General features: G+C 63.9%; 66 protein-coding genes, 1 tRNA gene and 1 pseudogene (1 of these 68 running past the window's edge). 12 read left to right on the top strand and 56 right to left on the bottom strand.

Going from position 1 to position 53111, the window contains the following annotated elements:
- The 6 genes from KHP60_RS19190 to lipB all read right to left on the bottom strand — a co-directional run.
- On the bottom strand, positions 1-242 hold the beginning of the coding sequence (locus tag KHP60_RS19190) for a tetratricopeptide repeat protein (protein ID WP_213565920.1). It extends 601 nt beyond the left edge of the window; the window shows 242 of its 843 coding nt (coding positions 1-242); the start codon lies at positions 240-242; its stop codon lies beyond the left edge, outside the window.
- Positions 229-1959, bottom strand: a complete 1731-nt coding sequence (gene ilvD / locus KHP60_RS19185; protein WP_213565919.1) for a dihydroxy-acid dehydratase — start codon at positions 1957-1959, stop codon at positions 229-231. Before ilvD ends, KHP60_RS19190 begins: the two co-directional genes overlap by 14 nt.
- A 357-nt stretch (positions 1960-2316) precedes the next feature.
- Positions 2317-3147, bottom strand: coding sequence for a protein-L-isoaspartate O-methyltransferase (locus tag KHP60_RS19180; protein ID WP_213565918.1), 831 nt, complete (start codon positions 3145-3147; stop codon positions 2317-2319).
- 55 nt (positions 3148-3202) lie between these two features.
- Positions 3203-4810, bottom strand: a complete 1608-nt coding sequence (locus tag KHP60_RS19175; protein WP_213565917.1) for a carboxyl transferase domain-containing protein — start codon at positions 4808-4810, stop codon at positions 3203-3205.
- Between the two features lie 229 nt (positions 4811-5039).
- A complete protein-coding gene (locus tag KHP60_RS19170) occupies positions 5040-5417 on the bottom strand; it encodes a hypothetical protein (protein ID WP_213565916.1) in 378 nt (125 codons plus the stop codon).
- An 89-nt stretch (positions 5418-5506) separates the two neighbouring features.
- Positions 5507-6220, bottom strand: coding sequence for a lipoyl(octanoyl) transferase LipB (lipB, locus tag KHP60_RS19165; RefSeq protein WP_249688932.1), 714 nt, complete (start codon positions 6218-6220; stop codon positions 5507-5509).
- Positions 6221-6496: 276 nt separating this feature from the next.
- On the opposite strand from lipB, the gene KHP60_RS19160 reads away from it, so the two are divergent.
- The 7 genes from KHP60_RS19160 to KHP60_RS19130 all read left to right on the top strand — a co-directional run bounded on the left by KHP60_RS19160 (position 6497) and on the right by KHP60_RS19130 (position 13213).
- Positions 6497-6581, top strand: a tRNA-Leu gene (locus KHP60_RS19160).
- Positions 6582-6802: 221 nt separating this feature from the next.
- Positions 6803-8227 carry a magnesium transporter gene (mgtE, locus tag KHP60_RS19155; protein WP_213565914.1) on the top strand — a complete coding sequence of 475 codons (1425 nt, stop codon included), beginning with the start codon at positions 6803-6805 and terminating at the stop codon, positions 8225-8227.
- A gap of 90 nt (positions 8228-8317) precedes the next feature.
- On the top strand, positions 8318-9217 hold the full coding sequence (locus KHP60_RS19150) for a GH25 family lysozyme (RefSeq protein ID WP_213565913.1): 900 nt from the start codon (positions 8318-8320) through the stop codon (positions 9215-9217).
- Positions 9218-9440: 223 nt separating this feature from the next.
- Positions 9441-10613: an isovaleryl-CoA dehydrogenase gene (locus KHP60_RS19145; protein ID WP_213565912.1), complete on the top strand. Its 1173-nt coding sequence runs from the start codon at positions 9441-9443 to the stop codon at positions 10611-10613.
- 121 nt (positions 10614-10734) lie between these two features.
- On the top strand, positions 10735-11388 hold the full coding sequence (locus tag KHP60_RS19140; protein WP_213565911.1) for a glutathione S-transferase family protein: 654 nt from the start codon (positions 10735-10737) through the stop codon (positions 11386-11388).
- A 95-nt stretch (positions 11389-11483) separates the two neighbouring features.
- Entirely contained in the window at positions 11484-12188 is a 705-nt protein-coding gene (locus KHP60_RS19135) for a ribonuclease activity regulator RraA (protein WP_213565910.1), read from the top strand.
- A gap of 194 nt (positions 12189-12382) precedes the next feature.
- Positions 12383-13213, top strand: coding sequence for a YdcF family protein (locus tag KHP60_RS19130; RefSeq protein WP_311925206.1), 831 nt, complete (start codon positions 12383-12385; stop codon positions 13211-13213).
- On the opposite strand, the gene KHP60_RS19125 is transcribed toward KHP60_RS19130, so the two are convergent.
- Positions 13177-13455, bottom strand: coding sequence for a DUF3253 domain-containing protein (locus KHP60_RS19125; protein ID WP_213565909.1), 279 nt, complete (start codon positions 13453-13455; stop codon positions 13177-13179). The two genes, KHP60_RS19130 and KHP60_RS19125, sit on opposite strands and share 37 nt — an antisense overlap.
- Positions 13448-14140, bottom strand: coding sequence for a DUF599 family protein (locus tag KHP60_RS19120; RefSeq protein ID WP_213565908.1), 693 nt, complete (start codon positions 14138-14140; stop codon positions 13448-13450). The genes KHP60_RS19125 and KHP60_RS19120 overlap by 8 nt, the downstream gene beginning before the upstream one ends.
- A gap of 74 nt (positions 14141-14214) precedes the next feature.
- Between KHP60_RS19120 and KHP60_RS19115 the strand changes: the two genes are divergently transcribed.
- The gene (locus tag KHP60_RS19115) at positions 14215-14625 is read left to right on the top strand and encodes a rhodanese-like domain-containing protein (RefSeq protein WP_213565907.1); all 411 of its coding nucleotides are present in this window, start codon (positions 14215-14217) and stop codon (positions 14623-14625) included.
- Here the strand turns inward: KHP60_RS19115 and KHP60_RS19110 are convergent.
- The 4 genes from KHP60_RS19110 to KHP60_RS19095 form a co-directional block, all read right to left on the bottom strand.
- Positions 14622-14915, bottom strand: a complete 294-nt coding sequence (locus KHP60_RS19110; RefSeq protein ID WP_213565906.1) for an acylphosphatase — start codon at positions 14913-14915, stop codon at positions 14622-14624. The two genes, KHP60_RS19115 and KHP60_RS19110, sit on opposite strands and share 4 nt — an antisense overlap.
- Before the next feature lie 150 nt (positions 14916-15065).
- The gene (locus KHP60_RS19105; protein WP_213565905.1) at positions 15066-15572 is read right to left on the bottom strand and encodes a gamma-glutamylcyclotransferase family protein; all 507 of its coding nucleotides are present in this window, start codon (positions 15570-15572) and stop codon (positions 15066-15068) included.
- Positions 15573-15819: 247 nt separating this feature from the next.
- Positions 15820-17820: an acetyl/propionyl/methylcrotonyl-CoA carboxylase subunit alpha gene (locus KHP60_RS19100; protein WP_213565904.1), complete on the bottom strand. Its 2001-nt coding sequence runs from the start codon at positions 17818-17820 to the stop codon at positions 15820-15822.
- A gap of 281 nt (positions 17821-18101) precedes the next feature.
- Entirely contained in the window at positions 18102-18515 is a 414-nt protein-coding gene (locus KHP60_RS19095; protein ID WP_213565903.1) for a hypothetical protein, read from the bottom strand.
- Positions 18516-18833: 318 nt separating this feature from the next.
- Between KHP60_RS19095 and KHP60_RS19090 the strand changes: the two genes are divergently transcribed.
- The gene (locus KHP60_RS19090; protein WP_213565902.1) at positions 18834-19763 is read left to right on the top strand and encodes a ring-cleaving dioxygenase; all 930 of its coding nucleotides are present in this window, start codon (positions 18834-18836) and stop codon (positions 19761-19763) included.
- Positions 19764-19979: 216 nt separating this feature from the next.
- Entirely contained in the window at positions 19980-20597 is a 618-nt protein-coding gene (locus KHP60_RS19085; protein WP_213565901.1) for an alpha/beta hydrolase, read from the top strand.
- 235 nt (positions 20598-20832) lie between these two features.
- On the opposite strand, the gene KHP60_RS19080 is transcribed toward KHP60_RS19085, so the two are convergent.
- The 7 genes from KHP60_RS19080 to KHP60_RS25550 form a co-directional block, all read right to left on the bottom strand.
- Positions 20833-21912, bottom strand: a complete 1080-nt coding sequence (locus KHP60_RS19080; protein ID WP_213565900.1) for a PLP-dependent cysteine synthase family protein — start codon at positions 21910-21912, stop codon at positions 20833-20835.
- 146 nt (positions 21913-22058) lie between these two features.
- Complete coding sequence (locus tag KHP60_RS19075) at positions 22059-22901, bottom strand: SGNH/GDSL hydrolase family protein (RefSeq protein WP_249688930.1); 843 nt, start codon at positions 22899-22901, stop codon at positions 22059-22061.
- Entirely contained in the window at positions 22811-23980 is a 1170-nt protein-coding gene (locus tag KHP60_RS19070; RefSeq protein WP_213565898.1) for an OpgC family protein, read from the bottom strand. The genes KHP60_RS19075 and KHP60_RS19070 overlap by 91 nt, the downstream gene beginning before the upstream one ends.
- Before the next feature lie 233 nt (positions 23981-24213).
- Positions 24214-25746: an acyl-CoA carboxylase subunit beta gene (locus KHP60_RS19065; protein WP_213565897.1), complete on the bottom strand. Its 1533-nt coding sequence runs from the start codon at positions 25744-25746 to the stop codon at positions 24214-24216.
- Between the two features lie 138 nt (positions 25747-25884).
- Positions 25885-26619: an ATP12 family chaperone protein gene (locus KHP60_RS19060; RefSeq protein ID WP_249688929.1), complete on the bottom strand. Its 735-nt coding sequence runs from the start codon at positions 26617-26619 to the stop codon at positions 25885-25887.
- A gap of 65 nt (positions 26620-26684) precedes the next feature.
- On the bottom strand, positions 26685-27362 hold the full coding sequence (locus KHP60_RS19055) for an HAD-IA family hydrolase (protein ID WP_213565895.1): 678 nt from the start codon (positions 27360-27362) through the stop codon (positions 26685-26687).
- Positions 27363-27396: 34 nt separating this feature from the next.
- The gene (locus KHP60_RS25550) at positions 27397-27522 is read right to left on the bottom strand and encodes a hypothetical protein (protein ID WP_283770727.1); all 126 of its coding nucleotides are present in this window, start codon (positions 27520-27522) and stop codon (positions 27397-27399) included.
- Between the two features lie 170 nt (positions 27523-27692).
- On the opposite strand from KHP60_RS25550, the gene KHP60_RS19050 reads away from it, so the two are divergent.
- Positions 27693-29198: a sensor histidine kinase gene (locus KHP60_RS19050; protein WP_213565894.1), complete on the top strand. Its 1506-nt coding sequence runs from the start codon at positions 27693-27695 to the stop codon at positions 29196-29198.
- A gap of 34 nt (positions 29199-29232) precedes the next feature.
- On the opposite strand, the gene ftsH is transcribed toward KHP60_RS19050, so the two are convergent.
- Both ftsH and KHP60_RS19040 read right to left on the bottom strand, forming a co-directional pair.
- Positions 29233-30957, bottom strand: a complete 1725-nt coding sequence (ftsH, locus tag KHP60_RS19045; protein ID WP_213565893.1) for an ATP-dependent zinc metalloprotease FtsH — start codon at positions 30955-30957, stop codon at positions 29233-29235.
- A gap of 164 nt (positions 30958-31121) precedes the next feature.
- On the bottom strand, positions 31122-31397 hold the full coding sequence (locus KHP60_RS19040) for a GNAT family N-acetyltransferase (protein WP_213565892.1): 276 nt from the start codon (positions 31395-31397) through the stop codon (positions 31122-31124).
- Positions 31398-31538: 141 nt separating this feature from the next.
- Between KHP60_RS19040 and KHP60_RS19035 the strand changes: the two genes are divergently transcribed.
- Positions 31539-32006: a 5' nucleotidase, NT5C type gene (locus KHP60_RS19035; protein WP_213565891.1), complete on the top strand. Its 468-nt coding sequence runs from the start codon at positions 31539-31541 to the stop codon at positions 32004-32006.
- 11 nt (positions 32007-32017) lie between these two features.
- Here the strand turns inward: KHP60_RS19035 and KHP60_RS19030 are convergent, their stop codons facing one another.
- The 35 genes and pseudogenes from KHP60_RS19030 to tuf form a co-directional block, all read right to left on the bottom strand.
- On the bottom strand, positions 32018-32608 hold the full coding sequence (locus KHP60_RS19030) for a GNAT family N-acetyltransferase (RefSeq protein ID WP_213565890.1): 591 nt from the start codon (positions 32606-32608) through the stop codon (positions 32018-32020).
- Between the two features lie 120 nt (positions 32609-32728).
- Positions 32729-33190, bottom strand: a complete 462-nt coding sequence (locus KHP60_RS19025) for a hypothetical protein (RefSeq protein WP_213565889.1) — start codon at positions 33188-33190, stop codon at positions 32729-32731.
- Positions 33191-33313: 123 nt separating this feature from the next.
- Entirely contained in the window at positions 33314-34591 is a 1278-nt protein-coding gene (locus KHP60_RS19020; protein WP_213565888.1) for an RluA family pseudouridine synthase, read from the bottom strand.
- Between the two features lie 43 nt (positions 34592-34634).
- Positions 34635-35021 (bottom strand): fluoride efflux transporter CrcB, encoded by a 387-nt coding sequence (gene crcB, locus KHP60_RS19015; protein WP_213565887.1) that lies wholly within the window; start codon positions 35019-35021, stop codon positions 34635-34637.
- 3 nt (positions 35022-35024) lie between these two features.
- Positions 35025-36347 (bottom strand): replication-associated recombination protein A, encoded by a 1323-nt coding sequence (locus tag KHP60_RS19010; protein WP_213565886.1) that lies wholly within the window; start codon positions 36345-36347, stop codon positions 35025-35027.
- On the bottom strand, positions 36344-36790 hold the full coding sequence (locus KHP60_RS19005) for a GNAT family N-acetyltransferase (RefSeq protein ID WP_213565885.1): 447 nt from the start codon (positions 36788-36790) through the stop codon (positions 36344-36346). Before KHP60_RS19005 ends, KHP60_RS19010 begins: the two co-directional genes overlap by 4 nt.
- Positions 36787-38193, bottom strand: coding sequence for a Do family serine endopeptidase (locus tag KHP60_RS19000; protein WP_213565884.1), 1407 nt, complete (start codon positions 38191-38193; stop codon positions 36787-36789). Before KHP60_RS19000 ends, KHP60_RS19005 begins: the two co-directional genes overlap by 4 nt.
- 161 nt (positions 38194-38354) lie before the next feature.
- Entirely contained in the window at positions 38355-38777 is a 423-nt protein-coding gene (rplQ, locus tag KHP60_RS18995) for a 50S ribosomal protein L17 (protein ID WP_213565883.1), read from the bottom strand.
- Between the two features lie 122 nt (positions 38778-38899).
- Positions 38900-39922, bottom strand: a complete 1023-nt coding sequence (locus KHP60_RS18990; RefSeq protein WP_213565882.1) for a DNA-directed RNA polymerase subunit alpha — start codon at positions 39920-39922, stop codon at positions 38900-38902.
- Between the two features lie 88 nt (positions 39923-40010).
- A complete protein-coding gene (gene rpsK, locus KHP60_RS18985) occupies positions 40011-40400 on the bottom strand; it encodes a 30S ribosomal protein S11 (RefSeq protein ID WP_036353018.1) in 390 nt (129 codons plus the stop codon).
- A 165-nt stretch (positions 40401-40565) separates the two neighbouring features.
- Positions 40566-40934, bottom strand: a complete 369-nt coding sequence (gene rpsM / locus KHP60_RS18980; RefSeq protein ID WP_036353015.1) for a 30S ribosomal protein S13 — start codon at positions 40932-40934, stop codon at positions 40566-40568.
- A gap of 194 nt (positions 40935-41128) precedes the next feature.
- A complete protein-coding gene (locus tag KHP60_RS18975; protein ID WP_213565881.1) occupies positions 41129-41710 on the bottom strand; it encodes an adenylate kinase in 582 nt (193 codons plus the stop codon).
- Between the two features lie 148 nt (positions 41711-41858).
- Positions 41859-43196, bottom strand: coding sequence for a preprotein translocase subunit SecY (gene secY / locus KHP60_RS18970; RefSeq protein WP_213565880.1), 1338 nt, complete (start codon positions 43194-43196; stop codon positions 41859-41861).
- Positions 43197-43301: 105 nt separating this feature from the next.
- Positions 43302-43775 (bottom strand): 50S ribosomal protein L15, encoded by a 474-nt coding sequence (rplO, locus tag KHP60_RS18965; protein ID WP_213565879.1) that lies wholly within the window; start codon positions 43773-43775, stop codon positions 43302-43304.
- 10 nt (positions 43776-43785) lie between these two features.
- Positions 43786-43992 carry a 50S ribosomal protein L30 gene (gene rpmD, locus KHP60_RS18960; RefSeq protein WP_213565878.1) on the bottom strand — a complete coding sequence of 69 codons (207 nt, stop codon included), beginning with the start codon at positions 43990-43992 and terminating at the stop codon, positions 43786-43788.
- A gap of 14 nt (positions 43993-44006) precedes the next feature.
- Positions 44007-44576 carry a 30S ribosomal protein S5 gene (rpsE, locus tag KHP60_RS18955; RefSeq protein WP_099511403.1) on the bottom strand — a complete coding sequence of 190 codons (570 nt, stop codon included), beginning with the start codon at positions 44574-44576 and terminating at the stop codon, positions 44007-44009.
- Positions 44577-44639: 63 nt separating this feature from the next.
- On the bottom strand, positions 44640-45002 hold the full coding sequence (rplR, locus tag KHP60_RS18950) for a 50S ribosomal protein L18 (protein ID WP_009764315.1): 363 nt from the start codon (positions 45000-45002) through the stop codon (positions 44640-44642).
- Positions 45003-45014: 12 nt separating this feature from the next.
- Positions 45015-45548 (bottom strand): 50S ribosomal protein L6, encoded by a 534-nt coding sequence (rplF, locus tag KHP60_RS18945; protein ID WP_213565877.1) that lies wholly within the window; start codon positions 45546-45548, stop codon positions 45015-45017.
- A gap of 36 nt (positions 45549-45584) precedes the next feature.
- Positions 45585-45980: a 30S ribosomal protein S8 gene (gene rpsH, locus KHP60_RS18940; RefSeq protein WP_173945696.1), complete on the bottom strand. Its 396-nt coding sequence runs from the start codon at positions 45978-45980 to the stop codon at positions 45585-45587.
- Positions 45981-45995: 15 nt separating this feature from the next.
- Entirely contained in the window at positions 45996-46301 is a 306-nt protein-coding gene (gene rpsN / locus KHP60_RS18935; protein ID WP_036358373.1) for a 30S ribosomal protein S14, read from the bottom strand.
- A gap of 39 nt (positions 46302-46340) precedes the next feature.
- Entirely contained in the window at positions 46341-46907 is a 567-nt protein-coding gene (rplE, locus tag KHP60_RS18930) for a 50S ribosomal protein L5 (protein WP_213565876.1), read from the bottom strand.
- Positions 46900-47217, bottom strand: a complete 318-nt coding sequence (gene rplX, locus KHP60_RS18925; protein ID WP_213565875.1) for a 50S ribosomal protein L24 — start codon at positions 47215-47217, stop codon at positions 46900-46902. The genes rplE and rplX overlap by 8 nt, the downstream gene beginning before the upstream one ends.
- Positions 47217-47585, bottom strand: coding sequence for a 50S ribosomal protein L14 (rplN, locus tag KHP60_RS18920; RefSeq protein ID WP_009764309.1), 369 nt, complete (start codon positions 47583-47585; stop codon positions 47217-47219). The genes rplX and rplN overlap by 1 nt, the downstream gene beginning before the upstream one ends.
- A 162-nt stretch (positions 47586-47747) precedes the next feature.
- A complete protein-coding gene (rpsQ, locus tag KHP60_RS18915; RefSeq protein ID WP_213565874.1) occupies positions 47748-47987 on the bottom strand; it encodes a 30S ribosomal protein S17 in 240 nt (79 codons plus the stop codon).
- An 11-nt stretch (positions 47988-47998) separates the two neighbouring features.
- On the bottom strand, positions 47999-48211 hold the full coding sequence (rpmC, locus tag KHP60_RS18910; RefSeq protein ID WP_203443403.1) for a 50S ribosomal protein L29: 213 nt from the start codon (positions 48209-48211) through the stop codon (positions 47999-48001).
- Between the two features lie 10 nt (positions 48212-48221).
- A complete protein-coding gene (gene rplP / locus KHP60_RS18905; RefSeq protein WP_036352973.1) occupies positions 48222-48635 on the bottom strand; it encodes a 50S ribosomal protein L16 in 414 nt (137 codons plus the stop codon).
- Positions 48636-48659: 24 nt separating this feature from the next.
- Positions 48660-49364 carry a 30S ribosomal protein S3 gene (gene rpsC, locus KHP60_RS18900; protein ID WP_036352970.1) on the bottom strand — a complete coding sequence of 235 codons (705 nt, stop codon included), beginning with the start codon at positions 49362-49364 and terminating at the stop codon, positions 48660-48662.
- A gap of 11 nt (positions 49365-49375) precedes the next feature.
- Positions 49376-49756 (bottom strand): 50S ribosomal protein L22, encoded by a 381-nt coding sequence (gene rplV / locus KHP60_RS18895; protein WP_152712967.1) that lies wholly within the window; start codon positions 49754-49756, stop codon positions 49376-49378.
- A gap of 1 nt (position 49757) precedes the next feature.
- Complete coding sequence (gene rpsS, locus KHP60_RS18890) at positions 49758-50036, bottom strand: 30S ribosomal protein S19 (RefSeq protein WP_036352963.1); 279 nt, start codon at positions 50034-50036, stop codon at positions 49758-49760.
- 15 nt (positions 50037-50051) lie between these two features.
- Positions 50052-50888, bottom strand: coding sequence for a 50S ribosomal protein L2 (rplB, locus tag KHP60_RS18885; RefSeq protein WP_213565873.1), 837 nt, complete (start codon positions 50886-50888; stop codon positions 50052-50054).
- Positions 50889-50908: 20 nt separating this feature from the next.
- Positions 50909-51205, bottom strand: coding sequence for a 50S ribosomal protein L23 (locus KHP60_RS18880; RefSeq protein ID WP_036358344.1), 297 nt, complete (start codon positions 51203-51205; stop codon positions 50909-50911).
- Positions 51202-51822 carry a 50S ribosomal protein L4 gene (gene rplD, locus KHP60_RS18875; RefSeq protein ID WP_213565872.1) on the bottom strand — a complete coding sequence of 207 codons (621 nt, stop codon included), beginning with the start codon at positions 51820-51822 and terminating at the stop codon, positions 51202-51204. The genes KHP60_RS18880 and rplD overlap by 4 nt, the downstream gene beginning before the upstream one ends.
- Complete coding sequence (gene rplC, locus KHP60_RS18870) at positions 51822-52550, bottom strand: 50S ribosomal protein L3 (protein ID WP_213565871.1); 729 nt, start codon at positions 52548-52550, stop codon at positions 51822-51824. The genes rplD and rplC overlap by 1 nt, the downstream gene beginning before the upstream one ends.
- A gap of 48 nt (positions 52551-52598) precedes the next feature.
- On the bottom strand, positions 52599-52907 hold the full coding sequence (rpsJ, locus tag KHP60_RS18865) for a 30S ribosomal protein S10 (protein ID WP_009764298.1): 309 nt from the start codon (positions 52905-52907) through the stop codon (positions 52599-52601).
- Positions 52908-52975: 68 nt separating this feature from the next.
- Positions 52976-53111: pseudogene (gene tuf, locus KHP60_RS18860) on the bottom strand (elongation factor Tu); the annotation flags it as partial.

Here is a 53111-nt window from a genome sequence, read left to right as displayed (position 1 = left end):
TGCCCTTGGCCCGCCGCATATTCGAGCGCGTGCACCGCCCCGATCTTATCGCCCGCATAGTAGTCGCGCATGCCGCTGCGCAGGGCATCGCGCGCTGAACCGTACTTGATGGGCGGTGCAAGAGCTGGAGCAAGAGCAGGCGTCAGCGGTTGCGGACGCGGTGCGGCATCGAGTGCATAGGCCGCACCGGCGCCGAAGGTGGCCACCCACAACGTGGCTGCAATGAGTTTAAACGTCCGCATAGGTTTCTTTTTCTGCGGCTCCGCCCGGATGGGTGACAGCCCCATCCCGCGCAGGACCCACGGTTTGTGCGTATTTCCAGAGATAGCCCGAGGTGGCGCTCGTCTCCCGCGGCTCCCACTCGGCGCGGCGCCTTGCCAGTTCTTCGCCCGAGAGCTCCACGTCGATGGTGCCGTTGACGGCATCGATCGCGATGATGTCCCCGTCCTCGATCAGGCCGATGGGGCCGCCCACCGCCGCTTCCGGCCCCACATGGCCGATGCAGAAGCCGCGGGTCGCGCCCGAGAAGCGCCCGTCGGTGATGAGAGCGACCTTGTCGCCCATGCCCTGCCCGTAGAGCGCCGCCGTCGTGGAGAGCATCTCGCGCATGCCGGGACCGCCGCGCGGCCCCTCGTAGCGGATCACCAGGACCTCGCCTTCCTTGTACTGGCGCGTGGAGACGGCCTCGAAGCAGGCCTCCTCGCCGTCGAAGCAGCGGGCCGGGCCCCGGAACACCTGCTTGTCGCTCGCCATGCCGGCCACCTTCACGATGGCTCCTTCCGGAGCGAGATTGCCCTTCAGCCCGACGACCCCGCCGGTGGGCGTGATCGGCCTGTCGGCCGGGTAGACCACGTCCTGGTCATCGTTCCATTTCACGGAAGCGAGGTTCTCGGCCATGGTGCGGCCGGTCACGGTCATGCAGTCGCCGTGCATGTAGCCGTGATCGAGGAGCGTCTTCATGAGCAGTGGAATGCCGCCGACCTCGAACAGGTCCTTGGCGACATAACGCCCGCCGGGCTTCAGGTCCGCGATGTACGGCGTGCGCTTGAAGATCTCGGCAACATCGAACAGGTCGAACTTGATTCCCGCCTCGTGCGCGATGGCCGGAAGGTGCAAAGCCGCATTGGTCGAGCCGCCGGAAGCCGCTACCACGGTGGCGGCGTTCTCCAAGGATCTGCGGGTCACGATATCGCGCGGACGGATGTTTTTGGCGATCAGGTCCATGATCTGCTCACCGGCAGCGGCACAGAACCTGTCGCGGATCTCGTAAGGCGCCGGAGCACCCGCCGAATACGGCAGGGCGAGGCCGATCGCCTCCGAGACGGTCGCCATGGTGTTGGCGGTGAACTGCGCCCCGCATGCGCCGGCGGATGGACAGGCGACCTGCTCGAGTTCGGTCAGATCCTCGTCCGACATCTCGCCGACCGAGTACTTGCCGACTGCCTCGAAGAGATCCTGCACGGTCACCTGGCGACCGCGGAAGGAGCCTGGAAGAATTGAACCGCCATAGATGAAGATCGACGGCACGTTGAGGCGCACCATCGCCATCATCATGCCCGGGAGGGACTTGTCACAGCCGGCCATGCCGACGAGCGCATCGTAGGAATGGCCGCGTATGGTCAGCTCGACCGAATCTGCGATCACCTCACGGGACGGGAGCGATGCTTTCATGCCCTGGTGGCCCATGGCGATGCCGTCGGTCACCGTGATGGTGCAGAACTCGCGCGGGGTTCCGCTTGCGGCGGCCACGCCCTTCTTCACGGCCTGGGCCTGGCGCATGAGGGAGATGTTGCAGGGAGCGGCCTCGTTCCAGCAGGTGGCGACACCGACGAGCGGTTGGGCGATCTGCTCCTTGGTCAATCCCATGGCATAAAGATAGGAGCGATGCGGCGCGCGAGCGGGCCCCTCCGTCACGTGACGGCTCGGCAGCTTCGACTTGTCGATCAACCGCGCATCCATGGTCCGAACTCTTTTCCACCCGGTTTCCACAAGGAGATCCAAGCCCTTTGGAACTCCCGTGATCTGCCATGTGCCACGCCACCGACGCAACGATCCTTACGAAGGATCACCCAACAGCCTTAATCCAGGTTCTGCCCCGGGTTCCGTGCCGTAAAGCTTTGGTTTTGAAGCACTTTAACCTGCATCACGAGTAGCGCTTCGTTTATGGCGGCATCGCGGCGGAGCTTGGGCCAAGAGGGGCAAGATGTTGAAGGTTTGAGGGTGTTGCTTCACCGCAACATTTTTGGGACAGGATTCCGCTTGATCTTGAGGCCTCCGGCCCTAGTCGAAGGGATGCCTGCGTCCGATCACGCTCTTTCAGGCGGCGATTTCTTCGGACGAGAACCAGACGTCGTCGTAGACCGCGACGGCAGTGGAATCAGGAGAGCGGTCGTCCCTGATCCAGATGGAACGAACGGCGGAAAGATCGGCTTCCGTCGGCAGGCGGCCGACAGAGATTCGCTCCTTTGTGCCGCTGCAGGAGATGAACCCGACGGTCATCAGCGACTGCGCGCCGAACCCTCCTGCCCGCCGTGCCACCAGAAGTGCCGGTCCCCAGCCTTTGTGCGGCTGCCACGGGAATATCAGCCGCCCTCCTGGATTGAGCGCCCGCAGCCATTGCACGTCAGGTGCAACGACGCCCGCATTGACGTAAACGATGTCGGCATTCGGCAGGACCCGACCGAAAGCGGAAGCAGCATGAACGGTCACATTAGGATAGGCGGTTAGGTTCTGCGCCGCCTGAGCGGCCAGATCCGTCTCGTACTCGAAGGCCCCGACACGCCCGTTCGGCTGAACCAGCATTGCCAGGATGGCTGTGTAGTACCCCGTGCCCGCCCCCACATGAATCACGGTCTCTCCGGGCTGCGGGCGGACGGCATCGATCCAGGCGGCATGGAGTGCAGGCTCGCCGTTGTTGATGCCGCGCTCGGGATCGATGGCGACGAGGACGTTGTTGTAGATCTCGGCAAGCTCAGGGGTCCGCATGGCGACGCCCATGCTGATGATGGTCCAGGGCGGCGGCGGAAGAAAGGCTTCGCGCGGGACGGCCGCAAAGGCTTGCTCGATGCGTCCGTCGCGAATATCCGCCAGCCGGGCGATCTGCCCGGCATAGGCGCGACGATAGCGGTCAGACCCTTCCTGGGACATGCCCTGAAATCGTCTTCGGGGCACTCTGGTTCCACGGCTCCAAGAGCCAGTCTTACTACATCCTGAAAACGCCGAACTTCGTCTCCGGAACGGGCGCGTTCAGGGCGGCGGAGAAGGCGAGTGCCAGCACGCGGCGTGTCTCCGAGGGCAGGATGATGCCGTCGTCCCAGAGGCGCGCGGTGGCGTAGTAGGGTGAGCCCTCCTGCTCGTACCTGTCGCGGATCGGCGCCTTGAAGGATTCTTCCTCCTCGGTGCTCCACGCTTTGCCCTCGGCTTCGATGTTGTCGCGCCGCACGGTGGCGAGCACGCTCGCCGCCTGCTCGCCGCCCATCACCGAGATGCGGGAGTTCGGCCAGGTGAAGAGGAAACGCGGAGAATAGGCGCGGCCGCACATGCCGTAATTGCCGGCCCCGAACGAGCCGCCGACCAGGAGCGTGATCTTCGGCACCTGGGCGCAGGCCACCGCCGTCACGAGCTTCGCGCCATCCTTGGCGATCCCACCCGCCTCGTACTGACGTCCGACCATGAAGCCGGAGATGTTCTGAAGGAAGAGCAGCGGGATCCGCCGCTGGCAGCACAGCTCGATGAAATGCGCACCCTTCTGCGCGCTCTCCGAGAACAGGATGCCGTTGTTGGCGATGATGCCGACCGGCATGCCCCAGATCCGGGCGAAGCCCGTGACGAGGGTCGTGCCGTAAAGGCGCTTGAACTCGTCGAACTCGGACCCGTCGACCAGGCGTGCGATCACCTCGCGGATGTCGTACTGCTTCTTGAGGTCGGTGGGCACGATCGCGTCGAGATCTTGAATCGCATATTTTGGCTCCGCCGGATCGGCGATGTCGATATCGATGCTCTTGCGCGTGTTCAGGGTGCCGACGATGCGGCGCGCGATGGCGAGCGCATGCACGTCGTCGGTGGCGTAATGATCCGCCACGCCGGAGAGGCGGGCATGCACGTCCGCGCCGCCGAGATCCTCGGCTGAAACCACCTCTCCGGTCGCCGCCTTCACCAGGGGCGGTCCGCCGAGGAAGATCGTGCCCTGGCGGCGCACGATGATCGTTTCGTCCGACATGGCCGGCACATAGGCGCCGCCAGCCGTGCACGAGCCCATGACGCAGGCGATCTGTGGAATCCGCAATGAGGACAGGGTCGCCTGGTTGTAGAAGATGCGCCCGAAATGCTCCCGGTCAGGGAACACCTCCGTCTGATGCGGAAGGTTCGCGCCGCCGGAATCGACGAGATAGATGCACGGCAGACGGTTCTCGCGCGCCACTTCCTGGGCGCGCAGATGCTTCTTCACCGTCATCGGGTAATAGGTGCCGCCTTTGATCGTCGAGTCGTTGCAGACGATCATGACCTCGCGGCCTTCGACACGCCCGATGCCGGTGATGATGCCGGCACCGTGGATCGCGTCCTCGTACATGCCGTGAGCGGCCAGCGAGCCGAGCTCCAGGAACGGGGCACCCGGATCGAGGAGGCGCATCACCCGCTCGCGGGGCAGGAGCTTGCCGCGGGCCAGATGGCGCTCCCGTGCCTTGGCGGGTCCGCCTTCCGCCACAGCCTGCCGCTTGGCCTGGAGATCCTGGGCAAGGTCGGCCCAGGCGGCACGGTTGGCCCGCGCGGCTTCCGATGTCAGATCGGCAGAAGTGGCGATGACGGGCACGGCGCGGTCTCCCTTGTTCTTGGTTTTCGGCCCTTCAGCGGCGGCAAGCCGTGGGCCCGAAACGTCAGTACTAGCGCATCGTGCGGAAAAGTGGGTCCGGTTTTCCGCTTTCTACGATGCGCCAATCAAGAAAAGGAGCATCGGATTGATCCCAAAAGTGCCGTCCACTTTTGGGGCCGATGCTCTGGAACCAGGGAGTCCGCGCAACCGGGTTCAGCAGACTGTCACATCAGCCTTTCGCACGAATGACCGTTTCCTGGCGCACGACGCCCGATCCGCAGCGATAGGCGATGCCGCGCACGAGGGACCAGTCCTGGGAGACCTGCTGCAGGTAGAGATGCGTGCCGCCGAGCGCGACGGTGGCCTGGAGCATCTCCTCCGTGGCGTGGCCGAAGGTGGAACGGCCGAGGGTCACGCCGAAGCCCACGTTCACGGGCCTGTGGGTTCCCGGCGTCGTAGGCGTCACCGGGCTCACCTCGCCGAGGCGCGTGCAGACCCGCACATCCGCCGGCGAATCGACGATCTTGACGAGTTCCGTAGGCTCGGGCCGGTAAGCACAGGCCGAGGCGGCCAGAGCGACGAGGGAAGCGAGAAGGACACGTTGCATGGAAGTTCCGCCAATGATCAGCCGTTTGCTCCAGCTTAGAGCATGAAGCGGCCTTGGGGAGAAGCCTTGCCGTATCCGTTGTGAAAAACCTAGACGCCGTGGCTCAAGAGCAACGGTATCTCCACGCGCACGGTCGGCCCGAATATCTCCTCGAAGGCGTTCCGCATCGCCGCATCGACCTCCGGCATCGTGACGGGAATGCCGAGATCGACGAGACTCGTGACCCCGTGCTGGCTGACGCCGCAGGGAACGATGCCGGAGAAGTGTGAAAGATCCGGCTCCACGTTGAGGCTGATGCCGTGGAAGGTGGCCCAGCGGCGGACCCGGATGCCGATGGCTGCGATCTTATCCTCCACGGTCACGCCCTTGTCCGGCCGCCGCACCCACACGCCGACCCGGTCCTCCCGACGCTCGCCGCGGATGTTGAAAGCATCCAGCGTCGCGATGAGCCAGGCCTCCAGGGCCGTCACGTAGCGGCGCAGATCGGGAGCCCGCCGCTTGAGATCGAGCATCACGTAGGCCACCCGCTGGCCCGGGCCGTGATAGGTGTATTGCCCTCCCCGCCCCGTCTGGTGAACCGGGAAGCGATCCGGCTCCACCAGATCTGCCGCCTTGGCCGATGTCCCCGCCGTATAGAGCGGCGGATGCTCCACCAGCCACACCAGTTCCCGCGCCTCGCCCGCTGCGATCGCCTCGGCGCGCGCCTCCATGAAGGCAACGGCCTCCTCATAGCCCACAAGACCATCCGTGATGGCCCATTCCACCGGAGCGGAACCGCTCTCGGGCTGGAACTGAACGGTCAAGCTGTCTCGCAGGTTCGACACCGATTCACCTTAAGATGTAGCCGGAAGCAGAGCGACTGGGCTCCGCCCCCTTGGAGAGGACGGGCCAGTCGCCCACTCTTCTTGAAATCTCCCGCTTATATAGTCGCTGCAGGCGCTTATCGCCTATACCGCCACCGGTAAGCGAGGCATTCTCTCAGCTCAATCGCCGCAAGCTCCACGGAGGGGGTTGCGGCGGCCCAATCGATCTGCTAGAGCGGCGACCTCTTCAGGAAAACCAGTCCTGAAACCGAGTTCGCGGTCATGGCGGAATTGGTAGACGCACTACCTTGAGGTGGTAGCGGGGAGACCCGTGGAGGTTCGAGTCCTCTTGACCGCACCAACTTTCGGCACTCCCGTGCCGAAGACGAAAAGGCCCCTTTCCGGGGCCTTTTTTGTTGGCCAGATCTGCCCGGCGCAGGCGACCTGAATCGCTTTCCCGGGCTCCTTCATCGATGTGGCAGAAACAGCCACCAACCGATTCTCCCAGAAAGTCTTTTGGGCGCATTGCGCGAGCCGGCGCACCCTCCTAAAAGGCGGCAACCCACCTTCAGAGGACGGCTGATGCTGGAAGTCGAAGACAAGACGCCGCTTCCGAAGCCCGATGGGCCTGAACCCGAATCCCTGGCCTTCAGGGATGAGGAAGGCGAGCTCAATCCGGAATTCCTCGCCGCTGCCGCCGATGCCATCGAGGCCTCGGAAGTCGAGCGCCTGCAGAAGCTCGTCGAAGACTTCCACGAATCTGAACTGGGCGATCTTCTCGAAGCCCTCGAGCCGGATCAGCGCCCTCGCCTCATCGAACTCCTCGGCGCATCCTTCGACTTCGCCGCGCTGACCGAGGTGGACGAAGCGGTTCGCGAGGAGATCCTCGAGGAGCTCGAGACCGCGACCGTCGCCGAAGGCGTGCGCGAGCTCGATTCCGACGACGCCGTCACCATCCTCGAGAGCATGCGCGAGGAAGAGCAGGCGGAGGTTCTCGATCAGCTTCCGGCGATCGAGCGCGTCGCGCTCCAGCGCTCCCTCGACTACCCCGAGGACAGCGCCGGACGGCGCATGCAGTCCGAGTTCATCGCCGTGCCTCCGTTCTGGACGGTGGGGCAGACCATCGACTTCATGCGCGAGACGGCGGATCTGCCGGAAACCTTCTACGAAATCTTCGTGATCGATCCGGCAGGCCATCTGCTCGGAGCTGTCGCCCTGGACCGGCTCCTGCGCTCGAAACGTCCGGTCACGATCCAAGAGATCATGGACGACGAGCCCGACCGGGTGGAGGCGACCGAGCATCAGGAGGAGGTGGCGCGCCTGTTTGAGCGCTACAACCTCGTCTCCTCCGCCGTGGTGGACGACGCAGGCCGCCTCGTCGGCGTGATCCTCGTCGACGACATCGTGGACGTGCTCGAAGAAGAGGCAGACGCGGACATCAAGCAGCTCGGCGGCGTGAAATCGGACGAAGAGCTCTCGGATACGATCCTCTACATCCAGAGAAGCCGCTTCCCCTGGCTCTTCGCCAACATGTGCACCGCCTTTCTGGCCGCGAGCGTCATCCGGCTTTTCTCGGATTCCCTGGAACGGATGGTGGCGCTCGCCATCCTGATGCCCATCGTCGCCTCCATGGGCGGCAACGCCGGCACCCAGACCATGACGGTGGCCGTCCGAGCGCTTGCCACCCGCGAGCTCGGCCGCGCCAATGCCTGGCGCATCATCCGCCGCGAGGCGGCGGTCGGCCTGCTCAACGGACTGGTCTTCGCTGTCATCCTGGGAACGGTGGCCGGTCTGTGGTTCCAGTCCCCGCAGCTCGGCTTCGTGATCGGCCTTGCCCTCGTCACGGTCCTGGTCTTTGCAGCGCTCGGGGGGATCTTCGTACCCCTGACGCTCAACCGGTTCGGCGTCGACCCTGCCGTATCGTCCGGCCCGTTCGTCACCAGCATCACGGATATCGTCGGCTTCTTCGCCTTTTTGGGTATCGCAACCGCGTGGTTTAATCTGTAAGCTTGTTTCGCGCCGTGCTCGTAAGGGCCTGTTAACGCTCTTCGGGCATCTCTGATGCGATCCAGTTCTGCGTACAATACAGTTGAACCGATGAAGACTCGCCGCCGCTCCTCCAGCCGCTCCAAGCTTTCCGGTCTGACGACGTTCGTTCGGGCCGCTCGGTTCAGCGCGCTCGCTGCAATCGCGCTCGGACTTGGCTCCTGCGCCATCGCCCCCTCGTCGAGCCGCTACCCGACCAAGGGCGATGCCCGGCCGCACGAGGGCGTCGCGACGGCCCACCGGCTGCCGATCCATGGCGTCGACATCTCCAAGTGGCAGGGCGACGTCGACTGGGCTTCCCTGCGCCAGGCCGGCACGAAGTTCGCCTTCATCAAGGCGACCGAGGGCGGCGACCACATCGACAGCAAGTTTCACGAGAACTGGTGGGAGGCCAAGAAGGCCGGCGTCCCGCGCGGCGCCTATCACTTCGTGTACTGGTGCCGTCCGGCGCACGAGCAGGCGGCTTGGTTCAAGCGGAACGTGCCGCAGGACCCGGACGCTCTCCCGCCGGTTCTCGACGTGGAATGGAACGGACAGTCGGTGAACTGCCCGAAAAAGGTTCCGCGCGAGCAGGCTCTCGCCATGATCGACGTGATGCTGCGCGAGATGGAAGCCCATACGGGCAAGCGGCCGATCATCTACACCGACATCACCTTCCATAAGGAAATCCTGGAAGGCGAGTACAACGATTACCCCTACTGGATCCGCAGCACGGCCGCCGAGCCTCACGTGCGCTACAACGACCGCCGCTGGACCTTCTGGCAGTTCACGACCACGGGCCGCGTGCCCGGCGTGAAGGGCGACGTGGACCGCAACACCTTCTACGGCACGGAAAACCAGTGGCGCATGTTCGTCCAGAGCGCCTGCGACCCCCGCGACCACAGCCGCCTGAGCCAGCAGGGCGTCTGCCGCAACATGGACGCGGTGCAGACGGCGAGCATCGCGGAATAATCTATCTGGCAGAACGACGAATTCAGGCTTCCTCACTCCCGGTGAGGGAGCCATTTCTTCATTCCCATCTACGACCAATTGCCGGCCCCGGAGACAGCCCCACCTCCCCTTTTCAAGCGATCGACCCTTGATAAGGGCAGCAATGCTGACCAAAATGATCGGCGAGAAAAAGTCATCCATCGCGTACTCTTTCCGGGTCGATGAATGGAATTGGGAGGAACAGATGCTGCCGAACGCCGCCAAGGGCTTCAATTTCGATCTCGGCGAGACCGCCGACGCGATCCGTGAAACCGTGCGCGACTTCTCACAGGAGAAGATCGCCCCGCGGGCGGAGGAGATCGACCGCTCCAACCTTTTCCCGCGCGACCTGTGGCCCCAGATGGGTGAGCTCGGCCTGCATGGCATCACGGTCGAGGAGGAGTATGGCGGAGCGGGCCTCGGCTATCTCGAGCATGTGATCGCCATGGAGGAGATCTCCCGGGCCTCGGCCTCGGTCGGCCTCTCCTACGGGGCCCATTCGAACCTCTGCGTCAACCAGATCCGCCGCAACGGCAGCGAGGATCAGAAGCGCCGCTACCTGCCGAAGCTGATCTCCGGCGAGCATCTCGGGGCGCTCGCCATGTCCGAGCCGGGCTCCGGCTCCGATGTGGTCTCCATGCGCACCCGCGCCGAGAAGCGCGGCGACCGCTACGTGCTCAACGGAAACAAGATGTGGATCACCAACGGGCCCACCGCCGACACCCTGGTCGTCTACGCCAAGACCGACCCGGAGGCGGGACCGCGCGGCATGACGGCCTTCCTGATCGAGAAAGACTTCAAGGGCTTCTCCACCCACCAGAAGCTCGACAAGCTCGGCATGCGCGGCTCGGACACCTGCGAACTGGTGTTCGAGGATTGCGAGGTGCCGGAGGAGAACGTGCTCGGTCAGGTCGGCCGCGGCGTGAACGTCCTCATGTCCGGCCTCGACTACGAGCGCGCCGTGCTGGCGGCCGGCTCCACGGGCATCATGCAGGCCTGCATGGACGTGGTGCTGCCTTACATCCACGAGCGCAAGCAGTTCGGACAGGCCATCGGCGAGTTCCAGCTCGTGCAGGGCAAGGTCGCCGACATGTACGTGACCATGAATGCGGCAAAGGCCTATGTCTACGCGGTCGCCAAGGCGTGCGACCGCGGCGAGACGACCCGCGAGGACGCCGCCGGCGCCATCCTCTATGCCGCCGAGAACGCCACCAGGATGGCCCTCGACGCGATCCAGCTGCTCGGCGGCAACGGCTACATCAACGACTACCCGACGGGCCGCCTGCTGCGCGATGCCAAGCTCTACGAGATCGGCGCGGGAACGAGCGAGATCCGCCGCATGCTGATCGGCCGCGAGCTGTTCGCCAAGACGGCGTGAAGTCCGATAGGAAGCGGCCGGGGATTGCTCCCGGCCGCCCCTCCGTGCCTCAACGGTCGCGATTTTCATTCGGGCAGATCCGGCTACAGTGAGGAATTCGTTGAAAGCCGCGGGGGCCCCGATGACACTCAAGCTCTATGCCCATCCCTTCTCGTCCTACTGCCAGAAAGTCCTGACCGCGCTTTACGAGAACGACACGCCGTTCGAGTACCGGGTCCTCGGCGATGAGCAGAGCGGTGCCGAGCTCGAGGCGCTATGGCCCATCAAGCGTTTCCCCGTGCTCGTGGACGATGGCCGCACCGTCATGGAGGCCACGATCATCATTGAGCATCTCGGCCTCCACCATCCCGGCCCCGTACGGCTGATCTCCGAAGACCTAAGGGAAGCTCTCGATGTCCGGCTGATGGATCGCTTCTTCGACAATTACGTCATGACGCCGATGCAGAAGATCGTCGCCGATCGTATCCGCTCGGAGGGGGATCGCGATTCTTACGGCGTCGCCGAGGCGCGGGCGATGCTCGACCGGGCCTATGGCTGGCTCGACCGGACGCTCGCGGGGCGCGAATGGGCCACCGGCGGGACGTTCAGCCTCGCCGATTGCGCGGCTGCTCCATCGCTGTTCTATGCGGACTGGGCTCATCCCATCGACGAGGCATTCCAGCGCGTCCGGGATTATCGCCGCAGGCTCCTCGCCCGTCCGGCCTTTGCCCGTGCGGTCGACGAGGCCCGCCCCTACCGCCCGTTCTTTCCGCTCGGCGCGCCTGATCGCGACTGACAGGCAGACAGGATCGCGGTCGAAAGGTTCCCGCTGCGGTAGCGCTCCCAGACGCGGCCCGCTATGAAAGCCCATCGCATTATCAGGAAACAGCCATGACCCTCGACAAGACCATCGCCGATGCCCTGCGCGCCGCTTCCACCGCTACGATCACCACCGTGCTTTTGAAGAAGGGCGTCCGCCGCTGCTGGATGAAGGGACCGATGCCGGCCTTCAATGCCACGGAGAAGATGGTCGGCCGTGCCTTCACCCTGCGCTTCGTGCCCGCCCGCGAGGATCTGGCGACGCCGGAATCCTGGGCCTCCCCCACCTCGACCCGCGCGGCCATCGAGGACATGCCGGAGGGCTGCATCGCGGTGGTCGATTCCATGGGCGTAACCGATGCCGGCATCTTCGGCGACATTCTCACCGCCCGCATGAAGAAGCGTGGCGTGGCCGCGCTGATCACGGACGGCGCGGTGCGCGATGCGGTCGGCGTCGAGGGCACGAACCTGCCGGTCTGGTGCGCGGGCGTCGCCGCTCCGCCCTCGGTGGCGGGCCTGACCTTCGTCGGATGGCAGGAGCCCATCGGCTGCGGCGGCGTCGCCATCTTCCCGGATGACGTGATCGTGGCCGATCGCGACGGCGTCGTGGTGATTCCCGCCGCCATGGTGGAAGAGGTCGCCAAGGCAGCCGTCGCGCAGGAGCATTACGAGCTCTGGGTCATGCGCGAGGTCGAAAAGGGCGTTCCCCTCCCCGGCCTGTATCCGCCCAATGCGGAGACCAAGGCCCGCTACGAGGCCGAGTTGAACAGATCATAAGCCTGCCGCGCTTCGCGAAGAACCCTTACGAACCTTGGACGTCATGGCCGGCCTTGTGCCGGCCATCCCGATTCTGTGAAGCGCCGCGCCTCTCGCATCGGGATCACCGGCACAAGGCAGGTGATGACGCGGAAGATGAATGTCCAGCCAGCCTCTCGGGGTAGGTTTGAGGCATCCAAAGCAAGGACAGGCATGTGTTCTACTACCTCTCGAAAGTCGCGTGGTTCTTCGCCACGCCATCCAATCTCCTGATGAGCCTCATTCTGCTGGGGCTGATCCTTGCTCTCTTCAAGCGGCTGAGATCCTTCGGCATCGGGGTGAGCCTCGTCTTCACGCTGGCGACGATCGCACTCGGCCTTCTTCCGATCGCCAGCTACATCCTGCTTCCGCTGGAAGAGCGGTTTCCGCCCTTCCGCGACGATGGTAAGCCGGCGGACGGAATCATCCTTCTCGGCGGGTCCGTGGAGGCCGCGGATTCGGCCTCCCGCGGCATGATCGTCTCCAATGAATCGGCGGAGCGCGTGCTCGACACGATTGAGCTCGCCCACCGCTACCCGAAAGCCCGCATCCTGATTTCCGGCGGAGGCGGCACGGTCTTCGGTGACGGCGCCGCCGAGGCTCCCATCATCGCGGCCTACTTCAAGAGCGTCGGCATCGATCAAACCCGCATCCTGGTGGAGGACCGCTCGCGCACCACATCCGAGAATGCGGTTTTCTCTCGGGAACTCGCGCAACCGCAGGAAGGCGAGCGCTGGCTTCTCGTGACATCCGCCTGGCACATGCCGCGGGCCGTCGGCGTGTTCGAGAACGCCGATTTTCCGGTGACGCCCTATCCGGTGGATTTCCGCACCGGCGGCGGGGGCAACAATCACCGCCCCTTCGCCTTCATCTCGGACGGCTTGCGGCGGCTCGATCTGGGCGCGAAGGAATGGGCGGGCCTGATCGGCTATTACGCGACGGGCCGCACGTCGCGGCTCTTCCCCGGTCCTCAGTCCTCCGCTTCGGGCGGCAGTGCCAACCGATAGGTCCCCCGGAAATCGTCGGGATCGACCGGACGGCCCTTGCGCAGGACGACGATGCGTCCTTCCTTCATGAGGCGCACGGCCACTTTCCGGACCGGCTGCATCAAGGGCCCCCATCCGTCCGGCTGGTTGCCGCCGATGGCCTGAGCCACGTCGGCCGGACCGATGGTCTTGCCTGGGCCACGTTCTTCGAGAAGAGACAGCATGGCGGCCTCCAGTTCCTCGGGCGTCGCGCTCTTAGACATCGGTTTGCCTCAGGGCTGCATCGTGGGCATCCGACAGGAACTGGCGCCGCCACATGACGAGCAGAACCCCGGCTGTCGCCCCGATAAAGAGATAGGCGCTCACGAACCAGCCGAGATAGGCAAGCGAGAAGAAGAATGCCCGCTGTCCCCGGTTGAAATGCTTGCCGGCCACCGCATTCATCGCCGCTGCCTGACGGGCGACGGCCAGCGCCTCCTCGCGGCTGCTCTCCTTCAGCACGGGCACTGCCCCGACGATGATCGCCATGTAGTTGAACAGCCGGTAGGACCAAGCGAACTTGAAGAAGGCATAGACGAAGATCACCGCGAGCCCTACCACCTTCACATCCCAGGCCAGCCGGGTCGGGGGCTCGCCGAAGGGCAGATCGGCGAAGACCGGAAGCACCGAGTCGGTGGATTGCAGAAGGGCCAACACGCCGCCGATGGCGATGAGCGAGGTCGAGGCGAAGAACGCGGTGCCGTTCATGAGGGAGGCCATGATCGTGGTGTCGACGATCCGGTTCTCGCGCACCACCATCTGCTCCATCCAGCGATAGCGGTACTGATTCATCACCTTGTTCAGGCTTTTCTGCCCGGCAGGCGTGAGTTCGACCGCGGCGTGATAGCCGAACCAGGCGACGAGGAAGAAAGCCAGCGCCGCATAATCGAGATTGGTGAAACCCGGCACCCGTCGCCTCCGGTTGACTCTGTCGCTATCTTGCCCAGTTTGTGGAAGACCTCATAGGGGAAGAATAACCCGTCATGCCTCAAACCATCGGACGCGGCTACAAGACATTGCTCGACGAGGCAAATGCTAAGATCCGGACGCTGCCCATCGCCGAAGCCTTGGCCCTGCATGGCCGCGAGGATGTGGTGTTCGTGGACCTGCGCGACCCGCGGGAGCTCGAACGGGAGGGGCGCGTGCCAGGGGCCGTGCATTGCCCGCGGGGCATGCTGGAGTTCTGGATCGATCCGGAAAGCCCCTATCACAAGTCGGTCTTCGCCCAGGACAAGACCTTCGTGTTCTTCTGCGGCGCCGGATGGCGCTCTGCCCTTTCGACTGCGACGGCACAGGACATGGGGTTGAAGCCCGTCGCCCATGTGGAGGGCGGATTTACCGCCTGGAAGAATGCCGGCGGTCCCGTCGAGATCGTAGAGCGGCCGAAGAGCTAAGCCGTTCCCCGAATCTCAAAGCGGCCCGAAGCATTGAAGTCGGGCTCGCCGCGAGCCAGGATTTCCATCTTCTCCACCCGCGAGCCGGCGGGTCCCTCACGGCAGGCCTTCAACATCACGTCGACCAGGTTTCCGGGACCTGAGAACACCGCCTCGACCGTCCCGTCGCGCCGATTGCGCACCCAGCCCCTGAGGCCGTGCAATTCAGCCTGATGCTGCGTCCAGGCGCGAAAGCTCACGCCCTGGACGAGTCCATGGATGACAACGTGTGAAGTTCGGTTCTCGTCCATCCTGACTTACCACTGTGCATGGCGGGCATCGGTGCGGAGCCCGGCATAATCCTTATCCAGCATCCGGATAATGCGCTCTCCCTTCTCAGGGTCCAGCTTCCCCGAAAATCTCATCGATCCTCACTTCCATGCAAGGACCCTTCCCTCGGGTCAGCGGCTCCGGCGGACGGTTCCCGAAGGGGCCTTCCAGAGCGGACGAACCGCGGGGCTCTGCTGAACCGGGACTGAGGCCTGCGTCTTGGGCAGCCACACGCCCAATCTTCGGATGTAGTCCTCCGGCAGGCCCGCATGCCGGGCCGCTTCCACCACTCCCTCCATGTACCCCGGCAGCGGCGTGCCCGGCCTGGTGCTGCGTCCGATATAGACGACGGCCCGGCGCGGTCCCTTCTCGGTCACGACAGGCTGGACCACCTTGGTGTAGAGACCCGTCGAGAGGCTCTCGTAACGGTCGAGGGCGAGCACGTCGGCTAGGGCCAGATCCCAAACCATTCCCCAGACCGCGCGTTGCGGATCCCGCACCACGGAGGCATAGCCTTCGTCGAAAATGATGAAGCGGTGCCGCATGAGCCGCCCGATGCCGACCGGCTTCGAAGCCGGGCAGCGCTGGAGCATGGCGGCCTGGTCCATGTTGGACCCATAGGCGAAATAGAGGGGCATGGCCTGCGCTTCCTTGGGTGCTGATGCGTCTCATGCTGAGAGGCTGGTCGGCCTTCTATCGACACAGCCTGGACGTCATGGCCGGGCTCGTCCCGGCCATCCCGACGCGGATGAGCGCGGCGCTTCTCGGATCGAGATCACCGGAACAAGGCCGGTGATGACGAGGCGGCGAATGTCCGGCCAGTCCCTCAGCATGAGGATTGCGGTTATGAACCAGTCTTCAACAGAACGACCGAATGTGACCCGCTTATGCAAATTCCATGATGACGGCATCGACCGCGAGGCTGTCGCCCTCCTTGGCGTGGATCCTGGAGATGGTGCCGTCGCGCTCGGCGCGCAGCACGTTCTCCATCTTCATCGCCTCGACGATGCAGAGCGGCTCGCCGGCCTTGATCTCCTGGCCCACGCTCACACTGATCGCCTTCACCAAGCCCGGCATCGGGCAGAGCAATTGCTTGCCCGTGTCGGCCTCGAGCCGCTCCGGCATCAGGGCCGCCAGATCCGCCTCGCGCCGGGTGTAGACCCGCACCTCGGTCGAGGCGCCCGCATGGGACAGCACCACCCCGTTGAGGATCGGCCGCACCTGCACGGCAACCTGCTCGCCCCCGACAGTGCCGTTCCAGACCGGCTGGCCGGGCACCCAGTTCGAGACGATCGGCCAGGCCTCCCCGTCGATCACGACCGCAAAGCCCCCCTCGATGTCCTCGATCACCACCTCGTGCCGCTCACTGCCCAGCAGCACCACGCGCTCGCGGTCGAACTGCACGCTCGAAGCCTGGCGCATCTGGCCCGAGATGTGACGCTTGCGCTCGTTGAGCAGGTGATCGATGGCCGCACCCACGGCCGCCATGCGCAACGCCACCTCGCCCACCGGCGCCGGCGCCTTGAACCCTTGCGGGAACTCCTCGGCGATGAAGCCGGTGGAGAGCTTGCCCGATTGCCAGCGCGGATGCTGCATCAGGGCCGAGAGGAACGGGATGTTATGGCGGATGCCTTCGATGGCGAAGGCATCCAGCGCCGTCGCCTGGGCCTCGATGGCCTGGAGGCGGGTCGGCGCATGGGTGACGAGCTTGGCGATCATCGGATCGTAGTAGATCGAGATCTCGCCGCCCTCGTAGACGCCCGTGTCGTTGCGCACCGTCACGCCGTTCGTCTCGCCCTCCTGCGGCGGGCGGTACGTGACGAGGCGACCGGTCGAGGGCAGGAAGTTGCGCACCGGGTCTTCCGCATAGATGCGGCTTTCGACCGAACAACCGTTGAGCTTCACATCGGCCTGGGAGAGGCGCAGCGTCTCGCCGGCAGCCACCCGGATCATTTCCTCCACGAGGTCGATGCCGGTGATCATCTCGGTCACCGGATGCTCCACCTGCAGGCGGGTGTTCATCTCGAGGAAGTAGAACGACCTGTCCTGCCCGGCCACGAACTCCACCGTGCCGGCGGAATCGTAGCCCACGGCCTTGGCGAGAGCCACCGCCTGCTCGCCCATGAGGCGGCGGGTCGCCTCGTCGAGGAGCGGCGACGGCGCCTCCTCGATAACCTTCTGGTTGCGGCGCTGGATCGAGCATTCGCGCTCGCCGAGATAGATCACGTTGCCGTGCTTGTCGCCGAGCACCTGGATCTCGATGTGGCGCGGATCGGTGATGAACTTTTCCACGAAGACGCGGTCGTCGCCGAAGGACGAGGCCGCCTCCGAGGTGGCGCGGGCGAAGCCCTCGGCGACCTCGCCGGCCGAATAGGCGATGCGCATGCCCTTGCCGCCGCCGCCGGCGGAAGCCTTGATCATGACCGGGTAGCCGATCTCGTCGGCGATGGTCACCGCCTGCTCCGGCCCCTCGATCACCCCGAGATAACCCGGAACGGTCGAGACCTTGGCGGCGGCGGCGGCCTTCTTCGACTCGATCTTGTCGCCCATGGCCGCGATGGCTGCGGGATTCGGGCCGATGAACACGATGCCGGCCTCGGCCAGGGCCTTGGGGAAGGCCTCGCGCTCGGAGAGAAAACCGTAGCCGGGATGGACCGCCTGGGCGCCGGTGGCTTTACAGGCCTCGATGATCTTCTCGATCACCAGATAGGACTGAGCCGCGGCGGCCGGGCCGATATGGACCGCCTCGTCGGCCATCTCCACATGGAGGGCATCCCGGTCGGCATCGGAATAGACGGCCACCGTCTTGATGCCCATGCGCCGGGCGGTCTTGATGACCCGGCACGCAATCTCGCCCCGGTTGGCAATCAGGATCTTGTCGAACATGAACCCTCGAACGCTCCACCCAAACAATTAAGCCCACCTCCGTTACTGCACATCCGTGCCTTGGGGAAGCTGGGCTTCGTCAGCATTTAGCGTTAGACGGAGCGCTGCCCGAGAGTCGGTTGGAATTCCACCTCCTCCGGCATCACCGGCCTGGTGCCGGTGATGCCGATCGGAAAAGTACAGCTCTTCACGGGCCGGGATGGCCGGCACGAGGCCGGCCATCACGTGAGAGGGTCGTCACGAAAGGCTGATGAGCCCCTGATCATGTTGCCGACCAGCCCTCAGGCGGCCATCCGGGAGAGCCTCGCCTGCTGGCGTCCGCGCATGATGAAATCGAGAAGCGCCACATCCACATAGCCCGCCTCGTCGAGGATGGCATAGGCGATGCTCATGGCATTCGGAGATGGACCGCTGATCTCGAGCAGGGTTGCGAGCCAGAAGGCGTCGTCGTTGCTGACCACGCCGTGGGGGGCTCGGTTCCAGACGACGAATTCGACCACGAGCTTGGTGAGGACCGGTCCCCAGCTCTCCGCCGCATCGACGGCGCGGTCGAGCGCCAGCAGGGATTCGACCTCGAGACGGCTCGTGATGCCGCCCTCGAGGATCTCGCCCTGAAGCATCTTCACGTCATCATCCGAAACCTGATGGGTCTCATTGATCCTGTCGATGAAATCGCGAAGTTGATCCTTCATCATCCGTTTGACTCCCGCCGGCTTTTCTTTGGCTGACTACCGGTTGATCGCTTGTCCGACGATGACTCTCACACGGATGGCAGGCTTAAACCGTTAACACGACATACTGAATCGGCGTTGAGGTTAAGCGTTGTTGAGAGACTTTGGTTGCTGGAATCTTGCCAAACCGAATTCATCAGGAATTACGCGCCTTTGCCTGCCAAGGAAGCAATAGCTTGCAATCCCGCAAGGCTGCCCTTTCCGCACTTCAGCGCTCTTCGATGGTACCTATGTTCTCGACAACGCAGCGCAATTCGCGCTCGCTCGTTAAGGAAGAGTCCCATGCGGCACCACGGTATCCATCACGTCACCGCCATTGCCGGCCCCGCCCGTCGCAACCTCGACTTCTACACCCGCGTGCTCGGCCTGCGCCTCGTCAAGAAGACCGTCAACTTCGACGATCCCGGCACCTATCATCTCTATTTCGGTGACGGCCTTGGGCAGCCGGGCTCCATCCTGACGTTCTTCCCCTGGGAACACGTCGCCCCGGGTCGCAACGGGATCGGCTCGACCCAGGAGACGTCGTTCCGGGTGCCTGAGGCGTCTCTTGGCTACTGGGCGCATCGCTTCATCGAGCAAGGCGTCGAGCACGGCACCGTGGAGAAGCGCTTCGGACAGAGCGTGCTGACCTTCAAGGATCCGCACGGCACCAGCCTCGCGCTCGTCGGCGCTCCCGATGCGGAGAGCGAGCCCGCTTGGACGGTTGAAGGCATCCCGGCGGAGCATGCCATTCGCGGCCTCGAGGGTGTCAAGCTCCTCGTCGAGAACGGCGAGCGGACGGGCGCGATCCTCACCGACGTGTTCGGCTTTCGCGAGACCGCCCGCGACGGCTCCCTCGTCCGTTACAAGACCGACGCCTTGATGGGCAGCACGGTCGATATCCGCAGCGCCGGCGGCTTCCTGCCGGGCCGGATGGGCGGCGGCTCCGTCCACCACGTGGCGTTCCGCGCCAAGGACGATGCCGAGGAGGCCGAGATGGTACGAAAGCTCGCCGAGACCCACGGCCTGCAGACGACGGAGCAGAAGGACCGCAACTACTTCCGGTCCGTCTATTTCCGCGAGCCGGGCGGCATTCTGTTCGAGATCGCCACCGACGAGCCTGGTTTCGCAGTGGACGAGCCGCAGGACAGCCTGGGCGCCGAGCTGAAGCTGCCGGCGTTCCTGGAGCCTCGGCGCAGCGAAATCGAGTCTCACCTGCCCGAGCTGGCTTGAACTGACGCCCACCTTTTTCCCTCCCCCTTGCGGGGAGGGATTGAGGGTGCGAGTCGGAAAGCCGCAGCTCATGCATGATCGACAGGCCCCAGGCCACTTCCTCCCACGTCATCACCGGCCTTGTGCCGGTGATCCCGATGCGGAAAAGCGCCTTCACTTTCCCCGCAAGGTGAAGGGAACAAGGGCGCACGTGTCGCTCTGACAGAAAGACAAACCATGACCGAACTGTCCTTCATCCACCGCTATGAACCCGGCACGGACCCGAAGCGTCCACCGCTCCTGCTGCTCCACGGCACGGGTGGCAACGAGAACGATCTTCTGGGCCTCGGCCGCACGATCTCCGCAGGCTCCGCCCTGCTCTCTCCGCGCGGCAGGATCCTGGAGAACGGCATGCCCCGGTTCTTCCGCCGCCTCGCGGAGGGCGTGTTCGACGAGGAGGATGTGAGATTCCGCGCGAACGAGCTGGCGGATTTCGTCGGCGAGGCACGCAGCGCCTATGGGCTCGAGGCACCCGTTGCGGTCGGCTTCTCCAACGGCGCCAACATAGCCGCCGCCATGCTGCTGCTACGGCCCGAGGCGCTTGCGGGGGCCGCACTGCTGAGGGCCATGGTGCCGTTGTCCGATGCTCCGCAGGCGGACCTTGCCGGCAAGCGCGTGCTGATGATTTCGGGCGCCATGGACCCGATCATTCCGGCCGATAATGCGAAACGGCTCGCCGCATCCCTGTCGGCATCCGGCGCGGACGTTCAGCACCAGATGCTGCCAGCGGGCCATAACCTGTCACAGACGGATTTGAGCCTGCTGGTGAAGTGGTTCGGGCTATCCGGCAAGTAAGCGGATTTGACGAGCCCTGGCGTCGTTCTGCGAAGACGGCTGCTACGCGGGTTCCTCAGGTTCTCGCGCATAAAGGACGGCAGCCTTCCTGCAGTCATCACCGGGCTCATCCCGGTGATCCCGATTCGACGAGCGCAGTGTTCCACAGGATCGGGATGGCCGGGACAAGCCCGGCCATGACGGCGAGGGATGCCCTTGCCGAGCCAGCCTCTTGCGACGCGGTCAGCGACTATCATCAATCGGATTGAAGCGCCCCCGTCTCGAAGAACCGCTCCATCGCCTCCTCGGCCGGCCTGATGTCGATGCCGCGCTCTTCAAGCCAGGCATCGTCGAAATGCGTGCTGCGGTAGCGCTCACCTGAATCGCAAAGAAGCGTCACGACGGAGCCCTGCTCTACGTTCTTCATCATTTCGCCGGCGATCTGAGCGACCGCCCACAGGTTCGTCCCGGTGGAACCGCCGCAGGAGCGGCCGATGCGGCGCGACAGCACCCGGGCGGCCGCAATGCTCGCCACATCCGGCACGGCGAAAGCGCGGTCGATCAGTTCCGGCACGAAGGACGGCTCGCAGCGCGGGCGGCCGATCCCCTCGATGACCGAGGGCGGCCCTGAGACGGTGCACACGGCCCGGTCCGCGAGGTGCCGGTGAAACACGGACGCCTCCGGATCGGCGAGGCACAACCGCGTCGGCAGGCGACGGTACCGAATATAGCGCCCGAGCGTCGCCGAGGTGCCGCCCGTCCCTGCCCCCACCACGATCCACGTCGGGATCGGATGCTCCTCGTGGCCCATTTGGCTGAAGATGGATTCCGCGATGTTGTTGTTGCCGCGCCAGTCCGTCGCCCGCTCGGCATAGGTGAACTGGTCCATGTAATGGCCGCCGAGCTCCTCGGCGAGACGCGCGCTCTCCGCATACATCTCGGCAGGGCTGTCCACGAAATGGCTCTCGCCGCCATAGAAGGCGATCTGCGCGATCTTTTCGGCCGACGTGGAACGCGGCATCACGGCGATGAAGCGCAGACCCAGCATCCGGGCGAAATAGGCTTCGGACACGGCCGTTGACCCGCTCGAAGCCTCGATGATCGTCGTCTCAGGCCCGATCCAACCGTTGCACAAGCCATACAGAAACAGCGATCGCGCCAGACGGTGCTTCAGGCTTCCCGAAGGATGGGTCGATTCATCCTTGAGATAGAGCGCCACGCCCGGCGCTGCCGGCAGCGGCACGCGCAGGAGATGCGTATCCGATGAGCGGTTGAAGTCCGCCTCGATGACCTGGATGGCCGTGGAGACCCAGGAGCGTGGACATGGGGAGGTCATAGGAAGGTCTCGATCCAGCATCGGCGAAAGTGCCCGGACCTGAGGATCGCGGGCAGGAAGCGTTCCGATGCACGCCATATCGAGGGCAGCCGCGCAACGCAAGGCGCGTCCGAACGTCGTGGCAATCCGTCGTCAAGGACCCGGGGTTAACGCTGCGCAGCGGTAACAGTCACGTTCGGCATCACCTCGGACACGGCCGTTGGATAATGGAGGCCGTCGGCGATGAGCTGCGCCAGGCAGTCGTAGCCCCGATCGCCCATGTGAAATCCATCGCTCGACAGCATGGTGCTCAGGACATCCGGCGAGCGCTCGCCCCAGGCCTTCATCAGCTTGTAGCGCGAGAAGACCGGCACATGCTCGGCGGCACCGGTCGCGCCGACGAGGCCCACGAACCGCTCGTAATGATCGAGATCCTTGATGGCCGGATAATACTGCTGATCGACGAGAACGACCTCGACGCCGAGCGCCTGCGCGGCATCGATTCCCTGCCTCAGGAGTGATGAAAACCGGGCCTCGTCACCCCCCTTGACGGCATCGTTGGTGCCAACCTGCCAGATGACGAGATCCGGCCTCCTCTCCCTGAGGGCGGCCTCGAGACGCCCGACGGTTTCCGAAATCGTCTCGCCGCCCTTTCCGGCGTTATCAACGGCGATATTCCCCTTCCACGACTGCATGAGATCGGCCTGGAGCTGAGCCGGGTAAGAGTAAGCGGGGGAAGAGGCCCCGATTCCCTCGGTCGAGGATGATCCGATGGCAAGAATCCGCACAGGCTCCTGCCGCCTGAGCTTTGACCCAATTCCCTCCAGCCTTACCGGGGACGAAAAAACCGGCTTCGAAGCCAGACAGGCCGTGTCCTGCGCGCGGGCAGGACCAGTGACGCCGACAAGAAGAATCGACGCTAATGCGGAAGCTGCCCAGACGGGACCGACACGAGACCAGCTTTTCCGATCTGCTCCTGCCTGGGAGCAGTCGAGCCCTTCTTTTTCCATTCGAGATATCGTGCCAGTAGGAGGAGTCCGAGAATGCCGAACACGGTGAATACCATACCGACGATATGCGGACTAGCGGACGACTTCACGGAGGCCAGCGTCATCGTGATCTCTCCGAGGGCACTCAGGATGGACCCGAACGCAAAAACCGGCAGGGAGTAGCGGCCAAGGCGCATCATTTCGGCGCCAAAGGCGGTTGTCTGAAGCACTTTGCCTAGCCGAAGCTGCGTTACAACATAGGCCAGAGCCAGGAAGTGGGCCAGTCGGCCGAGACCCAGATCGCTCTTGATGATGTCGACAGTGTTGAAGGCGCCCCAGAGCAGGTTCGGCGCCAAACCGAATCCGTTCATCATGATGACGAAGGAAACGACCAGGAGGACGACCGAGCCGATGAAACCGGGACGCCAGTAGGGGACACTCTTCAATCGCGAGAGCAGCGCCCCTGCGAAGATGCCCATCGTGAACAGAAGCTGCCAGGCGAAGGGATTGAAGAACCACCTGCCCGGCTCGGGCCAGCTCGGCAAGGCGAGCACATCGGCACGAGCGAGCGCGTAAATTCCGACGGAGACGGCAGCCGCCAGCACCACATGAATCCGCATCAGGATCATGGCTACGGGAGCCCAGAGCATGAGGGCGATGTAGAGGGGAAGGATGTTGAAGTAGCCGAGCTGATGCCCGAGCAGAAGAACACCCGTGATGCCGCGGGCCGTATCGTCGAAAACCGCACTCCGACCATGAGCCTCGAGCATGCCGATATCGTCACTGATCACATAGCCGACGGAGAACAGCGCTACGGCCACACCCGTCATGATCAGGTGCATGCGATAAAGTTCAAGCGATCGCCGGAAGCATCGTCTCACGACACCGATAATGCCGCTTTGGGGGAGTTTCGGATAATAGACGAGAGCAACCGACAGGCCGGAGATGAAGACGAAAGCCTCTGCCGCATCAGAGAAACCGTAATTGCGCGGGGTCAGGTGCTCGAGAATGTTGCCCGGAACATGATTGACAAAGATGATGACGAGGACGAGCCCGCGCCAGAAATCGATCAAAGTATTGCGGCCTCCCGAGGCGTGCATTCCCAACCCTCGCGGTTTTTGAATAGCGGCAGAACGCCGGAAAACGGCGGCGGGATCCGATCACCGTCATCAACTCTTTGAGACGGATTCGGCCTTTGGACCGGTATTCCAAATCAAGCTTGGCGAGGCAAGCGTGACAGACTACCGCGCAGGGCATTTCAGCCCTACGCGGGGAGCGTTGAGATTTCAGGAACGCTCGATCCGTTGCGGGCGCAGGGGCGCTTCGTCCGCCGTCACAGCGGAATGTTGTCGTGCTTCTTCCAGGGCCGCTCGCTCTCCTTGTGGCGCAGCATCGCCAGCGCACGGGCGATCCGCCGCCGCGTCGAATGCGGCATGATCACCTCGTCGATGTAGCCGCGCTCGGCCGCCACGAAGGGCGACATGAAGCGGTCTTCGTATTCCTTGGTGCGCGCTGCGATCTTGTCCGCGTCGCCGATATCCTGCCGGAAGATGATTTCCACCGCGCCCTTGGCACCCATCACGGCGATCTGCGCGGTCGGCCAGGCGTAGTTGACGTCGCCGCCGATATGTTTCGACGCCATCACGTCATAGGCGCCGCCGAAGGCTTTCCGCGTGATCACGGTGACCAGCGGCACGGTCGCTTCCGAATAGGCAAACAGCAGCTTGGCGCCGTGCTTGATGAGGCCGCCATATTCCTGTGCCGTACCCGGCAGGAAGCCCGGCACGTCCTCGAAGGTGACGATCGGGATGTTGAAGGCATCGCAGAAGCGCACGAAGCGCGCGGCCTTGCGGGACCCGTCCGAGTCGAGCACGCCCGCCAGCACCATCGGCTGGTTGGCGACGAACCCGACTGTGCGACCCTCCACGCGCCCGAAGCCGGTGATGATGTTTTTCGCGTAAGATTCCTGGATCTCGAAGAAGTCACCCTCGTCCACGACCTTCAGGATCAGCTCCTTCATGTCGTAGGGCTTGTTCGGGTTGTCCGGGATCAGGGTGTCGAGGCTGTCGTCGGTGCGGTTCGGGTCGTCGAAGCTCGGGATCTCCGGCACGCCGTCCATGTTGTTGGCGGGCAGGAAGTCGATGAGGCGACGCACCTGCAGGAGCGCCTCCACGTCGTTGTCGTAGGCGCCATCGGCCACCGACGATTTGGTGGTGTGGACCTTGGCGCCGCCGAGTTCTTCCGAGGTCACGGTCTCGTTGGTGACGGTCTTGACCACGTCCGGGCCGGTGACGAACATGTAGGAGCGGTCGCGCACCATGAAGATGAAATCGGTCATGGCGGGCGAATAGACGTCGCCGCCGGCGCAGGGCCCCATGATCACCGAGATCTGCGGAATGACGCCTGAGGCGATCACGTTGCGCTTGAACACCTCGCCGTAGCCGCCGAGCGCCGCCACGCCCTCCTGGATGCGGGCGCCGCCGGCATCGAACAGGCCCACGATGGGCGCACGCATCTTGAGCGCCATGTCCTGGATCTTGATGATCTTCTGGGCGTGCGCCTCGGACAGCGAGCCGCCGAAGACGGTGAAGTCCTTGGCGAAGACGAAGACGGTGCGGCCATTGACGGTGCCCCAGCCGGTGACGACGCCGTCGCCCGGGATCTTGACCTTCTCCATGCCGAAATCGGTGGAGCGGTGCTCGACGAACATGTCGAACTCTTCGAAGGAGCCCCTGTCGAGCAGGAGCTCGATGCGCTCGCGGGCGGTGAGCTTGCCCCGGCCGTGCTGCGCCTCGATGCGCTTCTCGCCGCCGCCGAGGCGAGCCTGGGCGCGCCGCTCTTCAAGCCGTTCAAGCATGTCTTTCATCGGGAATCCCTGGATGCGGGGGAATGTTTCTCCCCGCTTAGCACAGCCGTGCGAGGCTCAAAATCCCACTATCGGCGTGGGCCTAGCGTCATTTCACGGCCCTTGGCCGAAATAAGCGGAGCCAGGCCGCACGCCGGCTTATAGACCGGCCAGACGATAAACGGTCGAGGCCGCCTTGAAATCGGCCTCGCGCCGGCGGCGACGCTCCATGGCCTCGTAGTCCTCGCCCCAGACGCTCTCCTGATAGAGCTCGTCCACATGGGCGGCGGCCCAGGCCTGGTCAGCGTCCATCCGCTGTGCCGCGTGGGCGAGCGCGATGAGCACAGAGCCGGAGAGCGTGGTCATCACATGCAGGGCGGCGAGCGCAAAGGGAGACCGGATCTGCTCGATCGCACCGCGGATGGCAGCAACGGCCTCGTCGGGCTGGGTCACGTGCATGACGCCCTCGCCCAGGACGAAACGGGCACCGTGGGCGCCCTTCGCCCAGTCGAGAACCGGGCTCCAGGCATCGTCCTGGGATTTGGCCAGCCGTTCGGGCTCGCCGGCGCGGTAATAGACCAGATCGGATCCTGCATAGCGGACGAGGTCGTCCACAACCTCCGCCCGCCGGGGCGCAACGCCGTCGATGGCGGAATTGACGATCCGGGTGATCGGCATGGTCGAGGGATCGATCTCGCCCCCCTGCCCCCGCCACTCCTCCGCCATCGCCTCGGCGAGACCTCGTGTCGGCACGGCCAGGATCTGCTTGCCCGGGGTCTTGGCGGTGCGCCCGTCCAGGGTCAGAAGGAACTGGCCGCCCCGTTCCTCGATGCCGGCTTCCTTGTAGAAGCGCTTCGGCAGCGTTGGCTTCATGCCGGCCTGGGCCGCGCGCATCGGGTTCGGTTCCTCTTCCGACGGGAACCAGTCGCGTGAATCTGTCATGGGCGTGAAATAGGAGCTCAGGCGGAAATCTTCGAGGGCGAATCCAGGAATTCGCGCAGGACGGCCTCAAGCTCGGCATAGGAATGGACGATGGGGCCTGCTCCCGCCTCTGCCAGAGCGGCTACGGGCTGGAAGCCCCAGGAGACGCCCACCGGCAGCACCCCGGCAGCGCGGGCCATGCCCATGTCGAAGCTCGAATCACCCACCATGACCGTATCGTGGGGACCAGCCCCGGTCTCCTTCATCGCCTGCAGGATCATGCCCGGATGAGGCTTGGAGGGCGCATCGTCGGCGGTCTGGATCACGGAAAAGGTGTCATGCCAGCTGTGCCGATCGAGCAGGTGGGCAACGCCGCGCCGGGATTTGCCGGTCGCAATCCCGAGCAGCACATCCTCACGGCTGTCGAGCCAGTCGAGGCAGCGCTCCACACCGGGAAAAAGCGGCTCCGCATTCGCCGGGTCCTGGCGCAGGGTGTGGAAGGCGTCCTTGTAAGCCTCGACCAAGCGTTCGATAGGGCCTTTCGGCCCCACAAGAACCGTGAAGGCCTCCACCAGGGACAGACCGACGATGGAGAGCGAACGCTCCCGGCTCGGCGCCTCCAGCCCACAGGCCGCAAAGGCCATCCGCTGGGCGGCGACGATGACGTTCTGGCTGTCGATCAGCGTGCCGTCGACATCGAAGAGAACAAGCTTCAAGGGTCTTTCCCGATCAGATGAAGATGCCAGCGGCCTAGCTCGAGGGCTTGTCGGCGTGGCACAGCTGCGGCGTATTCATATTCCAGTTGCCGCACTTGTCGCAGGCCGTTGCGAGCAGGCCGAGACCGATGACGGCGGTGACGCGGATGATGCGCTTCATGTGGGAGCCCCCTTTTGGGCGGGCACCTTATTCAATAATCCATGGCTCTGCCAGAAGACGTTTCCAGGAAACAATTGCCTGTGCCCGGTTTTTTCCTGACAGCGTTCTATATTCGCGCCTAGACCAACGGCGGGATAGGGATTGTCCGGGAAATGGGTCAAGAAGAGTAAATGATGACGCCTGCGCCCATGGACTGGGCCGTTCTGCTGCAGAGACTTGCGGAATTGGAACGCGAAAATCGAGAGCTGCGGGCTCGTCTTCGTGGGCAGAGCCCCGGCTACGTTGCCGCCAATATGCCCGACCATGCCAGCGAGTTGCAGCTCAAACAGATCGCCGATCATCTGCCGGCCCTTATTGCCTATGTGGACGCCGATCAGCGCTACCGGTTCAACAATCAAGCCTATGAGAGCTGGATCGGACAGACTCCGGAAAGCCTTTACGGCGTTCATCTGCGGGATGCCGTCGGCGCGCCTGCCTATGAACGGGTGAGACCCTACATCGAAGCCGCCTTGGCCGGTGAGCGGACTGGTCATGAATGGTGGGCGCCCTTTGGCACGGGCATACGCTACGTCAAATCGGACTACATCCCCGATCTTGATGAAGACGGCCGCGTCATAGGGTTTTACGTACTCGCCGCCGATCTCACCGAGACCAAGCGGTCACAGGCGGCCCTGGCCGAAAGCGAGGCCCGTCTGCGCCTCGCGATCGACGCCGGACACATGGCCGTCTGGGAAGTCGAGACGGCCACGGACACGTTGACCGTCTCACCGGAGTTGAAGCGCCTTCTCGGTCTTTCGCCGGAGGCAACCCTGTCCACCGAGGACATCAGGGCCCGCTACGTCCCGGGTGATCGTGAACGCCTCCGAACAACCGTTGCCGAGGCCCTTGCTCGAGGGGATCGGCACGTGGAAACCGAGCTGCGGGTCGTCTGGCCGGATGGCTCCATCCACTGGCTCCTGCTCCGGGCGGAGATGCAGGACGTCAAGGACGGCATACCGGCGCGAACCCTGGGTGTGGCGCTCGACATCACGGAGATGAAGAAGGCCGAGGAACACCAGCAGCTTCTCATCAACGAGCTCAATCATCGCGTGAAGAACACCCTGGCGACCGTGCAATCCATCGCCTCCCAGAGCCTGCGCAATGCAGAGACGACCGGCGAAGCGCTCGTCGCGGTCGAGGGGCGTCTGTTCGCCCTGTCCCGCGCCCATGACGTGCTGACCCGCGAGAACTGGGATGGGGCCTATCTCCGCGAGGTCGTTCAGGAAGCCATCGCGCCCTTCCAAGGCCATGGACACAGTCGCTTCGATTGTCGCGGCCAGGATCTGCGCCTGCCGCCCCGCATTGCCCTTGCCATCGCCATGGCGCTCCAGGAACTCGGCACCAACGCGGTCAAATATGGTGCCCTGTCCAACTCGACGGGGCGGATCGCGATCGGCTGGTCGATCGCGGAGCAAGGCGGTGGAACGAGGCTGGAGCTGATCTGGAAGGAGACAGGCGGCCCTCCCGTCGTCGAACCGAGCCGCAGAGGCTTCGGCACGCGGCTGATCGAGCGCAGCCTGGCTCAGGAACTCCACGGAGATGTCGCCATCACCTTCGAGCCGGCCGGCGTCGTCTGCACGATCCGTGCGCCGCTAGACGACGACGGCGACGTGAAGCGGGAAGCCTCCAGCGCCTGAAGGCAGAACCGAATCCTGATATCCGACGGCCCGTTCAGGCGGCCAGTCTCGTCTCCTGCTTCGCGACGATCTGGCGAACTTCGTCACCCTCGATCGTTTCGTGCTCCAGAAGGGCCTTGGTCAAGGCATCGAGCGCATTGCGGTTGTCTTCGATACAGGCCTTGGCGGCCGCATACATCTCGTCGATGATGCGGCGGATTTCCTGCTCGACCTCGCGCGGAAGGCTATCGCCGGAGCGTGCCACGCGGACCATGCCGATGGCCGGGCTCATGCCCCATTCGGTCACCATCTTGGTCACGATGTTGGTGGCGTGGGCGATGTCGCTGGCGGCACCCGTCGTGACCTTCTTCGGACCGAACACGACCTCCTCGGCAGCCCGGCCGCCCATGGCGACGATCAGGTCCGCCTCCAGCTTCTCCACCGGAATGCAGAACCGGTCATGATCGGGCAGCCGCATCACGAGTCCCAGCGCTTGGCCGTGGGGAATGATGGTGGCGCTGTGCACCTTGTCGGAGGCCGGCAGCAGGCAGGCGCAGAGCGCATGGCCCGCCTCGTGGACGGCAACAAGCCTGCGCTCCTCGTCCGAAATCACGAGGGAGCGCCGCTCGAGACCCATGATGATCTTGTTGCGGGCAGCTTCCAGATGATCATGCGCAACCTCTTCGAGGCCTGCGCGAGCCGCGAAGATCGCGGCCTCGTTCAGGAGATTGCCGAGGTCGGCACCCGAGAAGCCGGGCGTGCCCTTGGCGATCGAGGCGAGGCTCACCCCGGCGGCAAGCTTCACGTTGCGGGCATGAACATTGAGGATCGCCTCGCGGCCCCCGATATCGGGCAGCCCGATATGGACCTGACGGTCGAAGCGGCCGGGGCGCAGGAGGGCCGGATCGAGCACGTCGACGCGGTTCGTCGCGCCGATGACGATCACGCCCGCCGTGGTGTTGAACCCGTCCATCTCGACCAGGAGCTGGTTCAAAGTCGACTCGAATTCTCGGTCGGCCGCCGATCCGCCGCCGCCGCGCATACGACCGATGGCGTCGATCTCATCGATGAAGATCAGGCACGGCGCCTTCTTGCGGGCCTGCTCGAAGAGCTTGGACACCCGGCCCTTGGCTATGCCGATCAGGGGTGCCGAGAAGTCGCTGCCCGACACCGCCATGAAGGAGACACCTGCCTCGCCGGCCAGCGCCTTGGCGATCAGGGTCTTGCCCGTTCCAGGCGGCCCGACCATCAGGAGGCCGCGGGGGATGCGGGCGCCCACCTTCGTGAAGGCCTCGGAGTCGCGCAGGAACGAGATGACCTCCTGCAGCTCGACCTTGGCCTCTTCCTGGCCGGCCACATCGTCGAAGCGGTTGGGGATGCTCCGGATCACACGAGGCCAGCGCGACGTCGGCTTGAAATCGGTCTGGATCGCCAGCATGACGAGCACGGCCGCGACCAGTACGAGCGGCACCAAGATGCTGGCCAGATGGGCCGCATCGAAGCCCGGCTTCTTGAAATCCACCTCTGCGCCGGACGCGGTGATCCGCTCGATATAGTCGGCGCTCACGAGGCCATTGGGCATGCGCACGAAAACGTTCCTGCCCGCCGTCGAGACGGAGAGGCCGCCATTCTCGATCAGGACTTTCTGGACCTTCCTGTCGGCCAAGTCTCGGGTGAACTCGGAATAGCTGATCTCGAGAGCAGGCTCGGCCACCAGCCGGGGACCGACGAACACGGCGGCGGCAATGACAAGAGCAAGGATTGCGGCCAAAACAGCCACGCTTTTCTTGGCCAGAACCCTTCTAGCTTTTTCGAGAACGTTGGTCACAGGCGGCGCCCCCATAGCGCAGTATGAAGTTTTTTGGAGGAGCCGCTGTTTAGTCTATTTTGACGCAGACCGCAGTACGGCGAATGGGCACACCCACCGAACGGAGGGAATTCGCTTCAGGTCAGAAGATCGCTGTATTCCTTGTGACGGCGGATCCAGGTCCTGGCATAGCCGCAAAGGGGTGTGATCGACCGCCCTTCCGAGCGCGCGATCTCGGCGACACCGCGCATCAGCTCGCCCGCGGCGCCGGTGCCGCGCAGAGGAACGGCAGCCTCCACATGCCGGATCACGAGATCGGAACCGCGCCGTTCATAATTGGCGAAGGCAATCTGCCCGTCTCGCTCCAGTTCGAATCGATGTCGGTCGACGTTGTCGCGAACAGTGCTGCTCATGCTTCAACTCACGTTACAGAACCTGTCCGAGACCAACGTGATCCGGCCAGCGGCGTTCCGCAAACCGCCACGCTCAGAATGATCGAGGAACAATGCCAACCAAGACTGGTTTCGGAACGGAACCATTGAGAGGCCTGTGGCATGCCGACTGTGTTCCTGGATTGCGACGGTGTCCTGGCCGACTTCGACAGAGGTGCGGCCCACATCTTCGGCATGCCTCCGGCCGAATACGAACGCCGGTTCGGCCTGAAACGCTTCTGGTCGGAGATTGCCGCCGCCCCAGACTTCTTCAACACCCTCGAGCCTCTCCCCGATGCCATGGACCTGTTCGAAGCCGTTCGCCACGTCAATCCTGTCATCCTGACCGGATTGCCACGCGGGAACTGGGCTGAGCCGCAGAAGCGGCGCTGGGCCGAGCGGCACTTTCCCGGCATCAAGGTGATCACCACATCGGCCGCCCTGAAGCGCGAACATTGCCATCCCGGAGACGCCTTGGTGGATGACCGGGAGAAGTATCGCCATCTCTGGGAAGGCGCAGGTGGCGTCTTCATCCATCATCGAGATGCAGCCACCTCGATCAAGCGGCTGCGGGAACACGGCTTTATCTGAGCCTCACATCCTCAAGCCGACGCCAGTCGCGACTCCAGCCTGGCCTTCGCCGCAGGCCATTCCTCCCGGACGATGCTGTAGACTGCCGTGTCGCGGATATGCCCGTCAGGCATGATCATGTGCTGACGCAGGATCCCGTCAAGCTTGGCGCCCAGGCGTTCGATGGCGGCGCGGGACTGGTCGTTGCGGGCGTGCGTGCGGATTTCGACTGCAAGGCAGCCCAGGACCTCGAAGGCGTGCCGCAGCATGAGGAACTTCGCGTGCGTGTTGACGAAGGTCCGCTGCCAGGACTTGGCGATCCAGGTGGTGCCGATCTCGACCCGGTGATTGGCGGCATCGATGTTCATGTAGCGCGTCGAGCCGACGACCCGGTTACCGTCGTTGACCACCGTTGCGAAAGGGAGAGCAAGACCTGCAGCCTGAAGCTCCAGGGCCTTCTGCACGTAAGCCTCGAACTCCTCGGGCCGGGGCACCGTCGTGGTCTTCTTCTCCCACAATTCGCCGTCGCTAGCGGCGACGCCGAGAGCCGGCACATCGGCAAGGCTCAGCGGACGCAGGGTCAAACGGTCGGTGGCGAGGGTGACGGGCTCGACGTGCAGCATGGAGGGTGTGCCTTTTGCGGTCTGCCGCTTTGTCCCCGATTCAGGAACAGCCTGCAATGGCCAAGGCACCATCAGGAGGCGGATAGGCCTCCTGACGTGGTCATGTTCGTGCAATGACGCTCAGCTCAGCAGGTAGACGATGCCTGGCAGGCTCACGGCCAGTGCCGCCAGAACCCAGGCGCCGACGGCCGATTGCCAGGCGACGTTGCCTGTCGCGTTCCGCAACCTTTGAGCGCAGGTCATGGCCTCCATCGTGCGTCCGCTCAGGCATGAGCAAAGGGCATAATGGGCCTGACCGTCCGACAGGGCGAAGTACCGCATGGCATCGCCGAGCCGGTCGCTCGCCAACCCGTCCGCGCGCAGGACCGGATCGTCATAGGCGACCGTCAGCGGCGAGTTGTCCTCGCGGACCAGGGCGCGCTCCGCCGGCGGCTTGTACTCGATTTCACCAAGGGAGTTCAGGCGGCGCTTGGGATCCCGCTCGAGCAGGTCGATCCAACGATGAAGTCGTTCCTCGCGAGACAGGGGTCTCGGCTGAACGTCGGCTACGCTACGGAGCTGATCAAGAGGCTTGTGTTCCATCGATCTCCTCCTTGCCTGGAGCATCGGACCCAGAAGTGGACATCACTTCTGAGATCCATCCGATGCTGCTCGCCATGCGCGGCGAAAGTGCGACAGGGCGAAGGATCGAAGGAGGTAGAAACGCTACTCTTCAGGCGCTTCGACAATGGGATCGTAGCGGCTCGTATCGAGCCCGAGGAGGTTGAAGCTCTGCTGCATGTGAGGCGGCAGTGGCGCGGTCACGTCGACGGGCTTTCCCGTCCTCGGATGGGCGATGACGATGCGGCGCGCCAGGAGATGCAGCTTGTTCTGAATGCCGCCGGGCAGTTCCCAGTTTTCGATGTCGAAATATTTCGGATCGCCGACGATGGGGTGGCCGATATGAGCCGTGTGGGCGCGCAGCTGGTGCGTGCGTCCGGTGACGGGCTTCAGCGACAGCCAGGCAAGCTTCTGTGCGGCCGTATCGACCACCGCGTAATAGGTCAGCGCATGGCTGGCGCCCTCGTCGCCGTGCTGGGCCACGCGCATGCGGGAATCGCCTTCGTCGCCTTCCTTGGCGAGATAGGTCGAGACACGGCCCTGCCGGACACGCGGCACGCCGGCGACGAGCGCCCAATAGATCTTGCGCGTGGTGCGCGCGCGGAAGGATTTTGCCATGGTGGACGCGGCAAACCGCGTCTTGGCGATGACGAGGCAGCCGGCCGTGTCCTTGTCGAGGCGGTGCACGAGGCGCGGCTTCTGCCCCTCGTCGTCCTTGAGCGCCTCGAGCAGTCCGTCCACATGCCGCTTGGTGCCCGATCCGCCCTGAACGGCGAGGCCCATGGGCTTGTTGATGATGAGAACGTCCTTGTCCTCATAAAGGGTGATTGATTTCAGGAAGTCGCGATCGTCCTGGTCCTTGGCAGAACTGCGGGAAACGGGCCTCGGCTGATCGAGCTTCAAGGGCGGAATGCGGACCTTCTGGCCCGCAACCAGCCGGTCGTTCGGCTGCGCCCGCTTGCCGTCGATGCGCAGCTCGCCTTTACGGACGATACGCTGAATGTGCGTGAAGGCGAGCTGCGGGAAACGAGCGACGAGGAAACGGTCGACGCGCATGTCGGCTTCGTCGGGCTCGACCACAAGGGTCTGCACTCCCGTTGCCAGGACCTCCTGGGCTGCCGCCTTGGCCTGCGCCCGCGTCGGCTGGCGCGGAGCCTCCGCAGCCGCAGGCTTTGCCTGCTTCGGCCGCGCCGCCGGCGTCTCGCGCAAAGCCGATGCCGCGCGCGTCTTGCCCGCAGCCGATTTCAAGTCGCCCTGCTTGGCCGAAGGAGCCTTGGCCGAAGGAGCCTTGCGTGCCGGCTTGTCCTCGCGCGTGCGAAAACCCTGCCGGGCACCCGAGCGCCCGCCACGGGCACCATTCTGTCCTGAACCGCTTTTTCTCATGAGACAGTGGGTACCAGAGCGCCGCGCAGGCGGCAATCGAGGTTTAAGCCGTGATCGCCCGGGCAAGGCAGAGCCCGGCGACCAATCCGGCAATGGAGAGAAGGACCGAAGCAGCCACATAGGTTGCGGCAAGCCCGCCCTGCCCCCGCTCCCAGATCAGCACCGCATCGAGGGAAAAGGCCGAGAAGGTCGTGAACCCGCCGAGGATCCCGGTGGTGAGGAAGAGCCGCAGGGACTGGCTCCACGCCTCGCCCGCCTTGGAGGCAAGCCATCCGGCAATGGCTCCCATGATCAACGAGCCCACCACATTCACCGTGGGCGTTCCCCACGGAAAGGCCGTTCCGCACATGCGGGCGCAGCCGACATTCACCCCATGGCGGAGAGCACCGCCGATCCCGGCGCCGAGGAAGACCAGGAGATAGGACTTCATGGATTATCCCTGCTCGTCCTCGCCACGCCGATCACGCCGCAGCCTCTCCCACCAATCCAGCCGCTTCCTGATCTCTCGCTCGAACCCGCGGTCCACCGGCTCGTAGAACTCCTGCCGACCCAGCTTCTCGGGCCAGTAATCCTGGCCCGAGAAGGCATCGGGCTCGTCATGGTCGTAAGCATAGCTCTCGCCGTAGCCGATCTGCTTCATGAGCTTGGTCGGTGCGTTCAGGATCGTCTTCGGCGGCATCAGGGAGCCGTGCTCCTTCGCCACTCGCGTGGCGGCCTTGTAGGCGGTGTAGAGCGCATTCGATTTGGGCGCGGTGGCGAGATAGACGGCGGCCTGAGCAAGGGCGAGTTCCCCCTCCGGCGAGCCGAGGAAGTCGAAGGCGTCCTTGGCCGCATTGGCGATGACGAGCGCCTGCGGATCGGCCATGCCGATATCCTCCACTGCCGCCCGCACCAGCCGGCGGGCGATGAAGAGCCGGTCTTCGCCCGCGTCCAACATGCGGGTCAGGTAATAGAGCGCCGCATCCGGATCGGACCCGCGGATGGTTTTATGCAGGGCGGAGATGAGGTTGTAATGGCCCTCCTGCCCCTTGTCATAGATGGGCGCGCGCCGCTGGATGATCTCCTGCAACTGCTCCGCATCGAAAACCTCGTCGGGCTTGGCCGAGCGCCAGACCTCTTCGGCGAGCGTCAGGACCGCTCGTCCGTCGCCATCCGCCATGCGCACGAGGGACGCCCTCGCCTCCTCTTCGAGCGGCAGGCTTTTCCCAGTGATCTCCTCGGCGCGAGCCAGGATCTGCCCAATGGCCGACTCGTCAAGTGACTTGAAGAGCAGCACGCGGGCACGTGAGAGAAGCGCGGCATTCAATTCGAAGGACGGATTTTCCGTGGTAGCGCCTACCAGAGTGATGGTGCCGTCTTCCATGACCGGCAGGAAGGCGTCGAGCTGGGCGCGATTGAAGCGATGGATCTCGTCGACGAAGAGCAGCGTGCCCTTGCCGATCGAGCGGCGATGGCGAGCCGCCTCGAAGACCTTCTTGAGATCCGCCACGCCTGAGAAGATTGCCGAGATCTGCTCGAAGTGAAGATCCGTCTCGTGCGCGAGCAGACGCGCGACGGTGGTCTTGCCGGTGCCGGGCGGACCCCAGAAGATCAGAGACCCTAAGGTCTTGGACGCGATGAGCCGGGTCAGGATGCCGTCCGTCCCGACGAGGTGGTCCTGGCCGACAACTTCGGACAGTTGAGTGGGCCGCATCCTGTCAGCCAGTGGGCGGGGCGCGTTCTGGTCGAGGCCGGCAGATGAAAACAGGTCGCTCATGGATCTCTGGAACTCAAGCGCGCATAGACATCAGGGTCCAGCCGAACCATCAGTCTCTCAGGATTTTCAGGGGCTTTGAAGCCGAACGGTTCATAAAGCCTGTGGGCATCCCGCGTCACCAGCATCCAGCGCCGGAGGAGCTGAAGGTCCGGATGCTCCATGGCCGCCTGGACCAGGCCTTTTCCGGCCCCTTGCCCCCTCACGGACGGGCAGACGAAGACATCGCACAGGTAAGCAAAGGTGGCCCGGTCGGTGACGACCCGGGCGAAGCCGCGCAGATCCCCGGCGGCATCGTGCAGGCAGAAACACAGAGAGTGCCGGACGGAGCGCTCGAAGATGTCCCGTGGGAGGCCCTTTGCCCAGTAGCTCTCTGCTGAAATCCAGCGATGGGCGGTCTCGATATCCCTCGGCGACAGCTCGTTCGAAATGCTCCAGGCGCTCACCGACCGAGCACCGTGGTGAAGACCCTTCCACCCCGGCTGACGGTGATCTCCCAATAGCCGCGGTTCCGGTCGATGACGCGCTCCGCGTCTTTCGTGGACGCCAGACGCTCGCCGTTGATGGCGACAATCTGATCGCCTTTCTCGAAGCCCACGCTGGCGGCGACGCTGCGCTCGTCCAGGTCCGCGACGACCACCCCGTCATCCGCGATATCGATCTGCAGCTCGTCGGCGACCGCGGGCGACATGTTCACCAGCGTCGCACCGGCGAACGGCGTCCGGGTCCGGCCGCGGACCGGATCCCGCGGCGGGTTCTCCGGCGGGGGCATCAGCTTGACCTGAATGGTCGTCTGCTTGCCGCCCCGAAGCACGGTGAGAGGAGCCTGTCCCTGCGTCCCCTTCAGTGTAAAGCGATAGCCGAAGGAATCCGGGTTATCGACCGGCTGCCCGTCGACCGACAGGATCGCATCGCCCCGCTTGAGGCCGGCCTCCGCCGCCGGTCCCTTGTCGTAGACCGCCGTCACCAGAACGCCCGTCGGGCGCTCCAGGCCAAGGCCGCTGGCGATGTCGCCGTCTACCGGCTGAAGGCGCGCGCCCAGCCAAGGCCGGACCACATTCTTCGCACCGCCCCGGGCCGAGTTCAGCACCACCCTGACCATGCTCGAGGGAACGGCGAAGCCGATGCCGATGCTGCCTCCGGACCGGGAGTAGATCGCCGTGTTGATGCCGACCACGCGGCCGTTCATGTCGATGAGGGCACCGCCCGAATTGCCCGGATTGATGGCCGCATCGGTCTGGATGAAGAACTGGTAGTCGGAGATTCCGACCTGGGTGCGGGCCAGGGCCGAAACGATGCCCTGCGTGACCGTCTGGCCGACGCCGAAGGGATTGCCGATGGCAAGCACGAGGTCGCCGACCTGCAGGGACTCGGAATCGCCGAGTTCGACCGCCTGGAGGTTGGAAGCGTCCTTCAGCTTCAGCACCGCGATGTCTGTGCGTGGGTCGCGCAGCAGGATGTCAGCGGCGAATTCGCGTCGGTCGGCGAGGGCAACCTTCACCTCGTTCATGTTCTCGATCACGTGGTTGTTCGTGATCACGAGGCCGGAGGGATCGACGATGACGCCGGAGCCGAGGGAGCTCTGGGACCGCCCGCGGGGCACCCCCGGGGCATTGTCGCCGAAGAAGCGCCGGAAATACTCTTCCATGGCGGCGTTCTGCCGGCGCTCCGAGCGAGTGGCATAGACGTTGACGACGGATCCCGCTGTCTGGCGCACGACAGGCGCGAAGGAGAGCTGGACCTGCGCCTTGCTGTCCGGGACGACGCGCTGGGTCTGAGCCTGTGCTCCCGCCGCTCCGAGAGCCAACAGGGCAGCGGCCAATGACAGGCGAAACGGCGAAAAGCGCATAATCGGCGAATCCTTTGTTCAGCGACGTCTTTCGATAAAACGCAGAACCCGAAATACCAAGTTCCGCAGCGTTAGGTCCGCCGACCGTTTCAAACAAAAAGGGCGGCCCGAAGACCGCCCTGGATGAAACCCTTAGAGCCGAGAGCCTCGGAGCCGAGAGCTTACTCGGCTGCCTCGACGAGCTCGTCCTTCATGGTCGGGCCCGAATCCCGGCCGCGCGCATCGACATCACGGTCGACGAACTCGATCACGGCCAGCGGGGCGTTGTCGCCATAACGGAAGCCGGCCTTGAGGACGCGGGTATAGCCGCCGTTGCGGTCCTGGTAGCGCTTGCCCAGCACGTCGAAGAGCTTCTTGACCATCGTCTCGTCGCGCAGTTTGGACATGGCCTGGCGGCGGGCATGCAGGTCACCGCGCTTGCCGAGGGTGATCAGCTTCTCGACGACCGGACGCAGGTCCTTCGCCTTCGGCAGGGTCGTGACGATCTGCTCGTGCTTGATCAGCGCAGCCGCCATATTGGCGAACATGGCCTTGCGGTGTTCTGTCGTGCGGTTGAAGCGACGACCACTGAATCCGTGACGCATTGGCTTTCTCCTTGATTTTACGGCCGCCGTGCCAAGGTACGGCCGTCTCTCTTATGATCCCCTGTTGGCGGGGGGGGGCAGGTTTGAAGCCGACTTCCGAATGAAAGGCGGCTTCAACAAACTCAGTAGTGCTCTTCGAAGCGCTTCGCGAGGTCTTCGATGTTCTCCGGCGGCCAGCCCGGCACGTCCATGCCGAGGTGCAGGCCCATGCCGGCGAGAACTTCCTTGATCTCGTTGAGCGACTTGCGGCCGAAGTTCGGGGTGCGGAGCATTTCCGCCTCGGACTTCTGGATGAGGTCACCGATATAGACGATGTTGTCGTTCTTCAGGCAGTTGGCCGAACGGACCGACAGCTCGAGCTCGTCCACCTTCTTGAGGAGCGCCGGGTTGAACGGCAGCTGCGGCGCGGCAGCGGCAGCCTCTTCCTTACGCGGCTCTTCGAAGTTGACGAAGACCTGGAGCTGGTCCTGCAGGATGCGGGCGGCATAGGCCACGGCATCCTCAGGCGTCACGGCACCGTTGGTCTCGACCGTCATGATCAGCTTGTCGTAGTCGAGAATCTGACCCTCGCGGGTGTTCTCGATGCGATAGGAGACCTTCTTCACCGGGCTGTAGAGCGAATCGACCGGGATCAGGCCGATCGGGGCGTCCTCGGTGCGGTTGCGCTCGGCGGGAACGTAACCCTTGCCGGTATCGACCGTGAACTCCATGCGGATCTCGGCGCCCTCGTCGAGGGTGCAGAGCACGAGCTCGGGGTTCAGGATCTGCACGTCGCCGACCGTGTTGATGTCGCCAGCGGTGACGGCGCCCGGGCCGGTCTTGCGGAGCGTCATGCGCTTCGCGCCCTCGCTCTGCATCTTGATGGCGATCGTCTTCACGTTGAGGACGATGTCGGTCACGTCCTCGCGGACGCCCGGGATGGACGAGAACTCGTGCAGCACGCCGTCGATATGGACCGCCGTCACTGCCGCGCCCTGGAGCGACGACAGGAGGACCCGGCGCAGCGAGTTGCCGAGCGTCGTGCCGAAGCCACGCTCGAGCGGCTCCGCAACGACCGTCGCAATACGCTTCGGATCATCGCCGGGGGCAACTTCAAGCTTGTTCGGCTTAATCAGCTCTTGCCAATTCTTTTGGATCACAACCACACCTCATGAGGTACGGCTTGAAGGGAGGTTTTGGACCAGCCCTTTAAACCGGAACGCGCGTGGGTGGAGACCCACGCGCCGGATAACCTTAGACGCGGCGACGCTTGCGCGGGCGGCAGCCATTGTGCGGGATCGGCGTCACGTCACGGATCGAAGTGACAGTGAAGCCGGCCGACTGAAGGGCACGCAGAGCAGACTCACGGCCGGAGCCGGGACCCGACACCTCGACCTCGAGGGTGCGCATTCCGTGCTCCGAAGCCTTGCGGGCCGCATCTTCAGCGGCGATCTGCGCCGCATACGGGGTCGACTTACGCGAACCCTTGAAACCCATGGCGCCAGCCGAGGACCAGGAGATCGTGTTGCCCTGGGCATCGGTGATGGTGATCATGGTGTTGTTGAACGAGGCGTTCACATGCGCCACGCCGGAAACGATGTTCTTGCGTTCGCGGCGGCGGACGCGGGTAGCTTCTTTAGCCATTCCAAAGATCCTTCAAGCGCGCCCGTCGTTCCAGGCGCTCGGGAGTTTCAACTTTGTCATGGCCGGACTTGCCCCGGCCATGGTGTTCGAATTCTGGCGCCGGACTCGGCACAAGCTTCCCGGGTCAGGCCCGGGGATGATCTTGGGCGGCAGACCGCCCTACGATCACTTCTTCTTGCCGGCGATCGGCTTGGACTTGCCCTTGCGGGTGCGAGCGTTCGTGTGGGTGCGCTGGCCGCGGACGGGCAGGCTGCGGCGATGGCGCAGGCCACGGTAAGCGGCGAGATCCATCAGGCGCTTGATGTTCATGGACACTTCGCGGCGCAGATCGCCTTCCACGATGTAGTCGCGGTCGATCGTCTCGCGGATGGCCAGAACCTCGGCGTCGGTCAGCTGGTTCACGCGGCGCTCGGCCGGGATGTTGACCTTCTCGACGATCTCCTGGGCCTTCTTGGGGCCAATGCCGTGGATATACTGAAGCGCAATCACTACGCGCTTGGCGGTCGGGATATTGACGCCTGCAATACGGGCCATCGTCCATCTCCATGTAGGAAGCAAATGCTTCGGGTTTTGGTTATCGCGCGTCCGGTGGAGGCCGGCCCCTGCGCGGGCTTATGCGAAACACAACAATCCAGAGCGGCCTCTCATGAAGCCCTCTGGATATGCAGGTTCTTGTGCAAGAGCTTGCCCCTAACGGAAATTAACCCGTCCGTCAAGTCCCCTGCCCTTCAGCGACCCAGGATTCCCCTGACCGCCTCAGTCACATCATCGATGGGCTTCATGCCATCGACCGTCTTCAACATGCCCTTGCTCTCGTAATAGGCCGAAAGCGGGGCCGTTTGTTTTCGATAGGCCTCGAGCCGGGTCTTGAACACGTCGGGATTGTCGTCCTTGCGGACCGGCTCACCGCGGGCTTCGGTTTCCTGAGCCCGCTTAACGATACGGTCAACCAGCTCGGCCTCGTTCACCTTGAACTCGATGACCGCATCCAGCTTGATGCCCTTGGCCGCCAGCATGGCATCGAAGGCCTCGGCCTGGGCCACGGTCCGCGGGAAGCCGTCGAGGATAAAGCCGCTCTTGGCGTCCTGCTCCTCGATTCGGTCGGCGATGATCCCGACGACGATGTCATCGGATACCAGGTCGCCCCGGTCCATGACAGCCTTGGCCTTGAGACCGATCGGCGTGCCGGCAGCCACGGCTGCGCGGAGCATGTCGCCGGTCGAAAGCTGCGGAATCCCCAGCCTTTCGACCAGACGCACAGCCTGAGTGCCTTTTCCGGCCCCCGGCGGCCCCAGCAGGATGATCCTCATCGACGTCCCCCTGACTTCGTCGAGTTTACCCGCCTTCTGGCGAGATGATTCAATCTTTAGAGCTGCCCCCTCGCGGGAGCCAGTTCTCTTTTTCCGTTTTGCCCCGCGAAGTCTGCCGCGAACCGGACCTGTTGCGCGGAAAAATACTTCAGCGTCTGCGTGCTCCCTTGAGCTTCGCCTTTTTGACGAGGCCCTCATACTGGTGAGCCAAGAGATGGCCATGCACCTGCGCGACCGTGTCCATGGTAACAGACACCACGATCAGAAGCGAAGTGCCGCCAAAGTAGAATGGCAAAGCCGCATAAGAGACCAGCAGTTCGGGGATCAGGCAGATGATCACCAGGTAAACCGCGCCCAGAACGGTGATGCGGGTCAGAACCTGATCGATGAAGTCGGCCGTGCGCTCACCGGGACGGATACCCGGGATGAAACCGCCCTGCTTCTTCAGGTTGTCCGCCGTCTCCGTCGGATTGAACACGATGGCCGTGTAGAAGAAGGCGAAGAACACGATCAGCGCCGCGTACATGAACATGTAGGCCGGACGCCCGTGGCCCAGATAGGTCGTAAGCATGGAGATGATGCCGGTGCCGTCCGTCGTGGTCTGGAAGCTGGCGATGGTGGCCGGCAGCAGCAGCAGCGAGGATGCGAAGATCGGAGGAATCACCCCGGAAGTGTTCAGCTTGAGCGGCAGGAACGAGGTCTGGCCCTCATACATCCGGTTGCCGACCTGGCGCTTTGGATAATTGATCAAAAGACGGCGCTGCGCGCGCTCCATGAACACCACGAAGTAGATGATGGCAATCGCCATGACGATCACGCCGATGATCAGGCCCGTGGAGATCGCGCCCTGACGGCCGAGCTCGAGGGTTCCGGCGATGGCCGACGGGAGATTGGCCACGATGCCGGCGAAGATGATCAGCGAAGTGCCGTTGCCGATCCCGCGCGACGTGATCTGCTCGCCGAGCCACATGAGGAACATGGTTCCGCCCGTGAGCGTGATGACCGTCGAGATGAGGAAGAACGGTCCTGGCGCCTGGACGATGGTACCGGAGCTCTGCAGACCGACCGCGATGCCCCAGGACTGGAACACGGCCAGGAACACCGTGAGGTAGCGGGTATACTGGTTCAGGATCTTGCGGCCCGCCTCGCCTTCCTTCTTGAGCGCCTCGAGGGAGGGCAGAACGGAGGTGAGGAGCTGGACGATGATCGAGGCCGAGATGTACGGCATGATGTTCAGGGCGAAGATCGCCATGCGCTCCACGGCGCCGCCCGAGAACATGTTGAAGAGGCCGAGCACACCGCCGCTGGCGCCCTGGAAGCTCTGCCGGAGGGCCTCCGGATCGATGCCGGGCAACGGAATGTAGGTGCCGAGGCGGTAGACGATGAGAGCGCCCAAGGTGAACCAGATGCGCTTTTTCAGCTCATCGGCCTTGGCGATGGCGCCGAAATTGATGTTTGCCGCAAGTTGCTCGGCTGCTGAGGCCATAGTGGTGTCCCCGAAATACCTGATACGTGACGATCATCACGCAAACGGCGGCCACGCGATCAGACGCGGGCCGCCGCTTGGATCTTAGTCAATGTGGGCGCGGGCTCACGCCTGCGCAACGGCACCCAGGAGGGTGACCGAGCCACCAGCCTTCTCGATCGCTTCGACGGCCGACTTCGACGCGCCATGGACCTGGAAGGAAAGCTTCGTCTTGAGCTCGCCGACGCCGAGGATCTTCACGCCGTCGCGCGGCTTGGAGACCACACCGGCAGCGACCAGCGTCTCGATCGTGACGGCAGCGCCCGTGTCGAGCTTGCCGGCCTCGATGGCCTGCTGAATGCGGCCGACATTGACCTCGTTCAGCTCGATCGCGTTCGGCTTGTTGAAGCCGCGCTTGGGCAGACGACGATGCAGAGGCATCTGACCGCCTTCGAAGCCCTTGATCGACACGCCGGTACGGGACTTCTGACCCTTGACGCCGCGACCACCGGTCTTGCCCTTGCCGGAGCCGATACCACGGCCCACGCGCATGCGGTTCTTGGTGGAACCTTCGTTGTCACGAATTTCGTTGAGTTTCATGACGCTCTCCTCACTGCCCGTCGACAACGCGCACGAGGTGCTTGACCTTTTCGATCATGCCGCGAATTGCCGGCGTGTCTTCCAAGGTCGAGGTGCGGTGAAGCTTGTTGAGCTTGAGGCCGATCAGCGTCTGGCGCTGCTTGGCCTCGCGGCGGATCGGCGACCCGATCTGCTCAACGGTGATGGTGCTGCCGGAAGCGGCTGGATTCTTTGCCATTGTCAAAGCCTCCCTTACGCTTCAGCGCCAGCGGCTTCGCTGGTGTCTGCGTCGCGGCGGCGAGCCTGTAGGGTCGAGACCTTCAGGCCGCGGCGAGCGGCGACCGAACGCGGGCTGTCCTCATTCTTGAGCGCGTCGAAAGTCGCGCGGACGAGGTTGTACGGGTTCGACGAGCCGAGCGACTTGGCGACCACGTCCTGCATGCCCACCACTTCGAAGACGGCGCGCATGGGGCCGCCGGCGATGATGCCGGTACCCTGGGGAGCGGCACGCAGCACGACCTTGCCGGCGCCGTGGCGGCCGTTCACATCGTGGTGAAGCGTGCGGCCCTCGCGGAGAGCGACGCGGATCATGGAGCGCTTGGCCGCGTCCGTTGCCTTGCGGATCGCCTCGGGCACCTCACGGGCCTTGCCGTGGCCGAAGCCGACGCGGCCCTTCTGGTCGCCGACGACCACGAGAGCGGCGAAGCCGAAGCGACGGCCACCCTTCACGACTTTCGCGACGCGGTTGATGTGGACCAGGCGGTCCACGAATTCGCTGTCGCGCTCTTCGCGATCAGCACGTTCTCTTGGTTCTCTAGCCATGAGACCTCTCACTTGCGCGGGCGGCGGGCCCGCTCGCTAAGGGTTGTTGGATTACACCCGCCGTTAGAAATCCAGACCGCCTTCACGGGCAGCGTCGGCCAGAGCCTTGACGCGGCCGTGATAGAGGTAGCCCGAGCGGTCGAAGATGACCTGCTTCACGCCGGCCTGAACCGCGCGCTCGGCTACGAGCTTGCCCACTTCCTTCGCCGCATCGACAGTGGCGCCGGTCTTGAGCTTGCCCTTGAGGTCAGCCTCGAGGGTCGAAGCCGACGCGACCGTGTGGCCGCGCACGTCATCGATGACCTGGGCGTAGATCTGCTTGGACGAACGGAAGACCGACAAACGCGGACGGCCATTCGCTGCCTTCTTGATCGCACGGCGCACACGAGCCTTGCGGCGATCTTCGGCGCCTTTCTTCTCAGCCATGTTACGTCGTCCTTACTTCTTCTTGCCTTCCTTGCGGAAGATGAACTCGTCGGAGTACTTCACGCCCTTGCCCTTGTAGGGCTCCGGACCGCGATATTCGCGGATCTCGGCGGCGGTCTGACCAACGACCTGCTTGTCGATGCCGACAACGACGACTTCGGTCGGCCTCGGCGTCGTGATCGTCACGCCGGCCGGGATCGCGTAGTCGATGTCGTGGCTGTAGCCCAGCGACAGCTTCAGCACCTTGCCGGCAACGGCGGCCTTGTAGCCGACGCCGTTGATTTCGAGGCGCTTCTCGAAGCCCTTGGACACGCCCTCGACCAGGTTCGCCACCTGGGCGCGGGACATGCCCCACTTCGCACGGGCCATCTTGGACTCGTCGCGCGGGTTCACCGACACGGCGCCGTCTTCAAGAGCAACCGACACTTCTTCGGGAACGAGGAACGAGAGCTCGCCCTTCGTGCCCTTAACCTTAACCATCTGACCGTCAACGGTAGCCGTCACACCTGACGGAACCGGAACGGGTTTCTTGCCTACTCGGGACATTTTCGAATCTCCGTGGTTCTGTGCGGGTGCCTGGCCTTAGAAGACCTTGCAGAGCACTTCGCCGCCCACGTTCTTCTCACGGGCCTCATGATCGGCCATCACGCCCTGGGGCGTCGAGAGAATGGTGATGCCGAGGCCGTCAGCCACGCGGGGCATGGTGTCGACGGAAGCATACACGCGGCGGCCGGGCTTGGAGACACGCTCGATGGAGCGGATCACCGGCTGACCGTCATAATACTTCAGCTCGATCGAGAACTCGGTCCGGCCGTTGCCGAATTCGGTCTGCGAGTAGTCGCGGATGTAGCCCTCGGACTTGAGAACCTCGAGGACGCGAGCGCGGAGCTTCGAGCCAGGGGTGGAAACGGACCCGCGACGGCGCATCTGCGCGTTACGGATACGGGTGAGCATATCGCCCAACGGATCGTTGATCATATGATGCCCTCCCCCTTACCAGCTGGACTTCACGAGGCCCGGGATCAGGCCTTTGTTGCCGAGCTCGCGCAGAGCGATGCGCGACATGCCGAGCTTGCGGTAGTAAGCACGCGGGCGGCCCGTGATCTCGCAGCGGTTGCGGATGCGGGTCTTGCTCGCGTTGCGCGGCAGCTCAGCCAGCTTGAGGCGCGCCTCGAAGCGCTCCTCCATGGACTTCGACTCGTCGTTGGCGACCGCCAGGAGGCGCTCGCGGCGGCCGGCGAACTTCTTCACCAGCTCACGACGATGCTTGTTCTTCTCAATAGCGCTTTTCTTAGCCATGCTTTTATCTCCAGTGTCCGCGTTTGAGGACAGCTATCCTCACTGCCGGAACGGGAAGTTGAAGTGACGCAGCAGGGCCCGGGCTTCTTCGTCGGTCTTCGCCGTGGTGGCGATGATGACGTCCATACCCCAAACCTGCTCGACCCTGTCGTAATTGATCTCAGGGAACACCAGGTGCTCCTTGATACCCATTGCGTAGTTGCCGCGGCCGTCGAACGACTTGGGGTTCAGGCCCCGGAAGTCGCGGACGCGCGGGAGAGCGATGGTCACGAGACGGTCAAGGAATTCGTACATACGAACCTTGCGCAGCGTAACCTTGGCGCCGATCGGCATGTTCTCGCGGACCTTGAACTGCGAGATAGCCTTGCGGGCCTTCGTGATCACCGGCTTCTGGCCGGCGATTAGTGCGAGATCGGCAGCCGCGACCGTAGCCTTCTTCGAGTCGGCGGTTGATTCGCCAACGCCCATGTTCAGGACGATCTTGTCGATCGTCGGCACTTCCATGGGGTTCTTGTAGCCGAATTCTTCAATGAGCTTCGGACGCACCACTTCCTCGTAGTGCTTCTTCAGCCGCGGCGTGTAGCCGTCCACCTGAGCCTTAGCCATCGATCAGGTCCCCCGAGCGCTTGGCGAAACGGACCTTGCGGCCGTCTTCGAGAATTTTGAAACCAACCCGGGTCGGCTTGCCGTCCTTCGGGTCTGCGTAGGCCAGGTTCGACAGATGGATGGCCGCCTCTTTCGAGATGATGCCGCCCTCTGAGTTCGCCGTCTGGCGCTGGTGGCGCTTCACGAGGTTCACGCCACGGACGACCGCGCGCTCTTCCTTCGGGAGCACCTGCACGACTTCACCAGTCTTGCCCTTGTCGCGACCGGTCAGAACGACGACCTTGTCGCCCTTCTTGATCTTAGCGGCCATTAGAGCACCTCCGGCGCAAGCGAAATGATCTTCATGTGGTTCTTGGCACGCAGTTCACGCGGAACGGGGCCGAAGATACGGGTGCCGACCGGCTCTTTCTGATTGTTGATCAGAACGGCGGCATTGCGGTCGAAACGGATGACCGAGCCGTCAGCGCGGCGGATGTCCTTCGCGGTGCGAACGACGACTGCCTTCATGACATCGCCCTTCTTCACGCGACCGCGCGGAATAGCCTCTTTCACGGATACGACGATGATATCGCCCACGGAAGCGTACTTACGCTTCGAACCGCCGAGAACCTTGATGCACATCACGCGACGGGCGCCGGAATTATCGGCGACGTCAAGATTCGTCTGCATCTGGATCATGGCTTTGATCCTTTCCTTTGTTTCAGACAGGTTTCCGGGCCAAGGCAGGATTGCCCCCCGGACTACGCCTGACGGGGATCTAATGTCCCCTGCCCTTCAAATGTCGAGAGAGGCGGCCGTATACACGAACCGCCCCCGTTAGACAACCCCTAGGGAAAGCTTTTAAGCTTTCGCTTGGTCGACGAGCACCCAGGTCTTGAGTTTGGAGAGCGGCCTGGTCTCTTCGATGAAGACCGTGTCGCCCACCTTGGCTGTGTTGTTTTCGTCATGAGCATGGTAGTTCTTCGTCTTACGCACGGTCTTCTTCATGACCGGGTGCGTGAAACGGCGTTCCACCTTCACAACGACCGTCTTGTCCTGCTTGTCGCTGACAACGACGCCCTGCAAAACGCGCTTCGGCATCTTGATCCCCTTTAAGCCTTCGCCGCGGCCGACTTCTGGCGCTGCAGCGTCTTGACGCGGGCGATGTCCCTGCGGACCTCACGGACGCGTCCGGTGTTCTCGAGTTGGCCGGTCGCGCGCTGGAAGCGGAGGTTGAACTGCTCCTTCTTCAGGTTCAGCAGCTCATCCGACAGCTGGTCCTTCGACATCGCGTTGAGGTCAGAGGCTCTCTGCTTAGACTTCATGATCCCCTCCTTACTCGGCAATGCGCTGGATGAAGCGCGTCTTGATCGGGAGCTTCGCAGCGCCGAGGCGCAGAGCCTCGCGAGCGATGTCCTCCGGCACGCCGTCGATCTCGAACATGATACGGCCAGGCTTCACCTTGGCCGCCCAGAATTCGGGAGCGCCCTTACCCTTACCCATACGCACTTCGGTCGGCTTCGACGACACCGGCACGTCCGGGAAGATGCGGATCCACACCCGGCCCGCGCGCTTCATGGCGCGGGTGATGGCGCGGCGAGCCGCTTCGATCTGACGAGCGTTGACGCGCTCGGGTTCCATCGCCTTCAGGCCAAACTGGCCGAAGTTGAGGTCCGTGCCGCCCTTCGCGGTGCCGGAGATGCGGCCCTTGAATTGCTTACGGAACTTGGTTTTCTTCGGTTGCAACATGGCAAACCTCTCCTGACCTCTCGGTTACGCCGCCTGCTCGCGGCGGCCACCGGAGCGGCCTCCTTCGTCGTTCATCCGCTTGTCCTGGGCCATCGGATCGTGCTCAAGGATTTCGCCCTTGAAGATCCAGACCTTGATGCCGCAGGTGCCATAGGTCGTGAAGGCCGTGGACGTGCCGTAATCCACATCCGCACGCAGGGTGTGCAGCGGAACGCGACCTTCGCGGTACCATTCGAGGCGGGCGATTTCGGCGCCACCCAGACGGCCCGAGCAGTTGATGCGGATGCCCTCGGCGCCCAGACGCATCGCCGACTGAACGGCGCGCTTCATGGCGCGGCGGAAAGCGACACGGCGCTCGAGCTGCTGAGCGATCGAATCGGCCACCAGCGTCGCGTCGACTTCCGGCTTGCGGACTTCGACGATGTTGATCGCCACGTCCGCGTCCGTCATCTTGGCGACGAGCTTGCGCAGCTTCTCGATGTCGGCACCCTTCTTGCCGATCACCACGCCCGGACGACCCGAGTGAATGGTGACGCGGCACTTCTTGTGCGGACGCTCGATGACGATCTTCGAGACGGCGGCCTGCTTCAGCTGCTTCATGAGAGCTTCGCGGATCGCCATGTCCTCGTGCATCAGCTTGGCGTACTCGCCCTTGCCGGCGAACCAGCGCGAGTCCCAGGTCCGGTTGATGCCGAGCCGAAGACCGATCGGGTTAACTTTCTGACCCATCTGGTTCTCCTTTATGCCTGTTCGGCAACTTCCCGAACCACAATGGTGAGGTTCGAGAACGGCTTCATGATACGAGCACCCCGGCCACGGGCCCGGGCGTGGAAGCGCTTCATGACGAGCGCCTTGCCGACGAAAGCCTGGCTGACGACGAGATCGTCCACATCGAGATTGTGGTTGTTCTCGGCGTTGGCAATGGCGCTCTCGAGGCATTTCTTCACGTCGCGAGCGATGCGCTTGCGGGAGAACTCGAGATCGGCGAGAGCCGCAGAAACCTTCTTGCCGCGGATAAGGGCCGCAACAAGATTGAGCTTCTGGGGGCTGACGCGCAGCATGCGAGCGACGGCTTGAGCCTCTGTGTCGCTCAGTGCGCGAGGAGTCGCGGCCTTACCCATCTTACTTCCTCTTCGCCTTCTTGTCCGCCGCGTGGCCGTGGAAAGTGCGGGTCGGCGAGAACTCGCCGAACTTGTGACCCACCATTTCCTCGCTCACGTTGACGGGAATGTGCTTCTGACCGTTGTAGACCCCGAAAGTGAGGCCCACGAACTGCGGGAGGATCGTGGAGCGGCGGCTCCAGATCTTGATAACCTCGTTGCGGCCCGAGGAACGGGCAGCCTCGGCCTTCTTGAGGAGGTAGCCGTCGACGAACGGACCCTTCCAAAGCGAACGTGCCATGACGTGCCTCTATCCTTACTTCTTCCGAGCGTGACGGCTCGACACGATGAACTTGTCGGTCCGCTTGTTCGAACGGGTTTTCTTGCCCTTGGTCGGTACGCCCCACGGGGACACCGGATGGCGACCACCGGAGGTACGGCCCTCACCACCACCGTGCGGGTGGTCGATTGGGTTCATGGCAACGCCGCGGTTATGCGGACGCTTGCCGAGCCAGCGGTTACGACCAGCCTTACCGATCGAGGTGTTCATGTGGTCCGGGTTCGACACCGCACCGACGCTGGCGAAGCACAGGCCATGGACCAAGCGCTGCTCGCCGGAGTTCAGGCGGATCGTCACGTAGCCCTGGTCACGACCAACGATCTGAGCGTAGGTACCGGCGGAGCGGGCGAGAGCGCCGCCCTTGCCGATCTTCAGCTCGACGTTGTGGATGATCGTTCCCACCGGCATGTTGCCGACCGGCATCGCGTTGCCCGGCTTGATGTCGACTTGCTCGCCAGCCGCCACCTGGTCGCCGACAGCCATGCGCTGCGGGGCCAGGATGTAGGACTGCTCGCCGTCGGCGTAGCGGATCAGAGCGATGAAGGCGGTGCGGTTCGGATCGTACTCGATCCGCTCCACGGTCGCCACATCGCCCATACGGCCGCGACGCTTGAAGTCGACCAGGCGCAGGGTGCGCTTGTGACCACCGCCACGGAAGCGGACGGTCACGCGACCCAGATTGTTACGGCCGCCGGAGGAGCTCTTGCCCTCCGTCAGCTTCTTGACCGGCTTGCCCTTGTAGAGCTCGCTGCGGTCGACGATCACCAGCTGGCGCAGGCCGGGGGTGATTGGTTTGAATGTTTTCAAAGCCATCGGATCACTCTCTCAACCGATCAGAGGCCCGTCGTGACGTCGATGGTCTGGCCCTCAGCGAGGGTTACAACCGCCTTCTTCACGTCCGACCGCTGGCCGCGGGTGCCGCGGAACATCTTCACTTTGCCCTTGGTGACGAGCGTGTTGACGCTCTTCACCTTGACATCGAACAGCTTCTCAACCGCTTCTTTGATCTGCGGCTTCGTCGCATCCAGCCGCACCTTGAAGACGACCTTGTTCTGTTCGGACAGGGTCGTGGCCTTCTCGGTGATGACCGGGCTTACGATCACATCGTAATGGCGCGGGTCCAGGCTCATTTGAAGCGCGCCTCCAGCGCATCGACAGCCGACTTCGTGAGAACGAGCTTCTCGCGACGCAGGATGTCATAGACGTTGATGCCCTGCACCGGCAGGACGTCGATGTTCGGGATGTTGCGAGCAGCCCGCTGGAAGTTCGTCTCGATCTCGGCGCCGCCGATGATCAGGGCGTTGCCGAGGCCGAGCTTGCCGAAGCGCTCGACGAGAGCCTTCGTCTTGGGCTCGGAGAGCTTCGCGTCGTCGATTACGACGAGCGAGGCATCCTTGGCCTTGGACGAGAGCGCGTGCCTCAGGGCAAGAGCGCGAACCTTCTTGGGCAGGTCGTGAGCGTGGCTGCGGACCTGCGGTCCGAAGGCTCGACCGCCGCCCCGGAACTGGGGAGCGCTCGCGGCGCCGTGACGGGCGCTGCCGGTGCCCTTCTGCTTGTAGACCTTCTTCGTCGTCCGGTCGATGTCCGAACGATTCTTGACGGCGTGCGTGCCGGCCTGGCGCTTCGCGAGCTGCCAGCGGACGCAACGGGCAAGCAGGTCGGCGCGCGGCTCGAGACCGAAGATGGCCTCGTTCAGGTCGACCGAACCAGCGGTGTTGCCCTCGAGCGTGGTGACATCAAGTTTCATCACGCATTCTCCTCTTGGGCCTGCTCAGCCTGGGCGGCCGGAGCAGAATCGTTGGCCGTGCGGAAGGAGCCGGGCATCGGCACTTCTGCAGGCAGCTTGCGCTTCACCGCGTCGCGGACGAAGATCCAGCCGCCGGCCACGCCGGGAACGGCGCCTTCGACGAGGATCAGACCGCGCTCGACGTCGGTGGACACGACACGCAGGTTCTGCGTGGTGACGCGCTCGACACCCAGGTGACCCGGCATCTTCTTGTTCTTGAACGTCTTGCCCGGATCCTGGCGGCCACCGGTCGAACCGATCGACCGGTGGGAGACCGACACGCCGTGCGTGGCGCGCAGTCCGCCGAAGTTCCAGCGCTTCATGCCGCCGGCGAAGCCCTTACCGGTCGTGATGCCCGTGACATCCACGAACTGACCGGCAATGAAGTGATCAGCGGTGATCTCGGCGCCGACCGGGATGACAGCATCCTCGGAGACGCGGAATTCCGCGAGCTTGCGCTTCGGCTCGACCTGCGCAACGGCGAACCGCCCACGCTCGGCCTTCGAAACGTTCTTCACCTTGGCCTTGCCGACGCCGACCTGCAGCGCGGTGTAGCCGTTCTTCTCCATGGTCCGGTGGGCGACGACCTGGCAGCTGTCGACCTTCAGAACCGTGACCGGGATATGTTCGCCGGCATCCGTGAAGATGCGGGTCATCCCGACTTTCTGTGCAATGACGCCTGAGCGCATGTGCGTATCCTCTCGGCGTGTCTACCGAAAGCTCCGAGCCCGGCGGGCTTAGAGCTTGATTTCCACGTCCACACCAGCAGCGAGATCGAGCTTCATCAGAGCGTCAACCGTCTGCGGGGTGGGGTCCACGATATCGAGAACACGCTTGTGAGTGCGCATCTCGAACTGCTCGCGCGACTTCTTGTCGATGTGCGGCGAGCGAAGCACCGTAAAGCGCTCGATGCGCGTCGGCAGCGGGATGGGCCCGCGAACCTGTGCGCCGGTCCGCTTCGCAGTCGACACGATTTCGCGTGTCGAAGCGTCGAGGATCCTGTGGTCGAACGCCTTAAGGCGAATACGAATGTTTTGACCGTTCATGGCTTATCCATTCAACAAGGGAAGCGACCGAGCCGAAACCCGGCCGCTGTCCTTTGATCCTCTAAAATTTAGTCCATCACGGCGGCGACGACGCCGGCGCCGACGGTGCGGCCGCCTTCGCGGATGGCGAAGCGCAGCTTCTCTTCCATGGCGATCGGCGCAATCAGCGTCACTTCCATGGTGATGTTGTCGCCCGGCATCACC

It is taken from the genome of Microvirga sp. 3-52 (genome assembly GCF_018383585.1).
Taxonomy (GTDB): domain Bacteria; phylum Pseudomonadota; class Alphaproteobacteria; order Rhizobiales; family Beijerinckiaceae; genus Microvirga.
The sequence above is the reverse complement of the archived record's forward strand: the minus strand, read 5'-3'. Positions and strand labels throughout refer to the sequence as shown.

Excerpts from the sequence above, each read along its gene's own strand:
- ilvD (WP_213565919.1), bottom strand. The coding sequence starts at position 1,959 with ATGGATGCGCGGTTGATCGACAAGTCGAAGCTGCCGAGCCGTCACGTG.
- KHP60_RS19180 (WP_213565918.1), bottom strand. The coding sequence starts at position 3,147 with ATGTCCCAGGAAGGGTCTGACCGCTATCGTCGCGCCTATGCCGGGCAG.
- KHP60_RS19170 (WP_213565916.1), bottom strand. The coding sequence starts at position 5,417 with ATGCAACGTGTCCTTCTCGCTTCCCTCGTCGCTCTGGCCGCCTCGGCC.
- mgtE (WP_213565914.1), top strand. The coding sequence starts at position 6,803 with ATGCTGGAAGTCGAAGACAAGACGCCGCTTCCGAAGCCCGATGGGCCT.
- KHP60_RS19150 (WP_213565913.1), top strand. The coding sequence starts at position 8,318 with ATGAAGACTCGCCGCCGCTCCTCCAGCCGCTCCAAGCTTTCCGGTCTG.
- KHP60_RS19145 (WP_213565912.1), top strand. The coding sequence starts at position 9,441 with ATGCTGCCGAACGCCGCCAAGGGCTTCAATTTCGATCTCGGCGAGACC.
- KHP60_RS19140 (WP_213565911.1), top strand. The coding sequence starts at position 10,735 with ATGACACTCAAGCTCTATGCCCATCCCTTCTCGTCCTACTGCCAGAAA.
- KHP60_RS19135 (WP_213565910.1), top strand. The coding sequence starts at position 11,484 with ATGACCCTCGACAAGACCATCGCCGATGCCCTGCGCGCCGCTTCCACC.
- KHP60_RS19125 (WP_213565909.1), bottom strand. The coding sequence starts at position 13,455 with ATGTCTAAGAGCGCGACGCCCGAGGAACTGGAGGCCGCCATGCTGTCT.
- KHP60_RS19115 (WP_213565907.1), top strand. The coding sequence starts at position 14,215 with ATGCCTCAAACCATCGGACGCGGCTACAAGACATTGCTCGACGAGGCA.
- KHP60_RS19110 (WP_213565906.1), bottom strand. The coding sequence starts at position 14,915 with ATGGACGAGAACCGAACTTCACACGTTGTCATCCATGGACTCGTCCAG.
- KHP60_RS19105 (WP_213565905.1), bottom strand. The coding sequence starts at position 15,572 with ATGCCCCTCTATTTCGCCTATGGGTCCAACATGGACCAGGCCGCCATG.
- KHP60_RS19100 (WP_213565904.1), bottom strand. The coding sequence starts at position 17,820 with ATGTTCGACAAGATCCTGATTGCCAACCGGGGCGAGATTGCGTGCCGG.
- KHP60_RS19095 (WP_213565903.1), bottom strand. The coding sequence starts at position 18,515 with ATGATGAAGGATCAACTTCGCGATTTCATCGACAGGATCAATGAGACC.
- KHP60_RS19090 (WP_213565902.1), top strand. The coding sequence starts at position 18,834 with ATGCGGCACCACGGTATCCATCACGTCACCGCCATTGCCGGCCCCGCC.
- KHP60_RS19085 (WP_213565901.1), top strand. The coding sequence starts at position 19,980 with ATGACCGAACTGTCCTTCATCCACCGCTATGAACCCGGCACGGACCCG.
- KHP60_RS19080 (WP_213565900.1), bottom strand. The coding sequence starts at position 21,912 with ATGACCTCCCCATGTCCACGCTCCTGGGTCTCCACGGCCATCCAGGTC.
- KHP60_RS19075 (WP_249688930.1), bottom strand. The coding sequence starts at position 22,901 with ATGGAAAAAGAAGGGCTCGACTGCTCCCAGGCAGGAGCAGATCGGAAA.
- KHP60_RS19070 (WP_213565898.1), bottom strand. The coding sequence starts at position 23,980 with ATGCACGCCTCGGGAGGCCGCAATACTTTGATCGATTTCTGGCGCGGG.
- KHP60_RS19065 (WP_213565897.1), bottom strand. The coding sequence starts at position 25,746 with ATGAAAGACATGCTTGAACGGCTTGAAGAGCGGCGCGCCCAGGCTCGC.
- KHP60_RS19060 (WP_249688929.1), bottom strand. The coding sequence starts at position 26,619 with ATGCGCGCGGCCCAGGCCGGCATGAAGCCAACGCTGCCGAAGCGCTTC.
- KHP60_RS25550 (WP_283770727.1), bottom strand. The coding sequence starts at position 27,522 with ATGAAGCGCATCATCCGCGTCACCGCCGTCATCGGTCTCGGCCTGCTC.
- KHP60_RS19050 (WP_213565894.1), top strand. The coding sequence starts at position 27,693 with ATGATGACGCCTGCGCCCATGGACTGGGCCGTTCTGCTGCAGAGACTT.
- KHP60_RS19040 (WP_213565892.1), bottom strand. The coding sequence starts at position 31,397 with ATGAGCAGCACTGTTCGCGACAACGTCGACCGACATCGATTCGAACTG.
- KHP60_RS19035 (WP_213565891.1), top strand. The coding sequence starts at position 31,539 with ATGCCGACTGTGTTCCTGGATTGCGACGGTGTCCTGGCCGACTTCGAC.
- KHP60_RS19030 (WP_213565890.1), bottom strand. The coding sequence starts at position 32,608 with ATGCTGCACGTCGAGCCCGTCACCCTCGCCACCGACCGTTTGACCCTG.
- KHP60_RS19025 (WP_213565889.1), bottom strand. The coding sequence starts at position 33,190 with ATGGAACACAAGCCTCTTGATCAGCTCCGTAGCGTAGCCGACGTTCAG.
- KHP60_RS19020 (WP_213565888.1), bottom strand. The coding sequence starts at position 34,591 with ATGAGAAAAAGCGGTTCAGGACAGAATGGTGCCCGTGGCGGGCGCTCG.
- crcB (WP_213565887.1), bottom strand. The coding sequence starts at position 35,021 with ATGAAGTCCTATCTCCTGGTCTTCCTCGGCGCCGGGATCGGCGGTGCT.
- KHP60_RS19010 (WP_213565886.1), bottom strand. The coding sequence starts at position 36,347 with ATGAGCGACCTGTTTTCATCTGCCGGCCTCGACCAGAACGCGCCCCGC.
- KHP60_RS19000 (WP_213565884.1), bottom strand. The coding sequence starts at position 38,193 with ATGCGCTTTTCGCCGTTTCGCCTGTCATTGGCCGCTGCCCTGTTGGCT.
- rplQ (WP_213565883.1), bottom strand. The coding sequence starts at position 38,777 with ATGCGTCACGGATTCAGTGGTCGTCGCTTCAACCGCACGACAGAACAC.
- rpsK (WP_036353018.1), bottom strand. The coding sequence starts at position 40,400 with ATGGCTAAAGAAGCTACCCGCGTCCGCCGCCGCGAACGCAAGAACATC.
- rpsM (WP_036353015.1), bottom strand. The coding sequence starts at position 40,934 with ATGGCCCGTATTGCAGGCGTCAATATCCCGACCGCCAAGCGCGTAGTG.
- KHP60_RS18975 (WP_213565881.1), bottom strand. The coding sequence starts at position 41,710 with ATGAGGATCATCCTGCTGGGGCCGCCGGGGGCCGGAAAAGGCACTCAG.
- secY (WP_213565880.1), bottom strand. The coding sequence starts at position 43,196 with ATGGCCTCAGCAGCCGAGCAACTTGCGGCAAACATCAATTTCGGCGCC.
- rplO (WP_213565879.1), bottom strand. The coding sequence starts at position 43,775 with ATGAAACTCAACGAAATTCGTGACAACGAAGGTTCCACCAAGAACCGC.
- rpmD (WP_213565878.1), bottom strand. The coding sequence starts at position 43,992 with ATGGCAAAGAATCCAGCCGCTTCCGGCAGCACCATCACCGTTGAGCAG.
- rpsE (WP_099511403.1), bottom strand. The coding sequence starts at position 44,576 with ATGGCTAGAGAACCAAGAGAACGTGCTGATCGCGAAGAGCGCGACAGC.
- rplR (WP_009764315.1), bottom strand. The coding sequence starts at position 45,002 with ATGGCTGAGAAGAAAGGCGCCGAAGATCGCCGCAAGGCTCGTGTGCGC.
- rplF (WP_213565877.1), bottom strand. The coding sequence starts at position 45,548 with ATGTCCCGAGTAGGCAAGAAACCCGTTCCGGTTCCGTCAGGTGTGACG.
- rpsH (WP_173945696.1), bottom strand. The coding sequence starts at position 45,980 with ATGATCAACGATCCGTTGGGCGATATGCTCACCCGTATCCGTAACGCG.
- rpsN (WP_036358373.1), bottom strand. The coding sequence starts at position 46,301 with ATGGCTAAGAAAAGCGCTATTGAGAAGAACAAGCATCGTCGTGAGCTG.
- rplE (WP_213565876.1), bottom strand. The coding sequence starts at position 46,907 with ATGGCTAAGGCTCAGGTGGACGGCTACACGCCGCGGCTGAAGAAGCAC.
- rplX (WP_213565875.1), bottom strand. The coding sequence starts at position 47,217 with ATGGCCGCTAAGATCAAGAAGGGCGACAAGGTCGTCGTTCTGACCGGT.
- rplN (WP_009764309.1), bottom strand. The coding sequence starts at position 47,585 with ATGATCCAGATGCAGACGAATCTTGACGTCGCCGATAATTCCGGCGCC.
- rpsQ (WP_213565874.1), bottom strand. The coding sequence starts at position 47,987 with ATGCCGAAGCGCGTTTTGCAGGGCGTCGTTGTCAGCGACAAGCAGGAC.
- rpmC (WP_203443403.1), bottom strand. The coding sequence starts at position 48,211 with ATGAAGTCTAAGCAGAGAGCCTCTGACCTCAACGCGATGTCGAAGGAC.
- rplP (WP_036352973.1), bottom strand. The coding sequence starts at position 48,635 with ATGTTGCAACCGAAGAAAACCAAGTTCCGTAAGCAATTCAAGGGCCGC.
- rpsC (WP_036352970.1), bottom strand. The coding sequence starts at position 49,364 with ATGGGTCAGAAAGTTAACCCGATCGGTCTTCGGCTCGGCATCAACCGG.
- rplV (WP_152712967.1), bottom strand. The coding sequence starts at position 49,756 with ATGGGTAAGGCCGCGACTCCTCGCGCACTGAGCGACACAGAGGCTCAA.
- rpsS (WP_036352963.1), bottom strand. The coding sequence starts at position 50,036 with ATGGCACGTTCGCTTTGGAAGGGTCCGTTCGTCGACGGCTACCTCCTC.
- rplB (WP_213565873.1), bottom strand. The coding sequence starts at position 50,888 with ATGGCTTTGAAAACATTCAAACCAATCACCCCCGGCCTGCGCCAGCTG.
- KHP60_RS18880 (WP_036358344.1), bottom strand. The coding sequence starts at position 51,205 with ATGAGCCTGGACCCGCGCCATTACGATGTGATCGTAAGCCCGGTCATC.
- rplD (WP_213565872.1), bottom strand. The coding sequence starts at position 51,822 with ATGAAACTTGATGTCACCACGCTCGAGGGCAACACCGCTGGTTCGGTC.
- rplC (WP_213565871.1), bottom strand. The coding sequence starts at position 52,550 with ATGCGCTCAGGCGTCATTGCACAGAAAGTCGGGATGACCCGCATCTTC.
- rpsJ (WP_009764298.1), bottom strand. The coding sequence starts at position 52,907 with ATGAACGGTCAAAACATTCGTATTCGCCTTAAGGCGTTCGACCACAGG.